At 72.6% G+C, this 56,810-nt stretch carries 53 protein-coding genes, 1 tRNA gene and 1 other RNA gene (2 of these 55 only partly in view); 17 read left to right on the top strand and 38 right to left on the bottom strand.

Going from position 1 to position 56,810, the window contains the following annotated elements:
• On the top strand, positions 1–497 hold the final stretch of the coding sequence (locus OG937_27190; protein ID WUD75117.1) for a PTS transporter subunit EIIC. 757 nt of this gene lie to the left of the window's left edge; only the last 497 of its 1,254 coding nucleotides appear in the window; its start codon lies beyond the left edge, outside the window; its stop codon occupies positions 495–497.
• Between the two features lie 79 nt (positions 498–576).
• On the opposite strand, the gene OG937_27185 is transcribed toward OG937_27190, so the two are convergent.
• The 7 genes from OG937_27185 to clpS all read right to left on the bottom strand — a co-directional run bounded on the left by OG937_27185 (position 577) and on the right by clpS (position 6,217).
• Entirely contained in the window at positions 577–1,329 is a 753-nt protein-coding gene (locus tag OG937_27185) for an MBL fold metallo-hydrolase (GenBank protein WUD75116.1), read from the bottom strand.
• A 228-nt stretch (positions 1,330–1,557) separates the two neighbouring features.
• Positions 1,558–2,508: a cysteine synthase gene (locus tag OG937_27180; GenBank protein ID WUD75115.1), complete on the bottom strand. Its 951-nt coding sequence runs from the start codon at positions 2,506–2,508 to the stop codon at positions 1,558–1,560.
• The gene (locus OG937_27175) at positions 2,508–2,813 is read right to left on the bottom strand and encodes a MoaD/ThiS family protein (protein ID WUD78899.1); all 306 of its coding nucleotides are present in this window, start codon (positions 2,811–2,813) and stop codon (positions 2,508–2,510) included. The genes OG937_27180 and OG937_27175 overlap by 1 nt, the downstream gene beginning before the upstream one ends.
• Before the next feature lie 233 nt (positions 2,814–3,046).
• A complete protein-coding gene (locus OG937_27170) occupies positions 3,047–3,472 on the bottom strand; it encodes a M67 family metallopeptidase (GenBank protein ID WUD75114.1) in 426 nt (141 codons plus the stop codon).
• A 70-nt stretch (positions 3,473–3,542) separates the two neighbouring features.
• Positions 3,543–4,979: an amino acid permease gene (locus OG937_27165; protein ID WUD75113.1), complete on the bottom strand. Its 1,437-nt coding sequence runs from the start codon at positions 4,977–4,979 to the stop codon at positions 3,543–3,545.
• A 304-nt stretch (positions 4,980–5,283) separates the two neighbouring features.
• The gene (locus tag OG937_27160) at positions 5,284–5,850 is read right to left on the bottom strand and encodes a DUF2017 domain-containing protein (GenBank protein WUD75112.1); all 567 of its coding nucleotides are present in this window, start codon (positions 5,848–5,850) and stop codon (positions 5,284–5,286) included.
• Positions 5,851–5,905: 55 nt separating this feature from the next.
• Positions 5,906–6,217 (bottom strand): ATP-dependent Clp protease adapter ClpS, encoded by a 312-nt coding sequence (clpS, locus tag OG937_27155; GenBank protein WUD75111.1) that lies wholly within the window; start codon positions 6,215–6,217, stop codon positions 5,906–5,908.
• Between the two features lie 84 nt (positions 6,218–6,301).
• Here clpS and OG937_27150 point away from each other — a divergent pair, with 84 nt between their 5' ends.
• Positions 6,302–7,636 (top strand): nicotinate phosphoribosyltransferase, encoded by a 1,335-nt coding sequence (locus tag OG937_27150; GenBank protein WUD75110.1) that lies wholly within the window; start codon positions 6,302–6,304, stop codon positions 7,634–7,636.
• Between the two features lie 78 nt (positions 7,637–7,714).
• Positions 7,715–8,311, top strand: a complete 597-nt coding sequence (locus OG937_27145; GenBank protein ID WUD75109.1) for an isochorismatase family protein — start codon at positions 7,715–7,717, stop codon at positions 8,309–8,311.
• 42 nt (positions 8,312–8,353) lie between these two features.
• On the opposite strand, the gene OG937_27140 is transcribed toward OG937_27145, so the two are convergent.
• Both OG937_27140 and OG937_27135 read right to left on the bottom strand, forming a co-directional pair.
• Complete coding sequence (locus OG937_27140) at positions 8,354–8,671, bottom strand: hypothetical protein (protein ID WUD75108.1); 318 nt, start codon at positions 8,669–8,671, stop codon at positions 8,354–8,356.
• 75 nt (positions 8,672–8,746) lie between these two features.
• The gene (locus OG937_27135) at positions 8,747–11,026 is read right to left on the bottom strand and encodes an immune inhibitor A (GenBank protein ID WUD75107.1); all 2,280 of its coding nucleotides are present in this window, start codon (positions 11,024–11,026) and stop codon (positions 8,747–8,749) included.
• A gap of 398 nt (positions 11,027–11,424) precedes the next feature.
• Between OG937_27135 and OG937_27130 the strand changes: the two genes are divergently transcribed.
• Positions 11,425–11,706, top strand: a complete 282-nt coding sequence (locus tag OG937_27130) for a hypothetical protein (protein WUD75106.1) — start codon at positions 11,425–11,427, stop codon at positions 11,704–11,706.
• 75 nt (positions 11,707–11,781) lie between these two features.
• Here the strand turns inward: OG937_27130 and OG937_27125 are convergent, their stop codons facing one another.
• From OG937_27125 to OG937_27115, 3 genes are all read right to left on the bottom strand, one after another.
• A complete protein-coding gene (locus OG937_27125; GenBank protein ID WUD75105.1) occupies positions 11,782–12,417 on the bottom strand; it encodes an RDD family protein in 636 nt (211 codons plus the stop codon).
• A gap of 80 nt (positions 12,418–12,497) precedes the next feature.
• A complete protein-coding gene (locus OG937_27120) occupies positions 12,498–13,202 on the bottom strand; it encodes an RDD family protein (GenBank protein WUD75104.1) in 705 nt (234 codons plus the stop codon).
• A gap of 56 nt (positions 13,203–13,258) precedes the next feature.
• Entirely contained in the window at positions 13,259–14,536 is a 1,278-nt protein-coding gene (locus OG937_27115; protein WUD75103.1) for an RDD family protein, read from the bottom strand.
• 459 nt (positions 14,537–14,995) lie between these two features.
• Between OG937_27115 and OG937_27110 the strand changes: the two genes are divergently transcribed.
• Complete coding sequence (locus OG937_27110; GenBank protein WUD75102.1) at positions 14,996–15,481, top strand: SsgA family sporulation/cell division regulator; 486 nt, start codon at positions 14,996–14,998, stop codon at positions 15,479–15,481.
• A gap of 50 nt (positions 15,482–15,531) precedes the next feature.
• Here OG937_27110 and OG937_27105 read toward each other — a convergent pair whose 3' ends face one another.
• Positions 15,532–16,899, bottom strand: coding sequence for an FAD-binding protein (locus tag OG937_27105; GenBank protein WUD75101.1), 1,368 nt, complete (start codon positions 16,897–16,899; stop codon positions 15,532–15,534).
• Between the two features lie 118 nt (positions 16,900–17,017).
• Between OG937_27105 and OG937_27100 the strand changes: the two genes are divergently transcribed.
• Positions 17,018–17,407 carry a hypothetical protein gene (locus OG937_27100; GenBank protein ID WUD75100.1) on the top strand — a complete coding sequence of 130 codons (390 nt, stop codon included), beginning with the start codon at positions 17,018–17,020 and terminating at the stop codon, positions 17,405–17,407.
• Positions 17,408–17,479: 72 nt separating this feature from the next.
• Here the strand turns inward: OG937_27100 and hppD are convergent, their stop codons facing one another.
• Positions 17,480–18,625 carry a 4-hydroxyphenylpyruvate dioxygenase gene (gene hppD, locus OG937_27095; protein WUD75099.1) on the bottom strand — a complete coding sequence of 382 codons (1,146 nt, stop codon included), beginning with the start codon at positions 18,623–18,625 and terminating at the stop codon, positions 17,480–17,482.
• 133 nt (positions 18,626–18,758) lie between these two features.
• On the opposite strand from hppD, the gene OG937_27090 reads away from it, so the two are divergent.
• From OG937_27090 to OG937_27060, 7 genes are all read left to right on the top strand, one after another.
• Positions 18,759–19,235 carry an Lrp/AsnC family transcriptional regulator gene (locus OG937_27090; GenBank protein WUD75098.1) on the top strand — a complete coding sequence of 159 codons (477 nt, stop codon included), beginning with the start codon at positions 18,759–18,761 and terminating at the stop codon, positions 19,233–19,235.
• Between the two features lie 26 nt (positions 19,236–19,261).
• The gene (locus tag OG937_27085; protein ID WUD75097.1) at positions 19,262–19,909 is read left to right on the top strand and encodes an ABC transporter permease; all 648 of its coding nucleotides are present in this window, start codon (positions 19,262–19,264) and stop codon (positions 19,907–19,909) included.
• The gene (locus OG937_27080) at positions 19,902–21,143 is read left to right on the top strand and encodes a betaine/proline/choline family ABC transporter ATP-binding protein (GenBank protein WUD75096.1); all 1,242 of its coding nucleotides are present in this window, start codon (positions 19,902–19,904) and stop codon (positions 21,141–21,143) included. Before OG937_27085 ends, OG937_27080 begins: the two co-directional genes overlap by 8 nt.
• Complete coding sequence (locus OG937_27075) at positions 21,140–22,033, top strand: ABC transporter permease (protein ID WUD75095.1); 894 nt, start codon at positions 21,140–21,142, stop codon at positions 22,031–22,033. The genes OG937_27080 and OG937_27075 overlap by 4 nt, the downstream gene beginning before the upstream one ends.
• Positions 22,033–23,004 (top strand): glycine betaine ABC transporter substrate-binding protein, encoded by a 972-nt coding sequence (locus tag OG937_27070; GenBank protein ID WUD75094.1) that lies wholly within the window; start codon positions 22,033–22,035, stop codon positions 23,002–23,004. The genes OG937_27075 and OG937_27070 overlap by 1 nt, the downstream gene beginning before the upstream one ends.
• Before the next feature lie 79 nt (positions 23,005–23,083).
• On the top strand, positions 23,084–23,710 hold the full coding sequence (locus tag OG937_27065; GenBank protein ID WUD75093.1) for a helix-turn-helix domain-containing protein: 627 nt from the start codon (positions 23,084–23,086) through the stop codon (positions 23,708–23,710).
• 24 nt (positions 23,711–23,734) lie between these two features.
• A complete protein-coding gene (locus OG937_27060; protein ID WUD75092.1) occupies positions 23,735–25,024 on the top strand; it encodes an MFS transporter in 1,290 nt (429 codons plus the stop codon).
• A 7-nt stretch (positions 25,025–25,031) separates the two neighbouring features.
• On the opposite strand, the gene OG937_27055 is transcribed toward OG937_27060, so the two are convergent.
• The 6 genes from OG937_27055 to OG937_27030 form a co-directional block, all read right to left on the bottom strand.
• The gene (locus OG937_27055) at positions 25,032–25,820 is read right to left on the bottom strand and encodes a hypothetical protein (protein ID WUD75091.1); all 789 of its coding nucleotides are present in this window, start codon (positions 25,818–25,820) and stop codon (positions 25,032–25,034) included.
• A gap of 59 nt (positions 25,821–25,879) precedes the next feature.
• On the bottom strand, positions 25,880–26,545 hold the full coding sequence (locus tag OG937_27050; GenBank protein ID WUD75090.1) for a helix-turn-helix domain-containing protein: 666 nt from the start codon (positions 26,543–26,545) through the stop codon (positions 25,880–25,882).
• Positions 26,546–26,873: 328 nt separating this feature from the next.
• A complete protein-coding gene (locus tag OG937_27045) occupies positions 26,874–28,682 on the bottom strand; it encodes a DEAD/DEAH box helicase (GenBank protein ID WUD75089.1) in 1,809 nt (602 codons plus the stop codon).
• A gap of 507 nt (positions 28,683–29,189) precedes the next feature.
• Positions 29,190–29,570 carry a type II toxin-antitoxin system death-on-curing family toxin gene (locus tag OG937_27040; GenBank protein WUD75088.1) on the bottom strand — a complete coding sequence of 127 codons (381 nt, stop codon included), beginning with the start codon at positions 29,568–29,570 and terminating at the stop codon, positions 29,190–29,192.
• A gap of 7 nt (positions 29,571–29,577) precedes the next feature.
• A complete protein-coding gene (locus tag OG937_27035; protein ID WUD75087.1) occupies positions 29,578–29,778 on the bottom strand; it encodes a hypothetical protein in 201 nt (66 codons plus the stop codon).
• Positions 29,779–29,809: 31 nt separating this feature from the next.
• Entirely contained in the window at positions 29,810–31,177 is a 1,368-nt protein-coding gene (locus OG937_27030; protein WUD78898.1) for an MFS transporter, read from the bottom strand.
• Positions 31,178–31,322: 145 nt separating this feature from the next.
• Between OG937_27030 and OG937_27025 the strand changes: the two genes are divergently transcribed.
• Positions 31,323–32,183, top strand: a complete 861-nt coding sequence (locus OG937_27025; GenBank protein ID WUD75086.1) for an alpha/beta hydrolase — start codon at positions 31,323–31,325, stop codon at positions 32,181–32,183.
• 91 nt (positions 32,184–32,274) lie between these two features.
• Positions 32,275–32,346, top strand: a tRNA-Cys gene (locus OG937_27020).
• Positions 32,347–32,559: 213 nt separating this feature from the next.
• Here the strand turns inward: OG937_27020 and OG937_27015 are convergent.
• The 9 genes from OG937_27015 to OG937_26975 form a co-directional block, all read right to left on the bottom strand.
• Positions 32,560–33,141 (bottom strand): dihydrofolate reductase family protein, encoded by a 582-nt coding sequence (locus OG937_27015; GenBank protein WUD75085.1) that lies wholly within the window; start codon positions 33,139–33,141, stop codon positions 32,560–32,562.
• Between the two features lie 166 nt (positions 33,142–33,307).
• Complete coding sequence (locus tag OG937_27010; protein WUD75084.1) at positions 33,308–34,456, bottom strand: hypothetical protein; 1,149 nt, start codon at positions 34,454–34,456, stop codon at positions 33,308–33,310.
• Positions 34,457–34,738: 282 nt separating this feature from the next.
• Entirely contained in the window at positions 34,739–37,075 is a 2,337-nt protein-coding gene (locus tag OG937_27005; GenBank protein WUD75083.1) for a molybdopterin-dependent oxidoreductase, read from the bottom strand.
• 61 nt (positions 37,076–37,136) lie between these two features.
• Positions 37,137–38,465 (bottom strand): 2Fe-2S iron-sulfur cluster-binding protein, encoded by a 1,329-nt coding sequence (locus OG937_27000; GenBank protein WUD75082.1) that lies wholly within the window; start codon positions 38,463–38,465, stop codon positions 37,137–37,139.
• A complete protein-coding gene (locus OG937_26995; protein WUD75081.1) occupies positions 38,462–39,355 on the bottom strand; it encodes an FAD binding domain-containing protein in 894 nt (297 codons plus the stop codon). Before OG937_26995 ends, OG937_27000 begins: the two co-directional genes overlap by 4 nt.
• 261 nt (positions 39,356–39,616) lie before the next feature.
• A complete protein-coding gene (locus OG937_26990; protein ID WUD75080.1) occupies positions 39,617–41,248 on the bottom strand; it encodes a beta-N-acetylhexosaminidase in 1,632 nt (543 codons plus the stop codon).
• Between the two features lie 82 nt (positions 41,249–41,330).
• Positions 41,331–42,494, bottom strand: coding sequence for a hypothetical protein (locus tag OG937_26985; protein WUD75079.1), 1,164 nt, complete (start codon positions 42,492–42,494; stop codon positions 41,331–41,333).
• Between the two features lie 67 nt (positions 42,495–42,561).
• Positions 42,562–42,849 (bottom strand): DUF3039 domain-containing protein, encoded by a 288-nt coding sequence (locus OG937_26980; GenBank protein WUD75078.1) that lies wholly within the window; start codon positions 42,847–42,849, stop codon positions 42,562–42,564.
• An 11-nt stretch (positions 42,850–42,860) separates the two neighbouring features.
• Positions 42,861–43,439 (bottom strand): YqgE/AlgH family protein, encoded by a 579-nt coding sequence (locus OG937_26975; GenBank protein ID WUD75077.1) that lies wholly within the window; start codon positions 43,437–43,439, stop codon positions 42,861–42,863.
• A 252-nt stretch (positions 43,440–43,691) separates the two neighbouring features.
• Between OG937_26975 and murA the strand changes: the two genes are divergently transcribed.
• Positions 43,692–45,026, top strand: a complete 1,335-nt coding sequence (murA, locus tag OG937_26970) for a UDP-N-acetylglucosamine 1-carboxyvinyltransferase (protein ID WUD75076.1) — start codon at positions 43,692–43,694, stop codon at positions 45,024–45,026.
• Positions 45,027–45,109: 83 nt separating this feature from the next.
• On the opposite strand, the gene OG937_26965 is transcribed toward murA, so the two are convergent.
• The 6 genes from OG937_26965 to OG937_26940 form a co-directional block, all read right to left on the bottom strand.
• Positions 45,110–45,391: an HU family DNA-binding protein gene (locus OG937_26965; GenBank protein WUD75075.1), complete on the bottom strand. Its 282-nt coding sequence runs from the start codon at positions 45,389–45,391 to the stop codon at positions 45,110–45,112.
• Positions 45,392–45,589: 198 nt separating this feature from the next.
• Positions 45,590–47,011: an NAD-dependent malic enzyme gene (locus tag OG937_26960; protein ID WUD75074.1), complete on the bottom strand. Its 1,422-nt coding sequence runs from the start codon at positions 47,009–47,011 to the stop codon at positions 45,590–45,592.
• 353 nt (positions 47,012–47,364) lie between these two features.
• Positions 47,365–49,638 (bottom strand): AAA family ATPase, encoded by a 2,274-nt coding sequence (locus tag OG937_26955; GenBank protein WUD75073.1) that lies wholly within the window; start codon positions 49,636–49,638, stop codon positions 47,365–47,367.
• 242 nt (positions 49,639–49,880) lie between these two features.
• Positions 49,881–51,026, bottom strand: a complete 1,146-nt coding sequence (locus OG937_26950; protein WUD75072.1) for a uroporphyrinogen-III synthase — start codon at positions 51,024–51,026, stop codon at positions 49,881–49,883.
• Between the two features lie 153 nt (positions 51,027–51,179).
• Positions 51,180–52,571: a NarK/NasA family nitrate transporter gene (locus OG937_26945; protein WUD75071.1), complete on the bottom strand. Its 1,392-nt coding sequence runs from the start codon at positions 52,569–52,571 to the stop codon at positions 51,180–51,182.
• A 103-nt stretch (positions 52,572–52,674) separates the two neighbouring features.
• A complete protein-coding gene (locus tag OG937_26940; GenBank protein WUD75070.1) occupies positions 52,675–53,664 on the bottom strand; it encodes a LysR family transcriptional regulator in 990 nt (329 codons plus the stop codon).
• Positions 53,665–53,762: 98 nt separating this feature from the next.
• On the opposite strand from OG937_26940, the gene OG937_26935 reads away from it, so the two are divergent.
• Entirely contained in the window at positions 53,763–54,971 is a 1,209-nt protein-coding gene (locus OG937_26935) for an MFS transporter (protein ID WUD75069.1), read from the top strand.
• Positions 54,972–55,108: 137 nt separating this feature from the next.
• Here the strand turns inward: OG937_26935 and ssrA are convergent.
• From ssrA to OG937_26920, 3 genes are all read right to left on the bottom strand, one after another.
• Positions 55,109–55,495: a transfer-messenger RNA gene (gene ssrA, locus OG937_26930) on the bottom strand.
• A 101-nt stretch (positions 55,496–55,596) separates the two neighbouring features.
• Entirely contained in the window at positions 55,597–56,079 is a 483-nt protein-coding gene (gene smpB / locus OG937_26925) for an SsrA-binding protein SmpB (GenBank protein WUD75068.1), read from the bottom strand.
• Positions 56,080–56,133: 54 nt separating this feature from the next.
• A protein-coding gene (locus OG937_26920) for a S41 family peptidase (protein ID WUD75067.1) crosses the window boundary here: on the bottom strand, positions 56,134–56,810 show its 3' portion. 487 nt of this gene lie beyond the right edge of the window; only the last 677 of its 1,164 coding nucleotides appear in the window; its start codon lies off the right edge, out of view; it ends in the stop codon at positions 56,134–56,136.

Genomic DNA, 56,810 nt, shown 5'->3' with positions numbered 1-56,810 from the left:
GCGACCTGAGCCGCTTCTTCGCCGGCGACCCCGGTGCCGGGCAGTTCATGACCGGCTTCTTCCCGATCATGATGTTCGGCCTCCCGGCCGCCGCCCTGGCCATCGCCCACACGGCCCGTCCCGAGCGCCGCAAGGCCGTCATGGGCATGATGATCTCGCTCGCGCTGACCTCCTTCGTCACCGGTGTCACCGAGCCGATCGAGTTCTCCTTCATGTTCATCGCGCCGCTGCTCTACGCGATCCACGCGGTGCTCACCGCGCTGTCCATGGCCGTGACCTGGGCCTTCGGCGTCCATGCGGGCTTCACGTTCTCGGCCGGCGCCATCGACTACCTGCTGAACTGGAACCTGTCGACCAAGCCGTGGCTGATCATCCCGATCGGACTCGTCTTCTCGGTGATCTACTACGTGGTCTTCCGCTTCGCGATCACCAAGTTCAACCTCCCCACCCCGGGCCGCGAGCCCGAGGAGGAGAACGAGGACCTCGTCAAGGCGTAGCGCCCGGCGCGGCACACGACGAAGCCCCTGGAACCGAAGGTCTGGTTCCGGGGGCTTCGTACTGCTCCGGGCGGGGCGCTCAGACCTCGTAGACCGCGCCGGCCTTCGCCACCTCGACCGGGCCGTCGTAGACCTCGCGGGCGTGCTTGAGGTTGGTCAGCGGGTCGGTCCACGGCGGGATGTGGGTGAGCAGCAGCCGCCCGGCCCCCGCGCGGTCCGCGTACTGGCCGGCCTCGCGGCCGTTGAGGTGCAGGTCGGGGATGTCCTCCTTGCCGTGCGTGAAGGAGGCCTCGCACAGGAAGAGGTCGGTGCCCTCGCTGAGGGTCAGCAGCGCGTCGCAGGGACCGGTGTCCCCCGAATAGGTGATGGCGCGACCGGCGTGCTCGACACGGAAGCCGTACGCCTCGACGGGGTGGCTGACGACGTCCGCGGTGATGGTGAAGGGGCCGAGGCGGAAGGTGCCGGGTTCGAGGGTGCGGAAGTCGAAGACCTCGCTCATGCACTTCTCGTCGGGCACGTCCCCGTACGCGCTGGCCAGCCGCCGTTCGGTGCCCTCGGGCCCGTACACGGGGATGGCGTGGGCGGGGCCGCCCTCGTGGCGGTAGTAGCGCGCGACGAAGTAGGCGCACATGTCGATGCAGTGGTCGGCGTGCAGATGGCTCAGCAGGATGGCGTCGAGGTCGTACAGACCGCAGTGGCGCTGCAGCTCGCCGAGGGCGCCGTTGCCCATGTCGAGGAGCAGCCGGAAGCCGTCGGCCTCGATGAGGTAGCTCGAGCAGGCCGATTCCGCGGACGGGAACGACCCCGAGCAGCCGACGACGGTGAGCTTCATGTGCAGAAACCTCCGTGGATTGTTCCGGGGGTCTTGCGTTGGCGCGCCACGACGCCCCCGCTCCGCAGGGGGAGGGGGGAGGGGCGGGAGCGACCCGCCATGTGTTCTTGAGCGTAAGGCGCACGGCGTGCGCGTGCTCCTCTGCGGAGCCCCGTTGTGGGCGGAATCACCAGTACGGCGCCCTCGCCGCCGGAAGTCCGGCGGGGTGAGGGCGCCGTGGGGGGAGGATCAGGCCCAGAGCTGGCCGTGCAGGGCGGCGACGGCCGCCTCGGTGGACGCGGCGGTGTAGATGCCGGTCGACAGGTACTTCCAGCCGCCGTCGGCGACGACGAACACGATGTCGGCGCGCTCCCCGGCGCGTTCGGCCTTGCGGGCCACGCCGAGGGCGGCGTGGAGGGCGGCTCCGGTGGAGACGCCGGCGAAGATGCCCTCCTGCTGGAGCAGTTCGCGGGTGCGGCGGACGGCGTCCTCGGAGCCGACGGAGAAGCGGGTGGTGAGGACGGACTCGTCGTAGAGCTCGGGGATGAAGCCCTCGTCGAGGTTGCGCAGTCCGTAGACGAGGTCGTCGTAGCGGGGCTCGGCGGCGACGATCTGCACGCCGGGGACCTTCTCGCGCAGGTAGCGGCCGACGCCCATGAGGGTCCCGGTGGTGCCGAGCCCGGCGACGAAGTGGGTGACGGAGGGGAGGTCGGTCAGGATCTCCGGGCCGGTCGTGGCGTAGTGGGCGCCGGCGTTGTCCGGGTTGCCGTACTGGTAGAGCATCACCCAGTCGGGGTGCTCGGCGGCCAGTTCCTTGGCGACGCGGACGGCGGTGTTGGAGCCGCCGGCGGCCGGGGAGGGGATGATCTCGGCGCCCCACATCGTGAGCAGTTCGCGCCGCTCGGACGAGGTGTTCTCGGGCATGACGCAGACCATGCGGTAGCCCTTGAGCCGGGCCGCCATGGCGAGCGAGATGCCGGTGTTGCCGGAGGTGGGTTCGAGGATCGTGCAGCCGGGGGTGAGCCGGCCGGCGCGCTCGGCCTGCTCGATCATGTGCAGCGCCGGGCGGTCCTTGACCGAGCCGGTGGGGTTGCGGTCCTCCAGCTTGGCCCAGACCGACACCTCGCCGGAGGGGGACAGGCGCGGCAGCCGTACCAGCGGGGTGTTGCCGACGGCTGCCAGCGGGCTGTCGTACCGCATCAGCGCCCGCCGACGCGGGCGGCCCGCAGGCCGCTGCCGCCGGCGACCGCGGGGAGGATCGTCACGCTGTCGCCGTCGGTGAGCTTGGTGGCGATGCCGTCCAGGAAGCGGACGTCCTCGTCGTTGAGGTAGACGTTGACGAAGCGCCGCAGCTCGCCGCCGTCGACGATGCGCTCGCGGATGCCGGTGTGGCGGGTGTCGAGGTCGGCGAGGAGTTCGTCGACGGTGCTGCCGCTGCCTTCGACGGCCTTGGCGCCGTCGGTGTACGTGCGGAGGATGGTCGGGATGCGGACCTCGATGGCCATGCGTCGGCTCCAGTGGGTGCGTGAGTACGGCGGGAAGGCGGGGTTGCGCGGGCTGACGGTGCTCAGGCGCACGTACATGCCGCGCTGGCGAGGCGGCACAGGTCGACGTGCAGCCGCGCCACGAGCAGCGTGCCCGGCGCCCTGTCGCTCACGTCGTGGGAAACCATGGGCTCATCGTATCGATTCCCCCGGGGCCCCAGAGACGGGCGTCCCAGGATGCGGACCGTCGCGTCTCAGTTGGAGGGGTCGACGATCTCCACCGGCTCCTCGGTGACCTCGCCGTCCACGATGCGGAACGAGCGGAACTGGAAGGGGCCGGCGCCGTCGGTGTCGGCGGTGGAGACCAGCACGTAGTGGGCGCCGGGCTCGTTGGCGTAGGAGATGTCGGTGCGCGAGGGGTAGGCCTCGGTGGCGGTGTGCGAGTGGTAGATGACCACCGGCTCCTCGTCGCGGTCGTCGAGTTCCCGGTAGAGCCCCAGCAGGTCGGTGGAGTCGAACTCGTAGAACGTGGGCGAGCGGGCCGCGTTGAGCATCGGGATGTGCCGCTCGGGCCGGCCGCTGCCGGCCGGACCCGCGATCACGCCGCAGGCCTCGTCGGGGTGGTCGGCGCGGGCGTGGGCGACGAGTGCGTCGTGCAGGGCACGGGTGATGGTCAGCATGGTCGTCAGGATAGAGAAGGTGACCGCCGTACGGCTGTACGGCGGCCACCTGCTGAGACGCGGCCCGGGACTACTCCTGGGCGAGGGCCAGGGCGGGGTCGCCGGGGGTGCGCCGCTTGAGGACCACGTAGCCGATGCCGAGCAGGGCCGACCAGACGAGCCAGACGTACAGGCCGAGGCGGGTGTCGGCGTCGGTCGCCATGAGGACGACGACGGAGAGCAGCGCCACGATGGCGATCCAGTTGGTGACCGGGGCGCCCGGCATCCGGAAGTCGGCGGCGGGCAGCAGCCCGGCGCGGACCTTGGCGCGGTAGCGCAGGTGCGCGGCGAGGATCACGATCCAGGTCCACAGGCCGGCGCAGGTCGCGACGGAGGTGATGTAGACGAACGCCTTGTCCGGGGAGACGACGTTGACGATGACGCCGATGCCCATGAAGAGGGTGGACATGACGAGCGCGGGCAGCGGGAGTTGCCGGTCGCTGAGCTTGGCCACGGCCTTGGGCGCCTCGCCGTTGACGGCCAGCCCGCGCAGCATGCGGCCGGTGGAGTAGATGCCGGAGTTGCAGGAGGACAGGGCGGCGGTGAGGACCACGAAGTTCATGATCCCGGCGGCGCCGGGGATGCCGACCTGCGCGAAGACCTGGACGAAGGGGCTGACGCCCGAGGTGTACTTGGTCCAGGAGAAGACCGACAGCAGGACGATCAGCGTGCCGACGTAGAAGATGCCGATGCGGACCGGCAGGGTGTTGATCGCCTTGCGCAGGGTCTGCTTGGGGTTCTCGGCCTCGCCCGCGGTGATGCCGACCAGTTCGACGCCGAGGTAGGCGAAGATCACGCCCTGCATGGCGAGCATGGCCTGCCAGGCGCCGTTGGGGGCGAAGCCGCCGTCGGCCCACAGGTGGGTGACGGATGCGGTGTCGCCGGCGGAGGAGAAGCCGAAGGTCAGGATGCCGACGCCGATGACGATCATCGCGATGATGGCGGTGACCTTGATCGTGGAGAACCAGAACTCCAGCTCGCCGAAGATCTTGACCGAGACGAGGTTGCCGACGAAGAGCACCACGAGGGCGACCGCGGCGGTGGACCAGACGGGGACCGACGGCCACCAGAAGTTGATGTAGGCACCCGCGACGGTGACCTCGGACATGCAGGCGGTGACCCACAGGGCCCAGTACGACCAGCCGGTGGCGAAGCCGGCGAACGGCCCGAAGAACTCACGGGCGTAGTCGGCGAAGCTGCCGGAGGTGGGGCGGTAGGTGAGGAGCTCGCCGAGGGCCCGCATGATGAAGAAGATCACGATGCCGGCGGCCGTGTAACACGCGATCAGGCTGGGCCCGATGGCGGCGATGCCCTTGCTGGACCCGTAGAACAGGCCGGTGCCGATGGCGCCGCCGATGGCGATCATCTGGACCTGACGGGCGCTGAGTCCCCGCTTGTAGCCCTCTTCCGGCGCGGCCCCCGTGGCGCCGCCGCCGGATTCGTACTGCTCGACCTGCGTCGAGGTCATGGTGCTGTGCCTTTCTCCATGCCCGTCCGGCCGAACTGGCCCGGATCGGGTTCCGATCCCCCCGGATGGTGGAGGTGCACGCCGGGGTCAGCCGGCCACGCGACCGACCGTGACAGGGGTGGCGTCACGGCCGGTGGTCGAGGATTCGTATCACGGGGTGCGCGCCGGGCACGCAGCGCAAATGTGGCACATGGCACAGGAAGAAGCGGACAAAAGGTGCGCCGAATGGGAATGCGGTCCGCTGCGGTGACGTGATCGTTATCCGGAATTGAGCGTCGTCTGAGCGAACGGACGCCCCCTCGGATCACGGCATGAGGGTCTCCACGAGGCTCTCCTGGAGCGCCCCGAGCCAGAGGTAGGCCATGACGAGCGGCTTGCGCGGGTCGGAGTCCGGCAGCCGGTACAGCTCGCTGTCCTCGTCCTCGCTGACCTCCAGCCGGGTCCCCATGGTCAGCCGCAGGTCGTTGAGGGTGCCGAGCCACTGGCGCGCCTGCTCCGCGTCGAGGCTGAGCACCGCTCCCCCGTCGCCGCCGGGGGTCAGCGCGTCGAGGCTGCGGACGACGGCGAGCGCGTCGCCGCGCTTGCGGGTGCGCAGGTCGTTCTCGGTGTAGCGGCGGAAGTCCGAGGAGTCCGCCTCCTCCTCGTAGGCGTCGGGGAAGAGCCGGGCGAGCGCCGGGTCCTGCGGGGGCCGGGTGGGGCCCTCGGCGAACAGCTCGGCCAGCGGGTCGGCCGGTTCGGCGCCGTCGGCGGCGTCGCTGGGGCCGATCAGCTCCAGGAGCTGCACGGCCAGGCTGCGCAGGATGGAGATCTCGACCTCGTCGAGCGCGACGGCGGCGCCGCCTGCGGCAGCGGTCTGGAAGTAGCCGGGCATGTCGGTATCAGCCGTCCCTCAGGGGCTCGGTGGTCTTCTCGGTGGTCTCGCGGCCTCAGCGGTCCTGCGTCAGGGTGGCCCACAGCCCGTAGCCGTGCATGGCCTGCACGTCGCGCTCCATCTCCTCGCGCGTGCCGCTGGAGACCACGGCCCGGCCCTTGTGGTGCACGTCGAGCATGAGCTTGGTGGCCTTGTCCTTCGGATAGCCGAAGTACGCCTGGAAGACGTAGGTCACGTAGCTCATCAGATTGACCGGGTCGTTGTGGACGACAGTCACCCAGGGAACGTCCGGGGACGGCACCTCGAAGGGGGCCTCGCTCGACTCGGTCCGTTCGATCTCTGCGGGGGCGACACTCACGGGACCCATGCTGTCACCAGACCGTGCCGACAGGGAAACCGGCCCTCCGAGAAATCGTCACTCTGACGAGAGTTGGGGGTAGCATCCTCGGACATGAGCACTGCAGACCTGGGACTGCCCGTCACGGTCCCCTCCACCGCGCTGTTCACAGACCGGTACGAGCTGACCATGCTGCAGGCCGCGCTGCGCAGCGGCGCCGCCCACCGTCGTTCGGTGTTCGAGGTGTTCACCCGCCGGCTGCCCGAGGGGCGCCGGTACGGGGTGGTGTGCGGCACCGGCCGGGTACTGGACGCCGTGGAGAACTTCCGCTTCGACGACCGCATCCTGGACTTCCTGGAACGGGAGCGCGTCGTGGACGCGCCCACCCTGGAATGGCTGGCCGGCTACCGCTTCCGCGGCGACGTCCTCGGCTACCCCGAGGGCGAGGTGTACTTCCCCGGCTCGCCGGTCATGCGGATCGAGGGCACCTTCGCCGAGGCGGTGCTGCTGGAGACGGTGGTGCTGTCGATCCTCAACCACGACTCCGCGATCGCGGCCGCCGCCTCCCGGATGGCCGTGGCCGCCGGGGGCCGCCCGCTGATGGAGATGGGTGCCCGCCGCACCCACGAACTGGCGGCGGTGGCGGCCTCCCGCGCCGCCTACGTCGGGGGCTTCGCCTCCTCCAGCAACCTCGCCGCCGGGTTCCGCTACGGCCTGCCGACCATCGGCACCAGCGCGCACGCCTTCACCCTGCTCCACGACGACGAGCGGGACGCCTTCACCGCCCAGGTCGAGTCGCTCGGCCGGGGCACCACCTTGCTGGTCGACACCTTCGACGTGGCGACGGCCGTCCGGGCCGCCGTGGAGATCGCCGGGCCCGAGCTCGGCGCGGTCCGCATCGACTCCGGGGACCTGCTGCTGCTCGCCCACCGGGTGCGGCAGCAGCTGGACGACCTGGGGGCGAAGGACACCCGGATCGTGGTGACCTCGGACCTGGACGAGTACGCGATCGCCTCGCTGGCCGCGGCGCCGGTCGACGCGTACGGGGTCGGCACCTCCCTGGTGACCGGCAGCGGGCATCCGACCTGCTCGATGGTCTACAAGCTGGTCGCCCGGGCCACCTCCGACGACCCCGACGCACCCCTGGTGCCGGTCGCCAAGAAGTCCATGGGCGGCAAGACCAGCATCGGCGGACGCAAGTGGGCGGCCCGCCGGCTGGACGCCGACGGGGTCGCCGAGGCCGAGGTGATCGGCACCGGACCGGTCCCGGGACCGCTGGCGGACCGGCAGTTGCTGGTGCCGCTGGTGCTGGGCGGCGAGACCGTGCACCGGGAGCCGCTGGACGCGGCCCGCACCCGCCACATCGAGGCGCGCGCCGCACTGCCGCTGTCCGCGACCCAGCTGTCGCGCGGCGAGCCGGCGCTGCACACCGAGTACATCACCCACTGATCCGCCGGGGCACCCTGCCGCCGCAGGGCCGCCGCTCACTACAGTCGAAGCGACAGCGACCGGAAGGGACCGACCACCATGCACCGCGCACTGATCGTCGTGGACGTGCAGAACGACTTCTGCGAGGGCGGCAGCCTGGCGGTCGCCGGCGGCTCCGAGGTCGCCGCCGCCATCACCGACCTCATCGGGGACGCCACGGCCGGCTACCGGCACGTCGTGGCCACCCGCGACCACCACGTCTCCCCCGGCGACCACTTCTCCGACCACCCCGACTACGTCCACACCTGGCCGGTGCACTGCGCCGCCGGCACCGAGGGCGTCGGTTTCCACCCCAACTTCGCTCCGGCGGTCGCCTCGGGCGCGGTGGAGGCGGTCTTCGACAAGGGCGCGTACGCGGGCGCGTACAGCGGCTTCGAGGGCGCCGACGAGAACGGCACCGGGCTGGCCCGGTGGCTGCGCGAGCGCGGGGTGGCGGAGGTCGACGTGGTCGGCATCGCCACCGACCACTGCGTGCGGGCGACCGCGCTGGACGCCGTGCGGGAGGGCTTCCGCACCCGGGTGCTGCTCGACCTGACGGCGGGCGTCATGGCGAGGACGACCGAGTCGGCGCTGGAGGAGCTGCGCGCCGCCGGCGCCGAGCTGTCCGGCAAGCCGGTCGTCCGCGAACAGGCCTGACGGCCGGTAGCGGGAGGACGGCCCCGGGGCCGCGCCCCGGGTTCAGCGGCGCACCGTCGGGCCCAGCAGCGCGGCGATGGACTGCCAGGCGGCGGCGGGGGCCGAGGGGATGCGGCGCCAGACGAGGCCGTCGGGGTGGTGGAGGACGGCGTTGATCTCGTCGGACGTGGGGGGCTCCATGTTGCCGACGAGACGGACGGTACGGAAGCCCAGGTTCCGCAGGCGGGTCAGCGCGCGCTGGCGGTTGGCCGAGACGACGAGCACCCTGATGTACTCGTCCGGGGCCCCGCCGGGCGAGGGCAACCGGAGGGCCACGACGACGTCGCCGCTCGGAAGCCTGGTGAAACCGCCGCTGGCCATAAGCACATGATCGGCAGATCGGCCCCCGTCCACCAGGGGACGGGGGCCGATCAGGTCACTTCGTGCGGTGCGTGATCACTTCTTGGAGGGACCAACGCGGACGGTGATGGTGCTGCCGTCCCGGGCCTCGTGGAGGATCGTGATGCTGGTGTTGCTCGGGGCCACCTTCACGCTGCCCGTGGGGTTCTCCGAGGACCAGTAGGAGTTCTTGTCGTCGAAGACCGTGTTGCCGGGCAGGCTCGGGAGCTTGGTGGCGACGCCGTTCTTGTGCAGGGTGATGGCGTCGGTGCGGGCCTTGGTGAACGTGGAGTCGTAGGACTGCACGCGGTTGCGCTGCAGCGTGCCGTCGCTCCACTTCAGCGCCTTGGGGTGGGCGTCGATCGGCAGGATCCGACCGGCGCCCGGGTGCGCGCTGACGTTGTTGTCGTTCATCGAGGTGTCCCACAGCCAGATCAGCAGGCCGTTCTGGTACGCGTAGTGCTCGACCCAGTTCTCCTTGGTGGTGCCCCAGCCGAAGTTGTAGGGTCCGACCTTCAGGGTCTTGTCGTACGAGACGTACTGCCGGTTCTCCGCGATGTAGTACTGCGCGTAGTCCTCGGAGAACGTGGAGCCCTTGACCGTGAAGCCGTTCGCGGTCCAGCCGTTGTCACCGGCCTCGGCGCCGTCGCTGAACACGGTCGCGCCGTCGGCGGTCAGGGTGATCGCGTCGGCGAGGAAGCCCTTCTGGGCCACGCCGCCGTCGGACTGGTAGCGGAAGCGGAGCTTGACCGACGTGCCCGCGTAGGCGTCCAGCGGGAGCACCATGTCCTGGTAGGAGGCCGCGGTGCCGGTCAGGGCCGGCTTGTCGCTGGCGTCGCGCGGGAGCGGGGCGCCGCCGATGGTGCCGTCGATCGCCGTCCAGTTGGCGCCGCCGTCGGTGGACACCTCGGTGTAGAGGTAGTCGTAGTTCTCCTCGATGTCGTACCAGCCCTTGAGGGACAGGCTCGCCGAGGTCTTGCCCGTGAGGTCGATGTCACGGGTGAGGGTGTTGCTCAGGTTGTCACCGCTGCCGCTCCACCACTGCTTCGCGCCCTCGGCCGGGGTCGCCAGCTCGGTGGTCACGGTCTTCTTCGGCAGCGTGACGACCAGGCCCTGCTTCCTCGCGGTGTTGTACTCCGCGACGCCGAGGGTGCTGATCCCGACCTTGCCGGCCTTGGCGGTGCTGTAGTTCAGCCAGCCCAGCTGCAGCTTGTCCCAGGCGGTCATGTCGCCGGGCAGGTCGCCGATGGTGTCCTTGCCGGTGCCGAGCCAGGAACCGGACGACATCAGCGTCCAGAAGCCGGTGGAGTTCTCGGCGGTGTTGGTGGTGTCGTAGTGGTCCGGCAGACCGAGGTCGTGACCGAACTCGTGGGCGAAGACCCCGAGGCCGCCGTTCTCCGGCTGGACGGTGTAGTCGCCGACCCAGACGCCGGTGTCGCCGATCTGGGTGCCACCGAGCAGGTTGCCCGCCGGGCCGGTGGCGCCGGCGTCGGTGCCGAACGCGTACCAGCGGTGGGCCCAGATCGCGTCCTCGCCCTGGGCGCCGCCGCCGGCGGACTCGTCCTCACCGGCGTGCACGATCTGGAAGTGGTCGATGTAGCCGTCGGGCTCGTTGAAGTTGCCGTCGCCGTCGTAGTCGTAGCGGTCCCACTGGTCGTACTCGGCCAGCTTCGCCTTGATCGTGGCGGCGGAGTCACCGGCGGCCTTGCGCGCGTCGACCCACTTGTTCACCGCGTCCGCGACGAGGTTCCAGGTGCAGGTGTCGCACTTGTTGCTGCCGTACCGGGCCTCGTTCCAGTCGACCTTGACCCAGTCGGCGACCTCGCCGGCGACCGAGTAGCGGCCGGAGGACTGCTTCTCGTAGTACTTCGCCATCGACTCGTTGCCGGAGGCCTTGGAGAAGTACAGGTCCTGGAAGTGCTTGCTGTTGTAGTCGGCCTGCCACGCCGTGCTGTTGTCCTTGCGGCGGTCGGGCTTGGCTATCTGGTTGTGCGCGGGACCGGCCGTACCGCCGTACTGCGGGTCGGTCTTGGTCCCGAACTCGGCGAGGATCACGAAGATCTTGTCGGTCTTCTCGCGCCCGAGTTCGACGTACTTGTTCTTGCCGAGCTTGACCACGTCCGAGGCACCGCGGTCCTCGACCTTGGACTTGCCCGATATGACCTGCTCGATCGCCTGCTGGCGCTGGGCGGACTGGCGCTCGCTCAGCGGGCCCTTCAGATCGTGCTCGACGCGCTCCGCCTTCGCCGGGTCGTGCCGCACGACGCGACCGGCCTGCGGGTCGGCCTGGGCTGCCGCGACGGGGAAGGCGGTGGCGCCTATTGCGGCGATCGCCACGGCCAGAGCGGCGGATCTGATGGTCCGTCGTTGGCTTATCACGATGTATTGACCTCCCTAGGGTGAAGCCATTGCACCGGAGTGACGGATGAAAAGACAGATCTTGACTTGGCCATGACCGGCAAGTACGGTGAGCGACCGATCCGTTGCGCATAGCGGACACATCGACCTGCACAAGTCCACTTCACCGCAGGTTCGTTGGAACCCGGGGAAGATCGCGATGCGACCCCGTGCGCCCCCCGTGCTTCCGCACCGTGGGTTAGGTCACGCTTACCAGGCGTTCCGTGCGGGCATCTCGCACCGTAGAGTCGGTGGTTGGCGTGCCACGTCTGAACCACCGGGAAGACGGCCCTGGCCGACGCTCCGCCACAATCGTCGTATATGAGGACGGATCAGCCATGCCACGTCCCACCCCCGCCCAGCTGACCTACGGTTCCGCGACCGTGGTGCTGTCCACCCTCGCGATGCTGCTGCTCTCCGAGGCGAGATCGGGCGTCGCGGTGGCGGTCATCGCCGCGGCAGGACTGACGCTCGGTGTCCTGGTCGCCGTGACGGCGGCGATTCCGGCCGGCACGCGCCGCACGAGGCGCGAACTGCCCGTCGTGCAGCAGCCGGTGCCACGACCCCGCGTCCGCGGCGCCGCCGAACCTCGGCTGGGCGAGCACTCGCTGCGGCGCTGAGCCCGCACCCCCGCAGAACACGCCGACGGCCCCGGAGCGGACGCTCCGGGGCCGTCGTCTTCGTCAGTGCGGGTGTCAGGCCTGGACGACGACGGTCTTGGCCGCCTTGTCGTGCCAGCACTGGCGGTACGGCTTGTCCCACAGGTGCCACAGGACGTTGAGCAGCGACAGGATGGAGCCCACGCACGGCACGATGCCGATGAAGGAGTAGACCGCCGCGCGGCCCCAGGCGGCACTGCCGGGCGGGCTGCCGTCGGCCAGCTTGGCGACGCGGATCTTCATGACCTTCTTGCCGATGGTCTGACCCGTCGACTGGAGCATCAGGCCTTCGTACGCGAACGCGCCCGCGAAGACGAGCAGCTCGATGCCGAGGAACGCGCCGGTGTCCGTGAAGGAGGTGCTCGTGGCGACCATCAGGATGATGAGCGCGACGAGGAAGATGCCGCCGTCGATGAGCCGGGCGAGGAAGCGCTGGCCGCTGCCGGCCAGCGGGGGCATGCCCGCCAGGGCCGGGTCCGTCGGCATCTGGCCGTAACCGGGCCCCTGCTGCGGATAGGCGTAGGGCGACTGCTGCTGCGGGAACGGCTGCTGGTCGTAAGGGTTCTGGCCCTGGGGGTGCGGCTGCTGTCCGTACGGGTTCTGCCCGTACGGGTCCTGGCCCCCCGAGCCGCCCTGCGGGTAACCGTAGCCGGGCGGTTGATTCGAACTCATGGAGTGAGTAAATCAGCCGGGCATGACGGCGCATAGACGGAGAGGGTCACGGCCCTGCGACGATCACCCCACAGCGTGCCTTACTCCACCGAAACCACCACGGTTTGCCCTGCTTTGTCGTGCAGGCACTGACGGTACGGCTTATCCCAGGTGCACCAGAGCACTTCGATGATCCAGAAGATCTCACCACAGCACGGGATGATCGGCACCAGGGAGTAGACCGACTCCCGCTTCAGCGCCGCCGGGGTCGTCGGATTGGTGCCGTCGGCGAGCATGCCGACGCGCACCTTGAGCAGCTTCTTGCCGAGGCTCTGCCCGGACCGGGTGAGCATGAACACCTGGTAGGCCAGGTAGATCACGGCGTAGATGACGCCCTGGGAGAACACCGCACCGGTGGCGTTGTAGTCGTAGTCCCAGATCAGCCCGGTGAGGCCGTAGACCGGGATGCCGATGATCAGCCCGTCGACGATGCGCGCGAGCAGCCTGCGCCCCCGGTGCGCCAGCGGGGGCATCCCGGCCAGGGGATCGGGCTCGCCCGCTCCGTACGGGCCGCCGGCGTAGGGGTCGCCGCCACCGTAGCCCGGGGGCGGCTGGTCGTAGGGCGAGCCGCCACCGGGCGGGGGCTGGTACGGGGGCGGCGGGTAAGGCTGTTGTCCGGGCGGCGGCTGCTGTCCGGGCGGCTGCTGCTCCGCGGGCGGCGGTGACTGCCCGGGCGGCGGCTGCGCGGGCCCGGACGGCTCCCGGGGCGGCTTGGCGAACGGGTCCTCGGGCTGGTCGGTGCTCATGCCCCGAGTGAAACCCGGACGATTCGGCCGCGCCTCCGGCGGGGGCCGTTCGGGTGTCAGTTGTCGCGGGCCACGAAGGTGCGTGCCGCCTTGTCGTGCCAGCACTGCCGCCACGGCCGGTCGAACAGGCACCACGCCAGACCGAGGAAGCCGATCACGAGCGCGTCCAGCACCGTGTGGGTGAGCCAGCGGAGCAGCGCCTGCCCGAAGCCGGGCTCGTACCGGCTCTCGATGTCCACCACGCGCAGACCGAGCAGCTTCTTGCCCAGGGTGCGGCCCCACTTGGCGGTGGGCAGCACCTCGTACAGCAGTCCGGTGACGAGCGCGACGGCGACGAGGATGCCCAGTTGCACGCCCGTCGTGCCGTCGATCAGCCAGACCGTCACCTCCTCGCCGGTCAGCCGGGCGGCGTCCACCTTGTCGCGCAGGTGCTCGTACGCCGCCGTGCCCAGCGGCAGAGCGGCGGCCGCGACGACCGCGCCCATCACCACGCTGTCGATCAGCCGGGCCACCAGGCGCCTCCCCGGCGACGCGGGGCGCGCCTGCCGCCGCGCGGGGGCCGACGGGTCGTCGGCCGCCGGCCGCCATGACGCGGGGGCGGCGACCTCCCCGCCCTGCGGCGGGACCTGACGGGCCAGGTCGTGCACCTGCTGCGCCCACGGGACGGGAGGGGGCTGCTGCCCCGGCACGGCGCTCTCGGTCGGCGCGGACGCCGTGGTCCCGGCCGCGCCCGCACGGGCGGCCGCGGGAGCCGGGGCCGGCGAAGGAGCGGGGGACGGGGCGGGGGCGGCGGTCCGCAGGGGGGCCGGGGTGGGGGCCGGGGCCCGGTCGGGTGCGACGGGCTGCTCCGCACGCTCGGGGGTGCCCCACGACACGCGGGGCGCGGGGTCCTGCCGGGCCGGGTCGGCGGCCCACGCCCGCTCCGGGGCGGGTTCCGGACGGGACTCCTGCCGCGGCTGCTCCGCGGGGCGCGGCTGCGGCTGCGCCTGCAGTCCGGTGAAGGTGCCGGTGCCGGGTCCGCGTTCGGCCCTCGGCGCCCGCGGGTCCTCGTCCAGGAACATCGGCCCGGACTCCTCCAGCGCGGGGGTCCACGGCGTCGCCGCCGCCGTCGGGGTCTGCGGCACCGGGGGCGCGGGCGGCGGTGCCAGCGCGGGGCCGGCCGCTGCCACGGCCGCACCGGACGGCGGCGCGAGGTCCTCCCCGGGCTGCGGGGCGGGGCGGCTCGTTCCTGGCACCCAGGAGGACCCGTTCCAGTACCGGATGTAGCCCGGGATGGACGGGTCCGGGTAGTACCCGGGACCGGGCAGACTCCCGCCGCTGCTACCGGAGGTCATCCGAGACAACTCCCCTCACGACCGACACGCTCGGACCAGCCCGCCGTCCCCGGCGTGCAAGGGACGACACTAACGAAGAACGCGGCGGGCGGACGAAAGAAACGATCCTTGGGCGAGGTTCGGTATTCCGGGGCAAATCCCGTCGACCGAACCGATACGCTTCCGAACTGACACCGCCTCGGACGGACGGGGACGTGCGCGCCGCGGAGCCGTGGGCGCGGCGGGGGCGGGAACGGGAGGGCCGTCGTACGGCCGGACGCACCCAGGACGGGGCGGACGGCGACGTTCCGTGTGTACCGCATCCATCTCGCGCGTGCCGGGCCTTCGGGAAAAGTCCTCCCGATCGCCGGAACCCGCGTAATGGTGAAGGCCGTATGCGCTCTCTCCCGGTGCGGGCCCCGCGCAGCACCCGCCGCGCAGCACCGCCAGGGGCCTTCGCGCCGAGGAAAGGACGACGAGATGCACACCGTGGTCGAACGGGAACTGGAGATGCACCTGGTGCTGTCGCCCGAGCGCAGCATCGCCGTCCCGGCAAAGCTGTCCTACCGGGCGGAGGATCCCTTCGCCGTGCACATCACCTTCCACATCGGCTCCGACTGCCCCGTCAACTGGACCTTCGCCCGGGAGCTGCTGGTCGAGGGGGTGTTCCGGCCGAGCGGGCACGGTGACGTACGGATCTGGCCGACCAAGACGGACGGGCGGAGCGTGATCTGCATGGCCCTCAGCTCGCCGGACGGCACCGCCCTGCTGGAGGCGTCCTCGCACCCGGTGGCGGCGTGGCTGGAGCGCACGCTGCGGGCGGTGCCGCCGGGGACGGAGCTGGACCACCTGGCCATGGACGAGCGGCTGGACGAGCTGCTGGCCCCGGCCGCCGGCGAGGGCGCGCGCGACGAGCGCCGCACGCCCGACCCCTGGCACGGCTCCGACGAGCCGCCGGACGCGTAGGGCGACGGCCCGCGGGCCGGGTGGCCGCAGACGTGGGCTCAGCCGTGGGCTCAGAACACCTTGCCGGGGTTGAGGATGCCGAGCGGGTCGAAGACGGCCTTGACGCCGCGTTGCATCTCCACGCCCACCGGGCCGAGTTCGCGGGCCAGCCACTCCTTCTTCAGGACGCCGACGCCGTGCTCCCCGGTGATCGTGCCGCCGAGCTCCAGGCCGAGCGCCATGATCTCGTCGAAGGACTCGCGGGCCCGGCCGGACTCCTCGGGATCGGCGGCGTCGAAGCACACCACGGGGTGGGTGTTGCCGTCCCCGGCGTGCGCGCACACGCCGATCGTCAGGTCGTGCTTGCGGGCGATCGCCGCGACCCCGTCGAGCATCGCGGCGAGCCTGCCGCGCGGCACGCACACGTCGTCGATCATCGTGGCCGTGGAGACCCGCTCCAGTGCGGGCAGCGCCATCCGCCGTGCCTGCAGCAGCATTTCGGACTCCGCCGCGTCCTCGGCGGGCACCACCTGCGTCGCCCCGGCGGCCGCGCACAGCGCCCCCACCGCGGCCAGGTCGGCGGCCGGGTCGGGGGTGTCGAAGGCGGCGAGCAGCAGTGCCTCGGTCGACTCGGGCAGCCCCATGCTGGTCATGTCGTTGACCGCGCGCACGGTCGTGCCGTCCATCAGTTCCAGCAGCGAGGGCACGTGGCCGCCGGTCATGATGTCGCAGACCGCCGCGCAGGCCGCCTCGGCCGAGGGGAACTCCGCCACCAGCGCCAACTGGGCGGGCGGCGCGGGCTTGAGGGCCAGCACGGCCCGCACGACGACGCCGAGGCTGCCCTCGGAGCCGACGAACAGCCGGGTCAGGTCGTAGCCGGCGACGCCCTTGGCGGTGCGCCGGCCGGTGCGCAGCAGCCGTCCGTCGGCCAGGACGACCTCCAGCCCGAGCACGTACTCGGCGGTGACCCCGTACTTCACGCAGCACAGGCCGCCGGAGCCGGTGCCGATGTTGCCGCCGATGGTGCACTGCTCCCAGCTGGACGGGTCCGGCGGGTAGTACAGGCCCCGCTCGGCGACGGCACGGGAGAGGGCGGCGTTGACGACGCCCGGCTCGACGACGGCGACCCGGTCGACGGGGTCGATCTCCAGGATGCGGTCCATCCTGGTCAGGGAGAGCACGATGCAGCCGTCGGAGGCGTTGGCGGCGCCCGACAGGCCGGTGCGGGCCCCCTGCGGCACGACGGGCACCCGCAGCGCCGTGGCGGTCCGCATGACGTGCTGGACCTGCTCCACGGTGCGCGGCAGGACGACCACCGCGGGCGCCCCGGCCGGGCAGAAGCTGGCCATGTCGTTGGCGTACGAGGCGGTGACGTCGGGATCGGCGAGGATGGCCCCGTCGGGGAGTCCGGCGCGCAGCCGGTCGATGAGATCGCCCATGCGTCCAGCTTCGCACCGCGCCGCCGCCCGGGGAAGATCACGTCACCGCGCGGCTCACGGCTTTCCGAGTATCCGTACGGATGGTGGCGCGGGCGGGGGCGCGGCGAGGATGACCGCCGTGACGGATACGACGGACCCCGGGGGCACGGCACAGGCGCGGCGGCGCCACGGGCGGAGGATCGTGGTGCGTTGCGTGTGGGCGGTCGTGCTGCTCGCCCCGCCGGTGGTGCTGTGGGTCATGGGCGCGGCGGACGCGGCGCAGCACAAGAGCCCCACGGACTGGGTGGGCAACCACCGCACCAAGGTCGCCCTGGAGAACGCCGCCCTGCTCATCGCGGGCCTGCCGGCCGCCGGGGTGGTGATCGGCGCCCTCGCCGGGGCGGTGCGGCGGCCGCCGCGCACGGGGCTGTGGGCCGCGACGGGGGCGGTGCTGGGAGCGGTGGCGTTGTGGGCGTTCGGCGCGTACGCGTTTCTGACGGCCCTGCGCCACTTCACGATCGTCTTCTGACGGCGACCGGCGCCGGCCCGCGCCCTCCCCCGCGGGGGCACGGTCCGGCGCCGGAGTCGGCGGCGGTGGCGATCAGAGGTTGCCGCGGCGCTCCTGCTCGCGCTCGATCGCTTCGAAGAGCGCCTTGAAGTTGCCCTTGCCGAAGCCCATCGAACCGTGTCGCTCGATCATTTCGAAGAAGACGGTCGGGCGATCCTGGACGGGCTTGGTGAAGATCTGCAGCAGGTAGCCGTCTTCGTCCCGGTCTGCCAGGATCTTCAACTCCCGCAGGGTGTCGATCGGGACGCGGGTGTCGCCGACCCACTCGCCGAGGGTGTCGTAGTAGGAGTCGGGCGTGTCGAGGAACTCGACGCCCGCGGCGCGCATGGCGCGGACCGAGGCGACGATGTCGTTGGTGGCGAGGGCGATGTGCTGGACGCCGGGGCCGCCGTAGAACTCCAGGTACTCGTCGATCTGGGACTTCTTCTTGGCGATCGCGGGCTCGTTGATGGGGAACTTGACCTTCAGCGTGCCGTCCGCGACGACCTTGGACATCAGGGCCGAGTACTCGGTGGCGATGTCGTCACCGACGAACTCCTTCATGTTGGTGAAGCCCATGACGCGGTTGTAGAAGGTCACCCAGTCGTTCATCTTGCCGAGCTCGACGTTGCCGACGCAGTGGTCGATCGCCTGGAAGAACCGCTTGGCCGGCGGCTCCACGATCGGCTCGGCGGCGACGTAGCCGGGCAGGTACGGGCCCTTGTAGGCGCCGCGCTCGACCAGGGTGTGGCGGGTCTGGCCGTAGGTGGCGATGGCGGCCAGCACCACGGTGCCGTACTCGTCGCCGACCTCGTGGGGCTCCTCCAGGCCGGTGGCGCCGTGGGCGAGGGCGTAGTCGTAGGCGGCGCGGACGTCCGGCACCTCCAGGGCCAGGTCCACGACGCCGTCGCCGTGGGCGGCGACGTGCTCCTCCAGGAAGCGGCCGTGGTCGGTGGCGGCCCTGACGACGGAGGTGAAGACGAAGCGGGCGCTGCCGGACTCCAGGACGTAGGACGCGGTCTCGCGGCTGCCGTTCTCCGGTCCGGAGTAGGCCACGCGCTTCATGCCGAACGCGGTCGAGTAGTAGTGGGCGGCCTGCTTGGCGTTGCCCACCGCGAAGACGACCGCGTCCATTCCCTTGACCGGGAACGGGTCCGCGTCGCCGGGGGTGGGGGAAGTGTGATCCAGGGTCTCAGTCATGGCAGCAGCCTCGCCCGGCACCTCAAGGTGCGCAATAGTTCGCAGAACGACTGGACAACCTGTACAGCAGTCAGTGGAAATCGGGCGGCATTCTGTGCACGGTGACCACCGTCACAGGAGGGACTGGGGTGTCATGGGGATCGACCGGCTGGACGGACGGCTGATCAAGCTGCTCGCCGAGGAACCGCGGATCGGCGTGCTGGAGGCCTCGCGGCGGCTGGGAGTGGCGCGCGGGACCGTGCAGGCACGGCTGGACCGCCTTCAGGCCAATGGGGTGATCCGCGGCTTCGGACCGCAGGTCGACCCGGCCGCGCTGGGCTACCCGGTGACGGCGTTCGCCACGCTGGAGATCAAGCAGGGGCAAGGCCCGGACGTGCGGGCGCATTTGGCCGGCGTGCCGGAGGTCCTGGAGCTGCACACCACGACCGGGCAGGGGGACATGCTGTGCCGGCTGGTGGCCCGCTCGAACGCCGATCTCCAACGTGTGATCGACCGGGTTGTGGGCTTTGATGGCATCGTGCGGGCCTCCACGGCGATCGTCATGGAGAACCCGGTCCCGTTGCGGATCATCCCGCTGGTCGAGCAGGCGGCACAGGACGCGGACACGTAGCCGAGGGACGGCGGGGGTGATGCCCGGTGAGCTTCTGGGAGTACCTCGCCAGCCGTCACGAGCAGCTGCTGATCGACGCGTACCAGCAGGCCAGCCTGGTCTTCCAGTGCATGGTGCTGGCGACCGCGATCGGGGTCGCTATCGGGGTCCTGTCCTACCGGCGCGACTGGGCCGCGGCCGTGGCCGTCACCTCCACCGCGACGATCCTCACCATCCCCTCCCTGGCCCTGATCGGCCTGCTGATCCCCTGGCTGGGGCTCGGCGTCCCCCCGACGGTGACGGCGCTGACGCTGTACGGGCTGCTGCCGGTGGTCCGCAACGCGATCGTGGGGCTGCGCGGGGTCGACCCGGCGCTGGTCGACGCGGCCCGCGGCATCGGGATGTCGCGGACGGCCGCCCTGGCGCGGGTCGAGCTGCCGCTGGCGTGGCCGCCGATCCTGACCGGCATCAGGGTGGCGACGCAGATGCTGATGGGCATCGCGGCGATCGCGGCGTACGCCTCCGGGCCGGGGCTCGGCAACGAGATCTTCCGCGGGATCGCCTCCCTGGGCGGTGCCAACGCGCTCAACCAGGTGCTGGCCGGGACGGTCGGCATCGTCGTCCTGGCGCTGCTCTTCGACGCCTGCTACGTGCTGCTCGGGCGGCTCACCGTCCCCCGGGGGATCCGTGGCTGAGGCGTCGGGCGCGACCATCGAGCTGGAGCAGCTGACCAAGCGCTACCCGGGCAGCGCGGAACCGGCCGTGGACGGCGTGAGCATGGAGATCGGGGCCGGCGAGACGGTGATCTTCGTCGGGCCCTCCGGGTGCGGGAAGTCCACCACCCTGAAGATGATCAACCGGCTGATCGAGCCGACCTCGGGCCGCATCCGCATCGGCGGCGAGGACGTCACCCACATGGACCCGGTGAAGCTGCGCCGCAAGATCGGCTACGCGATCCAGTCCTCCGGGCTGTTCCCGCACATGACGGTGGCCGAGAACATCGGGCTCGTCCCCCGGATGGTGGGCTGGTCCAGGGCGCGGGTCCGGGACCGCGTCGAGGAGATGCTGGACCTGGTCGGTCTGGACCCGAGGGAGTTCCGGGGCCGCTACCCGCGCCAGCTGTCGGGCGGTCAGCAGCAGCGCGTCGGGGTGGCGCGGGCGCTGGCGGCCGATCCCCCGGTGCTGCTGATGGACGAGCCCTTCGGCGCCGTCGACCCGATCACCCGCGACCACCTCCAGGACGAACTGATCAGGCTGCAGCACGAACTGCACAAGACGATCGTCTTCGTCACCCATGACTTCGACGAGGCGATCAAGCTCGGTGACCGCATCGCGGTGCTGCGGGAGCGCTCGCACATCGCCCAGTTCGACACCCCGGAGGCGATCCTGACCAATCCGGCCGACGACTTCGTCTCCGGGTTCGTGGGCGCCGGGGCCGCCCTGAAGCGGCTCAACCTGACCCGGGTGCGGGACGTGGGCGTCGCCGACTTCCCGACGGTGCGCCTGGACGACCCCCTCCAGTCGATCTTCGACCGGCTGCGGGAGGTGACCACGACCAACGAACTGCTGCTGCTGGACCGCAAGGGCCGCCCCTACAAGTGGCTGCGGCGCGGCGACCTGATGCGCGCCAAGGGCTCGCTGGCCCGCGCCGGGACGCTGGTGGGCGACACGGTGACCCGGGACGCGACCCTGCGGGACGCCCTGGAGGCGGTCCTCACCGACAGCAGCGGACGGGTCGCGGTGACCGGGCGGCGCGGCGAGTTCACCGGGGTGGTGGACATGGAGACGCTGCTCAACTCCGTGCACCAACTGCTGGAGGAGGACCGGCTGGCGGCCCTGGAGCACCGTCACGAACTGGAGGAGCTGCGCGCCCCGCAGACCCGGGCCGAGCAGGAGGGCGCCGACCACGAACGGGGGGCGCGGGCATGAGCCCCGCCACCGGTGCACCGCCGGGCGGGACGGGCGGGCCGGGAGGGCCCGCGACGGCTCCCGGTGCCGGGCAGGGCCCGGCCGGTCCGGAGGAACCCGCGGGCGGCGAGGGCCTCGGCGACCGGCCCTCCGGGCCCGCCGCCGGACCGCCGGCCCGGCGGCCGACCTGGCGGAGACTGCTGGTCACCCCGGTCGTGCTCGCCCTCGTCCTGCTCGCCACCTATCTGTGGATCACCGGCATCACCCTCGACTCCATCGCCGAGAACGCCCTCGTCGGCGACACCGTCAGGGTGCGGCTGTGGCAGCACGTCAAGCTGACCGCGATCTCCACCTTCTGGGTGCTGGTCATCGCCGTCCCGCTCGGCATCGCGTTGACCCGGCGGCGGCTGCGCCCGGCCGCGCCGGTGGTCACGGCGATCGCCAACATCGGGCAGGCGACGCCCGCCATCGGGATGCTGGCGCTGCTGGTCATCTGGCTGGGCATCGGGCCGCGCACGGCGCTGATCGGCATGGTGGTCTACGCGGTGCTGCCGGTGCTGTCCAACACCATGGCGGGGCTGCGGGCCATCGACCCCACCCTGATCGAGGCCTCCCGCGGCGTCGGGATGTCGGCGGCCGGGACGCTGTCCCGGATCGAACTGCCGCTGGCGGTACCGCTGATCCTGGCCGGCGTGCGCACCGCGCTCGTGCTCAACGTGGGCACCGCCACGCTCGCCACCTTCGTCGGCGGCGGCGGGCTCGGCGACATCATCACCACCGGGATCGTCACCCAGCGCGTGCCGGTGCTCGTGCTGGGTTCGGTGCTCACCGTGGTGCTGGCCCTGCTGGTGGACTGGCTGGCGTCGCTGGCCGAGCAGGTGCTGCGGCCGCACGGTCTGGACACGGGCTGATGCGCCGCCGGGCCCTGTCCGCGGGCCTCCTGGTGCTGCTCGCCTGCGCCCCGGGCTGCGGGCTCAAGAGCGGCAGCCCGCTCGTCGACGACGTGCGCCCCGGCTCCCTGGGACAGGGCCTCCCGCTGAAGGGCGCCTCGCTGACGGTGACGTCCAAGAGCTTCAGCGAGCAGATCATCCTGGGCTCGATGATCGGCCTGGTCTTCAAGGCGGCCGGCGCCGAGGTGCTGGACCGCACCAACATCCAGGGCTCCATCGGGGCGCGGGAGGCGGTCAAGTCCGGTGCCGCGGACGCCATGTACGAGTACACGGGCACCGCCTGGATCACCTACCTCGGGCACGACGAGCCCATCGCCGACCCCATGGAGCAGTGGCGGGCCGTCCGCGACGCCGATCTGCGCAACGGCATCACCTGGCTGCGGCCGTCCACCCTGGACAACACCTACGCCCTCGCCATCAGCCGGGACAAGAACCGCCCGTACGGGCTGCGGACCCTGTCCGACGTGGCCGCCCTGTCGAGGAGGGACCCCAAGGCCGTCACCCTCTGCGTGGAGAACGAGTTCGCCTCGCGGGACGACGGCCTGCCCGGCATGGAGAAGGCGTACGGCATGGACCTGCCCTCCGCCAACATCCGCAAGATGGACACCGGGATCATCTACACCCAGATCGCCAAGCCCGGTTCCTGCCTGCTCGGCGAGGTCTACACGACCGACGGCCGGATCGCCTCCCTGGACCTGCAGGTCATGGAGGACGACAAACGCTTCTTCCCGAACTACGACGCCGCCCCCGTCGTCAACAGCGAGGCCCTTGAGCGCTGGCCGGCCATCCGCTCCCTGCTCGACCCGCTGTCGGAGAAGCTGACCACCGACGTCGGCCGGGAGCTCAACGCGAAGGTGGACGTGGAGGGCGAGGACCCGCACGAGGTCGCCAAGGAGTGGCTGGTGAAGGAGGGCTTCATCAGGGCGGGGTGAGCGCGCGGGGTGAGCGCGTCGGGCGATGCATGCAAAGAAAGCATTGCAAAGAAATCTTTGCAGCCTCTACGGTGGGACCGTGCCAGACGACCCCACCGCCGACGCGACCGACCCCGGCGTCATCAGCCTCGACCCGCGCACCCTGCGCGGCCTCGCGCACCCGCTGCGCATCCGGCTGCTCGCAGCGCTGCGCGAGTACGGCCCCGCCACCGCCTCCGGCCTGGCGGCCCGGCTCGGCGAATCCAGCGGCGCCACCAGCTACCACCTGCGGCAACTGGCGGCGTACGGCTTCGTCGAGGAGGAACCGGACCGCGGCACCGCGCGCGAGCGCTGGTGGAGGGCCGCCCACCGCGGCACGCACTTCGACGCCGGGGGCTTCCTCGGCCACGCCGACCCCGAAGTGCGCGCCGCCATCGGGCTGTTCGGGCGCGAGGTCGCCGCTCACCACGCCGCGGAGCTGGAGACCTGGCTCGCCACCGTCGGCGACTGGTCCGCGGAGTGGCGCCGCAGCTTCGACCTCAGCGACTTCGCCCTGCGGCTCACCCCGGCCGGGGCCCGCGCCCTGCGCGACGAACTCCACGCCGTGCTGGAGCGCTACCGCACCTCGGAGGGCGAGCACCCCTCGGACCACGAGGACGCCGGGGACACCGAGGACGCCGTGCCCGTCCGCGTCCACCTGCACACCTTTCCGCGCACCGCCGACTGACCGCACCGACCACGGGGGACACACATGGAGACCGGAACCGGCATATCCGACGGCACCGCGCGGGCCACCGGGCCCGCGCCGGTACCCGATCCGCGGCCGCTGCGGCTGGTGCTGGCCGCCAACGTCGTGTCGATCAGCGGCAATTCGCTCACCGTGCTCGCCGTCCCGTGGTTCGTGCTGCAGACCACCGGCAGCGCCGCCCGCGCGGGCCTTGCGGCGTTCTGCGCGACCCTGCCGGTCGTCGTCTCCGCGCTCGTCGGGGGGCCGGTCATCGACCGCTTCGGACGGCGCAGGTCCTCGGTCCTGTCGGACGCGGTGTGCGCGGTGGCCGTCGTGGCGATCCCGCTGCTCCACTTCGCGGGCGTGCTGCGCTTCTGGCAGCTGTGCGCGCTGATGGCCGTCAGCGGGCTCTTCCACGCCCCCGGCGAGACCGCGCGGGAGGTCCTGCTGCCCGTGCTGGCCGAGCGGGCCGGGACGCCACTGGGGCGCGCCGCGGGCTACTTCGACGGCGCCTCACGCGGCGCCCGGATGCTCGGCGCCTCGGCCGGCGGTGTGCTCATCGCCGTCCTGGGCGCGGAGGCGGTGCTGCTGCTGGACGCCGCGACCTTCGCCGTCTCCGCGCTGCTGATCGCCTTCGGCGTCCGCGGGCTGCCCGGCGCCGAACCCGCCAAGGACGCGGCACCGGTCTCGCTGCGTACGTACCGGGCCGAACTGCGCGAGGGCTACGCCTTCCTGATCCGCTCCCGGCTGCTGCTCGCGATCACCTTGATGGTCATGGTCACCAACGGCCTCGACGCGGGCTGGAGTTCGGTGCTGCTGCCCGTGCACGCCGACCGGGAGCTCGGCGGCTCCGTCCAACTCGGCCTGCTGTCCGGGCTCTTCGGGGCCGGCGCGCTCGCCGGGGCACTGCTGTACGGCGCGGTGGGCCACCGCCTGCCGCGATGGCCGGTCTACACGGTGTGCTTCCTGCTGTGCGGCGCGCCCCGGTTCCTGGTCGCCGCGTGGGTGCCCGGATGGGGTGCCCTGGCGGTGACCATGGTGGCCGGCGGCATCGCGGCCGGGGCGCTCAACCCGATCCTGGCGACGGTGACCTTCGAGAACATCCCGGACGAGCTGCGCACCCGCGCCCTGGGCACCCTGGGTGCCGGGGTGCTGCTCACCACCCCCGTGGGCGGCCTCGCCGCGGGCTACCTGGTGGACGGCATCGGCCTGGCCGGCGCGCTGCTGCTGACCGGCGGGGCGTACTTCCTGGCGACGCTGTGCCCGCTGGTCTTCCCCTCCTGGCGCCACATGGACGCCCGGCGGGGCACATGACCTCGCACTAGCAGCTGGGGACCTTGCCGCCGCTGTCGAGGGCGTCCAGGGCGTCGATCGCGCCGTCCAGGGTGGTGACGGGCACCAGGCGCAGCCCCTTGGGGAGTTCGGCCCTGGCGTCGGCGCACTCGGCCTTCGGGACGAGGAAGACGGTCGCGCCGTCACGCCGGGCGGCCTGCTCCTTGAGCGGGACGCCGCCGACCGGGCCGACCTTTCCGCCGGCGGTGATCGTCCCCGTACCGGCGATCCTGCGGCCGCCGGTGAGGTCGCCACCGCGGCCGTTGCCCTCGATCTTGTCGATGATGCCCAGGCTGAACATCAGCCCCGCGCTGGGCCCGCCGACGTCCGCGAGGTGGAGGGTGACCTCGACGTCCGAGGGGGACAGCCGCAGCTGCCGCAGGGCCGCGGCGGTGGCGTCCTGCTGGGACTCGGTCATCTCCGCCTGGTTGTGCCGCTCGATCTCCTTGACGGTGCCGCCGGTCGGGTAGACCGCGTCGCGCGGCATCACGGCCTGGTCCGTGGCGAACCAGGCCTTGAGGACGTCACCGAAGCGGACGGCCGCGTCCGGGTTCGTCGCCGCGATGGTCGTCATCCGCAGCTGCCCCGAGGTGTCGCGGGTCCCGGTCCCGGAGATCGTGATTACCGGCTTGCCCTGGTCGTCGCCGAGGACGTCGGCCGTCAGCCCCGGCACGACGATCGAGATCGGCAGCGGCGCGAACAGGGCCACCGCCAGCAGCGCGGCCACGAGCGCGGCGCAGACGGCGAGGATCCGGTTCCGGGCGGAGACGAAAGGCATGGGGTGAATGTAGTTCACGGCGGCGGCCCGGCGTGCCGGGGCCCGGGGCGCCACGGCCGCTAGCGCAAGGCGTCGGCGACCTCCAGCGCCGCCTCGACGACCCGGGGACCCACCCGTTCGGGTATCGCGTCGGCGAGCATCACCACGCCCACGCTGCCCTCGATGCCCGGCACCCCCACCAGCGGGGCCGCCGCGCCGCTCGCCCCGGCCTCCAGCTCGCCGTGGGTCAGCACGTACCCGGGGCCCTCGGAACACCGTGGATCGGGCTCGTACGGCTGCACGCTGCGCCCGGCGAGGATCGCCCGGCCCGCGGCGCCGCGGTCGAGGGAGTGCCGGAAACCGGTCCGGTAGGCGACGTGGTAGTCGGTCCAGCTGGGCTCGACGACCGCCACGGCCAGCGCCTCGGTGCCGTCGACCAGGGTGAGGTGGGCGGTGGCGCCGATGTCCTCGGCGAGGGAGCGCAGGGCGGGGAGCGCGGCCTCGCGCAGCAGCGGGTGCACCTGGTGCGCCAGCCGCAGCACGCCGAGCCCGACCCGGGCGCGGCCGCCGAGGTCCCGGCGGACCAGGGAGTGCTGCTCCAGCGTGGCCAGGAGGCGGTAGACCACCGTACGGTTGACGCCCAGCTTCACCGCCAGCTCCGTGACGGTCAGTCCGTGGTCGGTGTCGGCCAACAGCTTCAGGACCCGCAGGCCCCGATCGAGCGTCTGAGAGGTCTCCGCGGTCACGACGCCCCCCTCTCGTGTGAGTGGCGGCTCATCTCTCACGGCGGGAGCACTGCCGGTCCCGCGGCAGAGCGCGGAGAGGCCACCGGTCTGGCGGTACCGGCTGGCGCCCCGAGGCTGCTCTGCCACGGCGCGTTGCGTGACCGGAACGGTAGCGATGCGTACCGCTCAGCGGAAGACTTCGTCCACAATCCGGTCACGTGACCGGGGTAGCGGGGGCGCACGACGTAAATCTTCCGCGGAATCACCTCTCGCACCGCAAGATTCACAGCGCCACTGACGTACCATCAGCACCCGGCGCGGGCACCGCGGATGAGCGGACGGCCGCCGCTCAGCGCATCCGCGTCGCCCACTCCTGGACCTTCTTGATGCGTTCGTTGAGCTGCCCCGCCGTCGCCTCCGCGCTCGGCGGTCCGCCGCACACCCGGCGCAGCTCGTTGTGGATGACGCCGTGCGGCTTGCCGCTCTGGTGGTTGTACGCGGCGACCATCGTGTTCAGCCGCTTCCGCAGCTCCAGCAGCTCCTTGTGCGTGACGATCGGCCGCCGCTCGGCGGGCAGTTCCAGCAGGTCCGCCTCGCTGTCCGGCTTCTTCCGGCTGTGCGCGATCTGCCGGGCCTGCCGCTTCTGCAGCAGCAACTCCACCTGGTCCGGCTCGAGGAGGCCCGGAATGCCCAGGTAGTCCTGCTCCTCCTCGCTGCCCGGGTGCGCCTGCATGCCGAACTCGGCGCCGTCGTACAGCACCCGGTCGAAGACGGCGTCGGACTCCAGCGCCTCGAAGGGCAGCATGTCCTGCTCGCCGGTGTCCTCGTCCTGCTGCTTCTCGGCCTCCTCCAGCTCCTTCTCGGACTCCGCGTACGGGTCCTCCTCGCCCTCCTTCTTGGGCTTGTCGAGGGCGTGGTCGCGCTCCACCTCCATCTCGCCCGCGAATTCCAGCAGCATGGGGATGGTCGGCAGGAAGACGGAGGCCGTCTCGCCGCGCCGCCGCGACCGCACGAAGCGGCCCACCGCCTGTGCGAAGAACAACGGGGTGGAGATCGTCGTCGCGTAGACCCCGACGGCCAGCCGCGGGACGTCCACGCCCTCCGACACCATGCGGACCGCCACCATCCAGCGGTCCTCGCTCGCGCTGAACTCCTCGATCCGTGAGGACGCCCCGGTGTCGTCGGAGAGCACCACGGTCGCCTTGTGCCCGGTGATCTCCCGGATCAGCTTGGCGTACGCGCGGGCCGAGTCCTGGTCGGTGGCGATCACCAGGGCGCCGGCGTCCGGGATGGACTTGCGGACCTCCGTCAGCCGCTGGTCGGCGGCGCGCAGCACGTTCGGGATCCACTCGCCGGTCGGCGCCAGCGCGGTCCGCCAGGCCTGGCCGATCGCGTCCCTGGTCATCGGCTCGCCGAGCCGTGCGGAGATCTCGTCGCCGGCCTTCGTGCGCCAGCGCATGTTGCCGCTGTAGGAGAGGAAGATCACAGGGCGCACGACGTGGTCGGCGAGCGCGTTGCCGTAGCCGTAGGTGTAGTCGGCGGAGGACCGGCGGATGCCGTCGTTGCCCTCCTCGTACGTCACGAACGGGATCGGGTTCGTGTCCGACCGGAACGGCGTCCCGGTCAGCGCCAGCCGCCTGGCCGCCGGCTCGAACGCCTCCAGGCACGCCTCGCCCCAGGACCGGCTGTCGCCCGCGTGGTGGATCTCGTCCAGGATCACCAGCGTCTTGCGCTGCTCACAACGGTTGCGGTGCAGCATCGGGCGCACGCCGACGCCCGCGTAGGTCACCGCGACCCCGTGGTATTCCTTGCCGACCGGCCCCGCGCTGTACTCCGGGTCCAGCTTGATGCCTATCCGGGCCGCCGCCTCCGCCCACTGCTTCTTCAGGTGCTCGGTGGGGGCGACGACGGTGATCTGCTGCACGAGGTGGTTGTGGAGCAGGTACGAGGCCAGGGTGAGCGCGAACGTCGTCTTGCCTGCGCCGGGCGTCGCGACGGCCAGGAAGTCACGCGGCTGCGTCGCGACGTAACGGTCCAGGGCACCCTGCTGCCAGGCGCGCAGCTTGCCGGCCGTGCCCCAGGGGGCGCGGCCGGGGAAGGCGGGCGACAGGTGGTGCGAGTGCGAGCTGCTTGCGCTGTGCGGGGCGGTGGTAGTCACGGTCTCCGGTGACGGGTCGGGTACGACAACCGTCACAGCCTACTGGCGCGCGGCGCGGGCTCGTGGTTGCGGCCCGTTGTCGTGTGCGGGTGCGTTGCGCCTGCGGCGGGCGGTTTCCCCGCCGCCCGCCCGATTGCCCGGCTCGGTCAGTGCGGGCCTGCGCCTGGTCGTTGTGGGGTCGGTGCCGCGTTCGCCGCTCGTCTCCCCCAGCCTTCGGCCGGGGGGACCCCCATAGGCGCACCCCGCCACACCCCCTCCCGCTGTGTGGGCGACTGACGGCCGGTGGGGGGTCAGTAAGGCACCTGCGGCAACCCCGGACCGCCTTTTGAACCCCGTCCGGCCGTTAGTCGCCCACACGACCGGAGAGGGTGCGGCGGGGTGCCCCCATGGGGCCCCCGGCCGAAGGCTGGGGGAGGGAGAGAGGGTGGGGATGCCCGCCGCAGGCGTAACGGGGCCGCACATGACGCACAAGGCCGCAATGGCGAACCCGGGCCGCGAGGGACCGCGTCAGGGGGAGGCCAGGCGGGCCAGGGCGTGACCGATCGCCGCGGGGACGGAGACCTCACCCGCCGCGACGGAGACGACCAGGGCGTACGCCGCGTCCTGGTCGGCCGACCGCAGGTCGACCCCGTTCAGGTCCAGGAACACCGCCGCCGCCAGCCACGCCGTCCGCTTGTTCCCGTCGACCAGGGGATGGTTCGCCGCGATCGCGTGCAGCAGCGCACCCGCCCGCTCGTACACGTCCCCGTACGCCTCGACGCCGAACATCCGCGCCCGCGGCCGGTGCACGGCCGACGCGAGCAGCCCGGGCTCGCGCACCACGGGCGGTTCGCCACCGCAGGCGAGGCGGGCGAGGTCGGTGACCTCGGCGAGTGTGAGGTGGCGCACGGTCACGTCACTCCCCCAGCCTGCGCAGCAGGTCCGCGTGGGCGGCGGCGTACGCCTCCCCCGCGGCGCGGACGCGCGCGGCCTCGGCCGCCTCGTACGCCCGCACCGCCATGCGCACGAACTCCGCGACGGGCACGCCGTGCGCGTCGGCGAGGTCGCCCAGGGACTCCCACTCGGCGTCGGTGAAGACGAGGGTCAGCTCTTTCACACCGGGACGGTAACCCCCCGGCGCGCCCGTCTCACCCGGTTTTCGGGCGGAGGCGGGCCGCGACGGCGACGCCTGCGAGGGCGAGGACGGACATGGGGAGGAGGACGGCCGTGAAGGCGCCCGCCGCCCCGCCGAGGGCGGCGAAGACGGTGCCCGCGGCGGCGACCAGGACGACGCTGGAGAGCGCGTCGGAGACCTGGAGGGCGGCGGAGTTCGCGCCGGCCTCGGAGGGGGCCGAGAGCTTGAAGAGGATGACGCTCAGGGACGAGATGACCAGGCCCGCGCCGAGGCCGCCCACGCCCCACGCGGCGGCGGCGCTCCAGGCGGGGGCGGCGTCCAGGAGCGGCAGGGCGGCGCCGGCGATCGCGGCGGCCATGAGGAACATGCCGAGGACGACGAGGCGTTCGCGGTGGGGTTCGAGGCGGGGGCGGCCCTGGATCCAGGAGCCGATGCCCCAGGTGACGCCGCCGCTGGCCAGGGAGAGCCCGGCGAGGGTCGGGGACATGTGCCGCTGCGTGACGAGCATGAGCGGGACGAAGCTCTCCGCGCCGAGGAATGTGCCGGACGCCACACCGCGCAGCAGCACCACGGACGGGAGTCCGCGGGCCGCGCGGAAGGTGCCGCGGGGCAGCAGCCGCAGTGCGGCCGGGACGACGAGCGCGGCGCCCGCCACGGCAAAGAGCAGCGACAGCGGCCTCAGGTCCTGCCCGGCGTACTGGAGCAGCCCGGCGCCGGCGGAGACGGCGAGCGCGAGGCGCAGCCGGCGGCCGTCGGGGGCCACGCGGTCGTCCGGCGGTCGCTGGAGGGAGGCGCGGCGCAGTGCGGGCAGGCCGGTGAGGAGCGGGAGCACGACGAGCAGGGGGATGGCGAGGAAGACCCAGCGCCAGCCGAACTGCTCGGTGACCGTGCCGGCCACGAGCGGGCCGACGATGGAGGGCAGCACCCAGGACGCGGCGAAGGCCGCCATCACCGCGGGCCGCAGGCGTTCGGGGTAGGCGAGGCCGACGACGACGTACAGGGCGACGATGACGAGCCCGCCGCCGATGCCCTGCACGGCGCGGCCCAGCACGAACGGCCACATGGACTGGGCGGTGCCGGAGACGACCAGGCCGGCCGCGAAGGCGCCGATGCCGGTGACGAGCGGCGCCAGCGGCCCGGTGCGGTCGCACCACTGGCCGCTGACGACCATCGCGAAGAGCGAGGTCGTGAAGTAGCCGGAGAAGGCGAAGGCGTACAGCGGCAGCCCGTCCAGCTCGCGGGCGGCGATGGGCATGGCGGTGCCGACGGCGGTGGCCTCGAAGGCGATGAGCAGGACGACGGAGACCATCGCGAGGGTCAGCGCGCGGTAGCGGCTGCCCAGGAGGGTGTCGGCTCCGGTGTCCGGCCCGGCGAGGGGCATGCCTGCGTGGCCGGATACCGGCTCGGTGTCTGCGGTGGTCACCACGACATGGTAAGGGGTCAACCGGCTCGTTGCCCCTGGCACCCGGGTCGGCCTTTCGGCCTAGGGCCGGGAGAAGCGGGCCCGGGCCGGGAAGGCGTAGGCCATGCCGCACTACACCTCGTACGACGGAACCGAGCTCGCCTACCAGGACCGGGGCGAGGGGCCCGTACTGCTCGCGCTCGCCGGCGGCCCGGGGCGGGACGCCGCCTACCTGGGCGACCTGGGCGGTCTGGACCGGGGCAGGCGCCTGGTGGTCCCGGACAGTCGGGGCACCGGCGGCAGCCCGCCGGCGGGCGACCCGCGCGCCTACTCCTTCCCCCGGCTCGCCCAGGACGTCGAGGCGCTCCGCGCGCACCTGGGCCTGGAGCGCTTCGCGCTGCTCGCGCACGACGCGGCCGCCGCGACCGCGCAGGTGTACGCCGCCGCCTACCCGGAGCGGCTGACGCACCTCGTGCTGGTCACCCCGGGCTCCCGGCTGCAGGGCGAGCTGCCCGACGACGCCCGCGAGATCTTCGAGAGCCGCGTGCGCGAACCCTGGTGGCCGGAGGCGGTCGCCGCCCTCGCCGAGCTGGAGACCGCCGACGACCTCGACCGGGTCCGTACGCTGCTGCTGCAGGTCGCGCCGATGGCGTACGGCCACTGGGACGCGCCCCAGCGCGCCCACGCCGCCGCCGAGGGCGGCCAGTTGCACCCGGTCCCCCGCGCCGGCTTCTGGCAGGGCATCGACGAACCGGCCCGGCTCGCCGTCCTGGCCCGGCTGCGCGAGGTGACCTGCCCGGTGCTGGTCCTCACCGGCGACCGTGACGCCATCACCGGGATGCGCGCGGGCGAGGTCGTCGCGGCCTGCTTCCCGCACGCCCGCCTGCGTCCGCTGCACGCCGTCGGGCACTTCCCGTGGGTGGACGAACCCGGGCTGTTCCGCCCGGTGGTGGAGGAGTTCCTCGCGTCGCCCGGCGGTTCGTGAACGGCGTGTGGCAGTCCTGTTGCAGGCCCCCGGGAAACGTTGACCCCCTCCCGGGGGCCGCGTCTATGGTCGAGTCACGTCGACGACGCAAGGCCGTGTGCCCGAGTGGTTCAGGGGCTCGACTGCAAATCGAGTTACGTGGGTTCGATTCCCGCCACGGCCTCTTCTGCCTTGACCAGGGAAAAGAATAGGGCGCCCCTCAGAAGAGCTGCGACCCATCTATCTGTCCGTCTCAGTTCCCGTCTCAGTTGACCGGCACGAGCACGCCGGCGGCGCCATCGTCGCCGTCATCCGGCCCGTCCGTCCCCGGCTTCCGGATCAGACCGTCGACCTGTTTCGCCACCTCGGTTCGCACCGTGTCGACCGCTCAGATCGGTCAACGGCGCACCCGATAGCGCAGGTGAAGCACCCGGTTGCCCTGAATCGCCACGTCAGGATCCTCCAACAGGTGCTGCGCGTGGACCGACCCGAAGTAGCGCTTGCCGGACCCGAACACGACGGGTACGACGTCCATGCGCACCTCGTCGATCAGGCCCGCGGCAAGCACCTGGCCACCGACGTCGCCGGCGGCGACCTCGACCATGCGGTCACCCGCAAGCTCCTGCGCCTTGGCTACGGCTGCCTCGACGCCGTTGACGAAGTGAAACGGCGCTTCGGGGTCCCAGCCCTCGGGCTCCGGCCGGTGCGTCACGACGACCACGTGGTCGATCCCGCCCGGCGGCTTCCCGTCCCAGCCGTCCGTCAGGTCGAAGACGTGGCGGCCGACGATCGTGACTCCGATCTGGTCCCAGTACGGCCGGGTGTAGTCGTAGGACGTCTGCGACACCTTCAGCACGCCGCTCTCGTCCAACGGGACGTCACTGCTGGACAACCAGTCGAACAGCGGTCCGGGCTGGTCATTCTCGTCCGCGACGAAGCCGTCCACCGACACCGAGCTGTACATGACCACCTTGCCCACGGGGCTCTCCTCTGCCTTGGGGTGCCCCAAATTAGCGTGTCGTGAGCTGTCGCTCGCGTGGCCGGGGCACTTTGCCCACGCCGTGGTTCGCACTCGTCCGCGAGCCACTGCACACCCCGCTCCGAGAACGGCAATGAACCCGCCCGAACGGCCGGGCACGCCCGCGTCACTTCGCGTTGAACGCCCGCCCGACAGCCTCGTTCACCCTTGCGGAGACGTCCGGACTCGCGGATGCCACGACGGCCGCTCCCGCCAGGATCAGTCCCCACCTGAGACTTTGCGCCCCTTGTCCGTGCTGCGCGAAGACAGGCAGCATCGGCACGATCACGCCGAAGGATATGAGGACGAATCCCGGCACGACGCGGCGGAACCAAGCCTTCAACTGGGGCGAGGAGGGCTCCCAGACAGGAGCGGTGGAAAGGATCGCCGCCATGTCGTCGTCGGCCATGAGCTCGATGCCGTGGACGAGGTTGTTCCTGACCCGGTCGATCGCCTCCGCATCACGCGCTTCGACGATCAGGGGTATGAGGCTCCGGTAGATGAGGCCGGCCCGCTTCGCCTCTCCTCGAAGCCTCCGACGCAGGGCGACGTCCCCCACGTGCGCCCTTCGCGAAAGGTCGAAGGCGTCCATCGCCCGCCAGGCCAGGTTCTCGAGTTCACGGCACCAGCGCCGCGCCACCGCGGCCTCGCGCCACCGATGCCTGTTGCGCGTCATGTCGTCGGCCAGCACCAGGGTGTGGACCACGAGCGGATCGAGCGGCCGGCGAAGGCGACGGCTCCTGACCTCGGTCACGACGACGTCGATCCCGGGCGGAATCAGCAGGGTCAGGATCACGGTGCCGCACGCCACGACGCCCAGCCATCCTCCGGCGTTCCGCCAGGCAGCACCCCAGGACGCCGAAAGGATCTCCCGAACGGAGGAGATCACATCGGTGATGACGAAAGGTAGGGTCGTCGCCACCATCAGGACCACGAACCGCGCCATCGCGGTCCTTGAGGCCGTCACCACCCTGCCGAGGACCACCGGCATCACGACCGCCGCCAGCAGCAGTCCCACCGAATTCGTCATCACGTCGATGAGAGGACCGCCCGGCGGGTTTCCGGCCCTGGCTTCCGCGAGCCGAAGCAGGAAACCGGCGAGGTACAGCAGAACGAAGAAGGCGATCCAGCGCAGCCAGCGCCAGAATCCGTGATCGGACAGGTGGACGGAGAAATGGTGCCTCGTGGACGAGACGCGAACGCTGCGTCTGATCTTCCGGGCCAGCGCGGGTGGTTCGATGCGGAGACCGTCGACCCTCCTCAGATCCGATGCCACGAGCCGGTCGCAGTGCCCGATCGCGGATCGCAGGAGTCTCCTCCCGACTCGCACTCGCCGTGCAGCCCATGACGTTGAACTCATGATCGGCCGTACATGCCCCTTCGCCCAGTGCCGCCGCATGTTCCTGGAAACGCAAGACGGGTCCCGGTCACCCCCTCGCAACCCTGGCACACAGCCGGTCGTGGCAGAAGGGCCGAGCTGAACCGCCAGGAGTGTCCGGCCTCCACAGGAAGGGCCCGGTCCGCATGGACCGGGCCCTTCGGGGTGTGTGGCGGGGCGTCAGCCCTGGGGGCGGGCCACCGCGTGCTGGGGGCGGATGGGCAGGCGGCTGACCGGGCGGCCGGTGGCCGCGCGGACGGCGGAGGCGACGGCGGCCGGGGAGACGACGACGGGGACCGCGCTGGCGGCCTTGGCGCCGAAGGGGGCGAGCACGTCGCGTTCCTCGACGAGCCGCACCACGCGGATCGCGGGCGCGTCGAGCGCCGTGGGCAGCGAATAGCCGGTCAGGCTGGGCCGCTTGATGACGCCGCGCGGCGCGCGGAGGTCCTCCATGAGGGCCATGCCGACGCCCTGGGTGACCCCGGCCTCGATGCGGGCCAACAGCTGCGCGGGGTTGAGGATCCGGCCGACGTCCTGGGCGACGGCCATCTCCACGACCCGGATCGCGCCGAGTTCGATGTCGACGTCGACCACGGCTCGCACGGCGCAGAAGGCGAGGCCCACGAAGGCGTCGCCCTGGCCGGTGTCATCGAGCCCCTCGGTGGGGTGCGGGCGGCACTGGGCGGTGGCCCACAGCTCCTTGCCGGCCAGCTCCTCCTCGACGGTGGTGGAGAGCACCCCGTCGTACGAGGTGATCTTGCCGTCGGCGATGGAGAGCAGTTCCGGCGACATGCCGAACTTCCCGGCGAGCGGCTGCAGCAGCTGGGTGCGCACCATCTTGGCGGCGCGTTCGACGGCGCCGCCGGAGACCCAGGTGTGGCGGCCGCGCGCGGCGGCGCCGGCCGGGGGCTGGTCGGTGTCGGACGGCAGGACGCGGACGTCCTCGACGCCGAGCACCTCCTGCACGATCTGCCGGGCGAGGGTGGCGAAGCCCTGGCCGGTGTCGACCGCGGCGCAGATGACGGTGGCGGCGCCGTCGTGGACCCGCACGGTGGCGGTGGAGACCTCGTCGGTGCCCTCGGCGCCGAGCATGTGGACCATGCCGAGCGCGTAGCCCACGCCGCGGCGCACCGCGCCCGGCTCGCCGGCGCCCTCCAGGCCGCCGGGGAGCAGCCATTCGGACTCGTCGTCGTCCATGGGCAGCGGCGGCAGGTCGGTGTCGCGCACGGCCTTGAGCAGTTCGCCGACGGGCGCCGGGCAGGTGACCGTCTGGCCGGTGGGCAGCAGGTCGCCGGTGGCCATGACGTTGCGCATGCGGATCTCGGCCGGGTCCAGGCCGAGTTTGGCGGCGAGCTTGTCCATCTGGCCCTCGTAGGCCGCGCAGACCTGCATCGCGCCCTCGCCCCGGACGTGGCCCGACGGCGGGTTGTTGGTGCGCACCGCCCAGCCCTCGACGAAGACGTGCGGCACGACGTAGGGGCCGGCGGCGAAGGCGACGGCCGCGGCCAGGGCGTCGGCGGAGGTGTCGGCGTACGCGCCAGCGTCCAGCAGCACCTGGGCCTCGACCTTGACCAGCCGTCCCTCGGCGTCCGCGTGGTGGCGGTAACGCAGCAGCGTGGGGTGGCGGTGGCTGTGGCTGAGGAAGGACTCCTCGCGGGTGGCCACGAACTTCACCGGGCAGCCGGTCTTCAGCGCCAGCAGACCCAGCGGGATCTGCACGCCGGAGTCCTCGCGGTCGCCCATCGCACCGGGCACGCCGGTGACGACGACCTTGACGCGGTCCTGCTCCAGGCCGAAGCAGGCGGCGGCCAGGTCGCGGTCGCTGTGCGGGTCGGTGGAGGCGACGTACAGTTCGACGCCGCCGTCGGGGCGGGGCACGGCGAGTCCGGCCTCGGCGCCGACCGGGGCCGGGTCCTGGCGGCCGACCCGGTACAAGCCCTCGACGACGACCTCGCCGACCGCGTCCGGGTCGCCGAACTGCAGCGGGATGTGCCGGATCAGGTTGCCGTCGGGGTGCAGCGGGGGCGCCGAGAAGGCCCGCTCGGGGTCGATGACGGGCTCCAGGACCTCGTACTCGACCTGGATGGCGGCGGCGGCCAGCCGGGCGGTGTCGGGGTGGTCGGCGGCCACGGCGGCGATGGCCTCGCCGTGGTGCCGGACGGTGTCCTTGGCGAAGACCGGACGGTCGGCGACCCGCCGGCCGTGCATCGCGTCGCCGGGCACGTCCTCGTGGGTCACCACGGCCCGCACTCCGGGCAGCGCGACGGCCTCGGAGGTGTCGATGGACAGGATGCGGGCGTGCGGGTGCGGGGAGCGCAGCACGGCCGCCCACAGCAGGCCCTCGGCCCACAGGTCGGCGGCGTAGGGGTACGTCCCCTGGGCCTTGGCCATCCCGTCGGTGGCGGGCAGGGACGCGCCGATGCCCGTCGGTGTGGACTGCTGCTCGGCGGCGCCCGTCGCGACCGTCGCGGGGGTGCCCACGGCCGGGGTGGCCGTCGCGGCGTCGGGGCCCGTCATCGCGCGTACCTTTCGCTGCCGCGAGGGGGGAGGTGGTGCCGGGTCAGGAGGTCCGGGGTGCTCACGCCGGGCCTCCGGAGGAGGGGCGCGGGTGCGGGACGCGGATGCCGTCGGCCGGGTCGCCGGCGGTGTCGTCCGCGGCGCCCTCCGCGGTCTCCTCGCGCTCGGCCACGACCTGGCGCACGGCCTCCAGGACGCCCTGGTACCCGGAGCAGCGGCAGAGGTTGCCGCTGATGGCCTGCCTGGTCTCCAGCTCGGTCGGGCTGTGGTTGCCCTCGAGCAGGTCGTGCACGGTCATCGCCATGCCGGGGATGCAGAAACCGCACTGCACGGCCCCGCACACGGCCAGCGCGCGCTGGACGTCCGAGGGCCCGCCGTCGGCGGACAGCCCCTCGACGGTGCGGATGTCGCTGCCCGCGGCGGTCGCGGCGGGCACGAGGCAGGAGGCGACGAGACGGCCGTCGACCTTGACCGAGCACGCGCCGCACTCGCCCTGCTCGCAGCCGTCCTTGGCGCCGGCGAGGCCGAGGCGCTCGCGCAGCACGTACAGCAGGGACTCGCCGAGCCAGGCGTCGGTGACGGGCCGGTCGGTGCCGTTGACGTTGAGGACGTAGGAGTCCACCGGGTGCTCGCTGTGCGCGTCCGCGCCGGGCCCGTCGCCGGGCTCCTCGGCCGCCTCCTCCGCGGCCGGGGACTCTTCGGCGGTGAGGTCCGCGCCGAGGTCCGCCGCGGGCTCCTGCGGGTGCGCGGCGTCCTCGCCGGGGACCGGCTCGGACCGGAACTCCTCGGCGGCGCCGTCCGGCGCGGGGGCGGACACGGGCGGGAAGCCGTACTCACCGGACTCCCCGGCGGCGCCGTCCGGGGTGAGGGGCAGCGTCCACTGGCCGGTGGCGTCCGCGGGGAGCGCCCAGCCGCCGTCCGCTGCGACGCCGGGGCGCGGCAGCGGGGGCGCGTGCGGGGCGGCGGGGGCGGTCCAGGGGCGCGACGGGTCGGGGGTGGGCACGAAGGCGCCCACCGAGTACTCGCCGGAGTCGTCGGCGGTGGCGTCCTCGCGCACGACGGGGATCGCCCACGTGGTGGCCGCGTCCTCACCGGCGGCCGGGCCTCCGGGCGCCTCCGCGGGGGCGACCGTTATCGGCATGCCGGTCGGCTCGGGCGCGTAGCCGTGGCCCGGGGCGGCGAGCGGGTCGGCTCCGGGCTCGGTCATGGACAGCTGCGCCGCGAAGGACACCTGCATGGTCTGGTCGGCGTCGTACTCGCCGTGGGGCAGGGGCTCCCACACCCCGTGCCCAGGGGTGAATCCCCCGCCGTGCGGCTGGGGGGACCCCGCCTGCGGCTGGTCGGTCATGCGCCCGTCCGGTGTCCTGTCGTCGTACACGTCGTCACTCATGCCAGTGCCCTCCCCAGCGCGCGGCGGGCCAGTGCGGCCACCGTACGCCGCAGCTGGACGGCCGCGGGGGGCAGTTCGGGGGCCGTGGTGCCGTCCGGGGCCGGCAGGGGGTCGGGGATGCAGGCGGCGGCGACGTACTCGCCGAAGGCCGTGAGGGCCTCCGGCGCCAGCGTCCGCTCGCCGTCCCAGTCGATCAGCCCGGCGACCCAGCGTTCGGCCTCGAGCGGCCGCAGCGGCACCGGTGCGACAGCTCCCACCGCGCAGCGTACGCCCCGGCGGGCGGGGTCGAGGACGACGGCGACGGACGCGATCGCGCGGCCGGGTCCGGTGCGGCCGGTGGCCTTGAGGAACGTCTGCGGCGCGTGCAGCAGCGGGACCCGGACGTACGCGAGGACCTCGCCCGGCCGCAGCGGGTCCATGGCGGTGAGCAGATGGCTGACCGGCAGCTCACGGTTGCCGTCCGGGCCGGCGACGAGGACGGACGCCTCCAGGGCGGCCAGCACGGGCAGCGAGTCGCCGGTGGGGGCGGCGCCGGCGATGTTGCCGCCGAGCGTGCCCGCGTTGCGGATCTGCGGGGGTCCGGCGGCTCGGGCGGCGGCGGCCAGGGCGGGGATGAGCGCGGCGAAGTCCGGGCGGCCCATGCGGGCGTGGGTGAGGCCGGCGCCGAGCAGCGCCGCGCCGTCCGCGTACTGCCAGCCGCGGATCTCGCTGATCCGCCCGAGCCCGACCAGTCCCGCGGGGCGCAGGAGCCCGGAGTTCACGGCCGCCATGAGGTCGGTGCCTCCGGCGACGGGCACGGCTGTGGGCGTGGCGGCCAAGGCCGCCACGGCCTCGTCGAGCGAGGTCGGCAACGCCACATTGCGCGCTGCCTGCCGTGCGTACGTGCTCACGCAGCTGCCCCTTCCCCGGCTGTCCGCGGTGCGGTAGCCGTACGGTACGTGCTGACAGCCCGGACGTGGCAACTCTGGCACATCTTCCGGGGTGATCAACGCGAGGGTCGCAAAGGAGAACCCGCCTTCCGGATGGCACCCCGTCCGGTTTGCGCTTTTCTCCAGGTTGCGACGGGAATGGCCTCCTTCACGCGCCTTGCCGTGATTGGCCAGACCACCTTGCCATTTCCGGCGTCGACCGGCCCCGGGTTGTGGCAGGCCTCACACGATCGGGGGCGGCCCCTCGATCGGGCGTCCGATGACGCCCGGACGCCGCTGCCACGGCAGCGGACCGCCCGGCGGACGGTATTCGACCCCCAGTGCGTCAAGTCGCCCGTAGTGGGTGGTCATTCGCGCGGCGAAGCCCTCGTGGTCGCGGGCGGCGGGCCCGGGCAGCCGGCTCCAGACCGTCTCGGCGAAGGCGGCGAGCCGCGGGAAGGCCATGTAGTCCACCGCGCGGACCGAATCCATCGTCTCCGTCCAGATGTTGGCCTGCGCGCCGATGACGTGGGCGGCCTCCTCGGCGGTGAGGCCGTCCGGGACGGGCTCGAAGCGGTAGACGTCCTCCAGGGTGCGGACGTGCGCGATCGGCACCGGCTCGTCCTCGCCGTCCGACTGCCGCCAGTCCAGGTAGACCTGGCTCTCCGGGCACATCACGACGTCGTGACCGGCCCGGGCCGCCGCGATCCCGCCCGCGTAGCCGCGCCAGGAGGAGACGGCGGCACCCTCGGCCAGTCCGCCCTCCAAGATCTCGTCCCAGCCGATCAGCCGGCGGCCGCGCGCACTCAGCCAGGAGTCGAAGTGCCGGACGAACCAACTCTGCAACTCGTCCTCGTCGCGCAGCCCCAACTCCTTGATGCGGGCCTGGACGGTGGCGGAGGCGCGCCACTGGTCCTTGGGGCACTCGTCGCCGCCGATGTGGACGAACTCCGAGGGGAAGACCTCCAGGAGCTCGCTCAGCACGTCCTCGTAGAAGCGCACGGTGGCCTCGGTGGGCGCCAGCACGTTCGGGTTGATGCCCCAACTGGTGAGCACCGGCAGGGCGCCGGTGTCCACGACGTCGGTGTTGCCGAGTTCCGGGTAGGCGGCGATGGCGGCCTGCGAGTGGCCGGGGACGTCGATCTCCGGCACGACCGTCACGTGCCGCTCCGCCGCGTACGCCACGATCTCGCGGAGGTCGTCCTGCGTGTAGTAACCGCCGTGCGGGCGTTCGTCCCACAACGGGGACTCCCGCAGCCCCACCTTGGTCCGGCTGCGCCAGGCACCGACCTCGGTCAGGCGCGGGTGGCGGCGGATCTCCACCCGCCAGCCCTGGTCGTCGGTCAGGTGCAGGTGCAGCACGTTCAGCTTGTGCGCGGCCAGCAGGTCGACGTAGCGCAGGACGACGTCCTTGGGCATGAAGTGCCGTGCCACGTCCAGCAGTACGCCGCGCCACGCGAAGCGCGGGGCGTCCTCGACCGTGCAGTGCGGCAGGCGCCAGTCGCGCCCCGGCAGCGGCGCACGCCGGAAGGCGTCGGCCCCGAGCAACTGCCGTACGGTCTGGGCGCCCCAGAACACCCCCGCCGCTCCCCCGCCGGCGATGCGGACGCCGTCCTCGGCGGACACCGTCAGGCGGTGGCCCTCCGCGCCGAGGCGCCCGGTCACGTCGGGGTCGAGGCGGAGCGTGATCGTGCCGGGCGTGCCCGCGGGCGGCGGCGGCAGCGGGAGCCCGGTGGCGGCGCCGACCGTGGCGCGCAGCCAGTGCGCGGTCCCTTCCGTGCCGGGGCCGGCGTCCAAGGTGCTGCCGGGTCCCAGGTCGACGTGCCCGCCGTCGGCGTGCCGGTGCGCCTCGACGGGCGCCGGGATGAGGTCCATGGCGCCCATCCTGCCGCGCCCGCGGCAACTGGAATAGACCAATCGCCGATTTCCCGCCCGCGCCGGCCGGACGCGGGGGGCGTCAGCGGCCGGCCCGGCGGTCCCGGTTCAGGGCGAGGACGGGGATCAGCACGCCGACGACGCACCACAGGAGGTGGCTCACGGTCACCGCGGACCACAGCGCCGTGGAGGTCGCCTGCGCCACGGAGAGGGCCACGACGGTGCCGATGAGGGCGACGACGGCGGTCAGCTGGAGGACGACGTGCCGGTTGGGCAGCACGTCGCGCTGCAGGAAGGTGTCGCCGTACCACCAGCGCACCGCGCGGGCGGCGCCCAGCAGCACCACGACGGCGCCCGCCGCGACGCCCAGGACGGCCGGAAGCGGCCAGGGGGTGCCGTCGGCGGCGGAGGCCGCCGCCAGGCCGGTGGCGGCGATCGGCAGCACGGCCAGGTGCGCTGCCACAGCCAGGGCCGCGGCCCGGGCGCGGGCCGGGTCCCCGTTCAACTCGGCGCGGGCCAGAGCGCGTACGGTCTGCAGCCGCCCCAGGCCGGTGCTGCCGGAACGACGGGCCTGCAGCAGCCACAGCGCGCCCGCCAGCGCCGCCAGCACGCCCACCCCGCCGGCCAGCACCTCCGGGTCGGCGAACAGCACCAGCGCGGCCACCAGCAGCACGGGCACGAGCCGCGGCCACCGGCGCCGCCCCGCCACGTCCGCGGGCGCGGCACCGAGCTCCAGTGCCCGGGCCACGACGGTGCGGCGTTCGGCCTGGGCGGCGAGGCGGACGGAGAGGTCCAGCGCCCGTGCGAGCGCGACCTGCGCCTCGGCCTCGCGGGGCGCGATCAGGACCGCCCGCCGGGCGGCGGCGACCGCCTCGGGGCCACGGGAGAGCATCCGGCAGGAGTCGGCGACCAGCACCTGGGCACGCCATTCGCGGGGGTCGGCGGCGACGACCCGCCTCCCGAGCCCGAGGGCGGCGTGCGCGTCGCCGAGCATCAGCAGGACGAGCCCGGCCAGCAGCGGCGGGTCGGGGTCGCCGCGCTCCGCGTGCGCCAGCGCCCAGTCGACGGCCTCCCGGGCCCGGTCGGCCCGCCGCTCGTACGCGAAGACCCTGGCCCGTACGAGGTAACCGAAGCTGCCGTTGCGGGCGACGAAGGCGTCGTCGACGAGCGAGTGCGCCATCTCGAAGCGCCCCCGCTCGCACAGCCCGAAGACCCGGTCCGCCGTGACGGCGTCGTCCTGCGCCATGTCCCCCCGAACGCGCGAAGTACGGCCGCCGTGCCGCGGCCGTACCTGCCGGGTGCCGTGGCGGCCGCTACTTGCCGCTCTTGTCCTTGTCCTTGTCCCCGCCACCGGTGGGCATGGATTCGAAGATCTCCTTGCACATCGGGCAGACCGGGTACTTCTTGGGGTCCCGGCCGGGCACCCAGACCTTGCCGCAGAGCGCGACCACCGGCGATCCGGAGAGCGCGCTCTCCATGATCTTGTCCTTCTGAACGTAGTGCGCGAAGCGCTCGTGGTCGCCATCGCCGTTCGACACCTGCGGGGTCGGTTCAACGAGGGTGCCGGTGCCCGCCCCGCGCTCGGGCTCGAGAGTGCTCATGGCACGCAAGCCTAATTCAGAGACGGATCGTCCGGATACGTCGCGACCATCGCGAGTTCGCTGCGCTGCCTGCGCAGCACGGAGCGCCACAGCTGCTCGGGGTCCGGGGAGAAGACGTCCCCCGGTTCGGACTCCACCACGTACCAGGCACCCTCGACGAGCTCGTCCTCCAGCTGTCCCGGCCCCCATCCGGCGTACCCGGCGAAGATGCGCAGGGAGCCCAGCTCCGCCGCGAGGAGCTCCGGCGGCGCCTCCAGGTCGACCAGGCCGATCGCGCCGTACACCCGGCGCCAGCCGAGCGGCTCCCCGTCCTCGCCGTCCCGCGGCTCACCGGGCACCACGGCCAGGCCCAGCGCGGAGTCCAGCGAGACCGGCCCTCCCTGGAAGACGACCGGGGGCGCGCCCGCCAGACCGGCCCAGGTCTCCAGGACGTCGCCGACCCCGACGGGCGTGGGGCGGTTGAGGACCACACCGAGGGACCCCTCCTCGTCGTGGTCGAGGAGGAGCACCACCGCCCGGTCGAAGTTCGGGTCCGCGAGCGCGGGCGTCGCGACGAGCAGTCTGCCGGTGAGCGATGACACTTCGGTCATGGTCAACATGATCCCGCATTCCGCCGCCGCGCGGGGTGGCAACGGCCCCCTTTCCGGACCGGGCCCGGCGCACGGGGCGCGGCGCCGACGACCCTCCGGAGGCACGCGACCGCACAGGGTGCTGTAGCGAAGCCATTACATGAGTGGGACCTCACAGCCCTCTCCCCGGCGCCGGAAGGCCGATTACCATTTCCCCTTGGTGCCTGCGGGGACCTAGCTTCCTTTCTGCCCGTCTCCAGGAACGCGAGAGCAATGACCGGCCTTAACGACGTACTGCTCGTCCACGGCGGCACCCCCCTCGAGGGGGAGATCCATGTCCGCGGCGCGAAGAACCTCGTGCCCAAGGCGATGGTGGCCGCGCTGCTGGGCAGCGAACCCAGCCGGCTGCGCAACGTGCCCGACATCCGCGACGTGCGCGTGGTGCGGGGCCTGCTCCAGCTGCACGGGGTGACGGTGCAGGCCGGTGAGGAGCCCGGGGAACTGGTGCTCGACCCGTCCAAGGTGGAGAGCGCGAACGTCGCCGACATCGACGCCCACGCGGGCTCCTCGCGGATCCCGATCCTGTTCTGCGGCCCCCTGCTGCACCGCCTCGGCCACGCCTTCATCCCGGGCCTGGGCGGCTGCGACATCGGCGGCCGGCCGATCGACTTCCACTTCGACGTGCTGCGCAAGTTCGGCGCGGTCATCGAGAAGCGCCCCGAGGGCCAGTACCTGGAGGCCCCGCAGCGGCTGCGCGGCTGCAAGATCGAGCTCCCGTACCCGTCGGTCGGCGCGACCGAGCAGGTGCTGCTGACGGCCGTCCTGGCCGAGGGCGTCACCGAGCTGAGCAACGCCGCGATCGAGCCGGAGATCGAGGACCTCATCTGCGTCCTGCAGAAGATGGGCGCCATCATCACGATGGGCACCAACCGCACCATCCACATCACCGGCGTGGACAAGCTCGGCGGCTACAACCACCGCGCCCTCCCGGACCGCCTGGAGGCCGCCTCCTGGGCCTGCGCGGCCCTGGCCACCGAGGGCAACGTCTACGTCCGCGGCGCCAGCCAGCGCGAGATGATGACCTTCCTCAACGTCTTCCGCAAGGTGGGCGGGGCCTTCGAGGTCGACGACCACGGCATCCGCTTCTGGCACCCCGGCGGCCCGCTGAACGCCATCGCCCTGGAGACCGACGTCCACCCCGGCTTCCAGACCGACTGGCAGCAGCCCTTGGTCGTGGCCCTCACGCAGGCCTCGGGCCTGTCCATCGTCCACGAGACGGTGTACGAGTCCCGGCTGGGCTTCACCTCGGCGCTCAACCAGATGGGCGCCCACATCCAGCTCTACCGCGAGTGCCTGGGCGGCACCCCCTGCCGCTTCGGCCAGCGCAACTTCCTGCACTCCGCGGTCGTCAGCGGCCCCACCAGGCTGCAGGGCGCCGACCTGGTCATCCCCGACCTGCGCGGCGGCTTCTCGTACCTCATCGCGGCCCTGGCGGCGCAGGGCACCTCCCGGGTGCACGGCATCGACCTGATCAACCGCGGCTACGAGAACTTCATGGGCAAGCTGGAGAAGCTCGGCGCGAAGGTCGAGCTGCCCGCCGCGGACTGACCCGGCACCCACCACCCGGAACACACGAAGGGCGGCCTCCCCACGGGGAGGCCGCCCTTTCGGTTGTCGCGGTAGGCGCGGAACTACTTGCCCTTGGCGGCTTCCTTGAGCTTCGAGCCCGCGGAGACCTTCACGCTGTAGCCGGCCGGGATCTGGATCGGGTCACCGGTCTGCGGGTTGCGCGCGGTGCGCGCGGCGCGGTGGCTGCGCTCGAAGGTGAGGAAGCCGGGGATGGTGACCTTCTCGTCGCCCTTGGCGACGATCTCGCCGACGACCTCGGCGAACGCGGCCAGAACGGCGTCGGCGTCCTTGCGGGTCACCTCGGCGCGCTCGGACAGCGCGGCCACCAGCTCACTGCGGTTCATCTAAGTACTCCTTGCATGGAAACCCCCAACGTCGACCGTCGGGGAAGACGCATTGTGAAGACGCTCATCGCGCTTCTGCGGTGCGGCCCTCACCGCCCAGGTACGCATCCTGCCCCTATTTCTGGGGGAAACGCCAATCCGGCACCCGGGAGAGTCACACAAAAAGCGGGACGTGTGCGGCTCGATGACGCTCCGTCGTTACGGTGTCGCGGTGAGGCCCTGCGACTTGGCGGCCTCACGGACGGCACCGGCGACGGCGCCCGCGACCTTGTCGTTGAAGACGCTCGGGATGATGTAGTTCGGGTTGAGCTCGTCCTCGCTGACGACGTCCGCGAGGGCGGTCGCCGCCGCGAGCATCATCTCGGTGTTCACCGTGCGGCTCTGGGCGTCCAGCAGGCCGCGGAAGACGCCCGGGAAGACCAGCACGTTGTTGATCTGGTTCGGGAAGTCGCTGCGGCCCGTGGCGACCACTGCGGCGGTCTCCCGGGCGACCGCCGGGTCCACCTCGGGGTCGGGGTTGGCCAGGGCGAAGACGATGGCGCCGTCGGCCATGGCCGCGACGTCCTCGCCGTCCAGGACGTTGGGGGCGGAGACACCGATGAAGACGTCCGCGCCGCGCACGGCCTCCTTCAGGGTCCCGGTGATCTCCTCCGGGTTGGTGTTGTCGGCGATCCAGCGCAGCGCCGTCCCGGGGCCCGCGTCGACCAGGTCCTGCCGGCCGCTGTGCACGACGCCGTGGATGTCCGCCACGACGGCGTGCTTGACGCCCGCCGCGAGCAGCAGCTTGAGGATGGCCGTGCCGGCGGCACCCGCACCCGACATGACGACCCGTACGTCGCCGATCTGCTTGCCGACCACGCGCAGCGCGTTGGTCAGCGCCGCGAGCACCACGATGGCGGTGCCGTGCTGGTCGTCGTGGAAGACCGGGATGTCCAGGGCCTCGCGCAGCCGGGCCTCGATCTCGAAGCAGCGGGGCGCCGAGATGTCCTCCAGGTTGATGCCGGCGAAGCCGGGGGCGATCGCCTTGACGATCTCCACGATCGCGTCGGTGTCCTGGGTGTCCAGGCAGATCGGCCAGGCGTCGATGCCCGCGAAGCGCTTGAACAGGGCCGCCTTGCCCTCCATGACCGGCAGCGCGGCCTTGGGCCCGATGTTGCCGAGGCCCAGCACGGCCGAGCCGTCGGTGACCACCGCGACGCTGTTGCGCTTGATGGTCAGCCGGCGGGCGTCCTCGGGGTTCTTGGCGATCGCCATGCAGACCCGGGCCACACCGGGGGTGTAGACCATGGAGAGGTCGTCACGGTTGCGGATGGGGTGCTTCGACGCCATCTCGATCTTGCCGCCGAGGTGCATCAGGAACGTGCGGTCGGAGACCTTGCCGATCGCGACGCCCTCGATCTGCGCCAGCTTGGCGACGATCTCGTCCGCGTGGGCCGTCGAGGTGGCCGCGATGGTCACGTCGATCCGCAGCTTCTCGTGGCCGGAAGCGGTCACGTCGAGGCCGTGGACGGCGCCACCGGAGGCTTCCACGGCCGTGGTGAGCTGGCTGACCGCGGATCCGCTCGCGGGTACCTCCAGCCGCACCGTGATTGAGTACGAGACGCTCGGCGCCGTTGCCATGGCCGCTGTTCCTCCGCTGTCGCTGGTTGTGCGCCCTCGATGCTGCCACCTACTGGTGGGTACGCGTAAACCCGGGGGCCCTACAACAGAATGTCGAGTAGCGATGGGGGTCAACGGAAGCTTGTGTGCTTAATGTTCCCCCACCCGCCACCGGAACGGCGCACACGGACGGAATGACAATCTCGGATCGTTTGTTAGCCTGGGTGAGGCACCGGCTCGATCCAAGCCCCCGGGCCCAACCATAGGCGCTTCGAGCGCCCACTTGCCGCGAGGCGAGCATGGCGGGTCGGTGTCACATACGTCCGGCGGGGCGCCCCTCCCAGAGGGGCGCCCCGCCGTCGTCATGAGACGGCTCAGTCCCGCAGCAGGTCCGGGACGCCGGCGCCGTCCGGCAGGTCGCGGGAGCCGGAGAGCACCGTCAGCCGCTGCGTGGCCCGGGTCAGGGCCACGTACAGCACCCGCAGCCCCGCCGGCGACTCGTCCGCGATCTCCGCGGGCGAGACGACCAGCGTCGCGTCGTACTCCAGCCCCTTGGCCTCCAGGCTGCCCAGCGCCACGACGCGCTCGCCCAGCCCCGCCAGCCAGCCCCGGGCCTCCTCACGGCGGCCCATGGCCACGACCACGCCCACCGTGCCCTCGACCTCGCCCAGCAGCCGCTCCGCCTCCGCGCGCACCGCCTCGCCGGGGCCGCCGTCGGCGGTCACCGCGAACCGGGGCACCAGCCCCGTCGAACGCACCGCGCGCGGCGCCTCGCTGCCCGGCATGGCCAGCGCCAGCACCTTCGCCGCCAGGTCCGCGATCTCGGCCGGGTTGCGGTAGTTCACGGTGAGGGTGAAACGGCGGCGCGGACGCGTCCCCAGGGCCTCGTCACGGGCCAGGGCCGCCTCGTCCGGGTCGGTCCACGAACTCTGCGCGGGGTCGCCGACCACCGTCCAGGTCGCGGCACGGCCCCGGCGGCCCACCATGCGCCACTGCATCGGGGTGAGGTCCTGCGCCTCGTCGACGATCACGTGCGCGTACTCCGTGCGCTCCGCGTCCAGCCGGTCCTGCCGGCTGCGCCGCCCGGCCGCCATCCGGTCGGCGAAGGTGGTGACCTCCTCCAGACCGGTCAGCTGGTCCAGCGGGTCCGCCTCCCGGGTGCGCACCTTCGGCGGCGGGCCCAGCAGCGCTTCCAGCTCGTCCAGCATCGCGACGTCGTGCACGGACAGCGCCCCGTTGCCCGCGGGGTCCAGCCGGCGCAGCGAGCGCGCCACCCGGCGCACCTCGGGCGGCGTCAGGACCCGCCGCGCCCAGCGCCCCAGCCGCTTCTCGTCGGAGAGCGCCGCCAGCACCCCGCGCGGGGTCAGCACCGGCCACCACGCGGCCAGGAAGTCCACGAACTCCTGCTCGGTGGAGACGTCCTCGTCGAAGCCCTGCCGCTCCTCGGCGGCCAGCTCCGGGTCCTCGAAACGGCGCCCGGCCTTGCGCCACAGCGCGTCCAGCAGCAGACGGCGGGCCCGGGGCCGCAGCAGGTTCACCGGCGCCGTACCGCTCAGCACGGCGTGCCGGATCCCGGACAGCTCCTCGGCGTCCAGCTCCAGCCGCCGCCCGAACGCCACCACCCGCAGCCGGTCCGGGCAGCGACCCTGCCCGGACCCGTGCTCCAGCACGCCCCGGGCCGCCTTGCGCAGCACCCTCAGCATCCGCAGCGAGCCCTTGATCCGGGCGACCGCCGGATCGTCGTACGTGGTCGCCTCGGCACCGTCCACGAGCGAGCCCACGGCGCGGATCGCGACCTGCCCCTCCTCGCCCAGCGAGGGCAGCACGCCCTCGGTGTACGCCACCAGCAGCGGCGTCGGGCTGACCACCAGGATCCCGCCCGCGTACCGGCGCCGGTCCTGGTACAGCAGGTACGCCGCCCGGTGCAGGGCCACGGCCGTCTTCCCCGTGCCGGGCCCGCCGGTCACCTCCGTGACGGAGGCCGCGGGGGCCCTGATCACCACGTCCTGCTCGGCCTGGATGCTGGAGACGATGTCCCGCATCGTGTGGCTGCGCGCCTGGCCCAGCGCGGCCATCAGCGCGCCGTCCCCCACCACCGGCAGCCCCGTCGTCAGCTCCGGGCGCAGCAGGTCGTCCTCGACGCCCAGCACCTTGCGGCCCTTGGAGCGGATGACGCGCCGCCGCACGACCCGGCCGGGCGCGACCGGCGTCGCCCGGTAGAACGGCGCCGCCGCGGGCGCCCGCCAGTCGATCACCAGCGGCGCGTAGTCCGCGTCCAGCACGCCCAGCCGGCCGATGTGCAGGGTCTCGGCGACCTCCGCCGTCCCGTCGGGCCGGATCGCGTCATCGGCGGGCTCCACGGAGGTGTACGCACCGTCCGGACCCTTCTTGCCGTCCTTGCCCAGCAGCAGGTCGATCCGGCCGAAGAGGAAGTCCTCGAACTCCGCGTTCAGCCGGTTCAGGTGCAGCCCCGCCCGGAACACCTGGGCGTCGCGCTCCGCCAGCGCGCCCGGCGTGCCGACCTGGCCGCGCTTGACGGCGTCGTCCATGAGGAACTCCGCCTCGTGGATCTTCTCCTCGAGCCGGTCGTACACCCGGTCCAGATGCGTCTGCTCGACTGCGATCTCCGTGTCCCGGACCGCTGCCACGCAGGACCCCCTTCTTCCACTTCCGTACGTCACGCGCCGCGCGCGCCGCCCCGGCGTACGGGGCAGCCTGTCACCGTACGCCAACCAGGCGTTTCCCGCCCACTCGGCAAGTGCCCCCCGAAGCGTCCGGGGTACCCCGCGTCGCCCCGTGCGGGTGCGTGGTGGTTGCTGTTGGGGGTTCCCCGCCCGCCGCAGGCGCAGACAACCCGCACACAACCACCGGCCGCAACCACGACCCCGGGTCACGCGGAGGCGTACTTGGCGTCCGCAGCCGGATCGAGCGCAAGCCGGTACCCCCGCTTTACCACCGTCTGGATGAGCTTCGGCACCCCCAGCGCCGCCCGCAACCGCGCCATCGCCGTCTCGACGGCGTGCTCGTCGCGCCCCGCCCCCGGCAGCACCCGGAGCAGGTCGGCCCGGGAGACGACCCACCCGGGGCGCCGGGCGAGGGCGCGGAGCAGGGCCATCCCGGCCGGGGGGACGGCGCGCAGCTCCCCGTCGACGACGACCGCGTGGCCGCGGATCTCCAGGCGCCGTCCGGCGACGGGGAGGGGACGCACCCGCCCCGGGAGCTCCGCGGCGAGCAGCTGGACGAGCGGCCCGAGGCGGAAGCGTTCGGGCTGGGCGGTGGGCACCTCGTGGGCCTGCAGGGGGAGCGCCGTGACGGGGCCCACGCAGGCCGGGAGGATGTCGTGGCGCAGGGCGTCGAGGAGTTCGCCGCGCAGGCCCCGGCGGTCGGCCCGGTCCAGCAACGAGGCCGCCGCGGGGGCGCTGGTGAAGGCGACCGCGTCCAGTCCGCGCGCGACGGCCGCGTCGATGAGCCGGTCGACCGGGCCCAGGTCCTCCGGCGGCATCCAGCGGTAGACGGGGACGCTCACGACCTCCGCGCCGGCCGCGCGCAGTGCCTCGCTGAAGCCGGGCACCGGCTCCCCGTGCAGCTGGACGGCGACGCGCCGGCCGTCGACGCCCTCGTCCAGCAGGCGGTCGAGGACCTCCGCCATCGACTCGGACGCCGGCGACCAGGACTCCCTGAGCCCGGCCGCGCGGATCGCGCCGCGCACCTTGGGGCCGCGGGCGAGCAGTTCGACGTGGCGCAGCCGTTCCAGCAGGGGCTCGCCGAGCCCCCAGCCGTCGGCGGCCTCGATCCAGCCGCGGAAGCCGATCGCCGTGGTGGCCACCACGACGTCGGGGCCGCGGTCGAGCAGCCGCTTGGTCGCGGCGAGCAGTTCGGTGTCGTCCGGCAGCGGGACGATCCGCAGCGCGGGGGCCCGCATCACGACGGCGCCGCGCCGTTCGAGGAGGGCGCACAGTTCGTCGGCGCGGCGGGCCGCGGTGACGCCGACCGTGAAGCCCGCCAAGGGGAGGACGTCTGGGTGTCGCACTTGCATGGCTCTGCCTCGCTCCGCCGGAGGTACACGTGCAACGGAGGCCGGGACCGTCCCGGGTCCCGGAGTCGCGCGCCCCGTTGCGCGCATGGTTCCAAGCCCCGGTGACGGTCCGGGTTCACCGGCATTTCCCCGTTGTTACGCAGTTCGCCGGGGCTACACCTCCGCGTAGGAGAGCCGCGGCTCCGGCTCGGCCCCGGCACCGGGCACGGCCGCCGGGGCGGGGGCCGGCGCGGGCCTGCGCAGGTATACGGCCCAGGTGACCGCGAAGCAGACCGCGTAGACGGCCAGGAAGGTGACGAACGCCGGGGTGCCGGTGCCCCGGGTGAGGAAGGACTGCCGGAACGCGAGGTTGATGCCGAGGCCGCCGAGCGCGCCGACGGCACCGATCAGGCCCATCGCGGCGCCGGACAGCCGGCGTCCGTAGGAGGCCGCGGCTTCGCCGGTCAGGCCCTTGGCCGCGGCCTTGGCGGCGTAGATGCCCGGGATCATCTTGTACGTCGAGCCGTTGCCGAGGCCGGTCAGGATGAACAGGGCGACGAAGGCGCCGGAGAACAGCGCCAGGGACTTCTGTGCCGAGGCGAGGACGATCACGGCGGTGGCGGCGGCCATCGCCAGGAAGTTCCACAGGGTGATCCGCGCGCCGCCGAAGCGGTCGGCGAGCCGCCCGCCGACCGGGCGGATCAGCGAGCCGAGCAGCGGGCCGACGAAGGTGACGGACGCGGCCTGCAGCGGGGTGCGGGCGAACTGGTTCTGCAGGACGAGCCCGAAGGCGAAGCTGTAGCCGATGAAGGACCCGAAGGTGCCGATGTAGAGGAAGGACATGATCCAGGTGTGGGCGTCCTTCACCGCCAGGGCGGCCGCGCCGGTGTCGTTCCGCACGGGCGCGAGGTTGTCCATGTACAGGGCCGCGAGCGTGGCGGCGACCACGATGAGCGGGATGTAGACGGCGAGCAGCAGCCGCGGGTGGCCGGCGCCGGCCGTGCCGATGACCAGCAGGCCGACCAGTTGGACGACCGGCACGCCGATGTTGCCGCCGCCCGCGTTGAGGCCGAGCGCCCAGCCCTTCTTCCGGAGCGGGAAGAAGGAGTTGATGTTGGTCATGGAGGAGGCGAAGTTGCCGCCGCCGACCCCGGTCAGCGCGGCGACGGCGAGGAAGGTGCCGTAGGAGGTGCCGGGCTCCATGACGACGGCGGCGGCGATCGTCGGCAGCAGCAGCATGAGCGCGCTGAGGACAGTCCAGTTGCGGCCGCCGAAGCGCGCGACGGCGAAGGTGTACGGGACGCGGACCAGGGCGCCGACCGCCGTGGCCATGGCGACCAGGAAGAACTTCCCGGCGGGGTCGATGCCGTACTCCGGGCCCATGAAGAGCACCATGACCGACCAGAGCGTCCAGACGGAGAAGCCGACGTGCTCGGACAGGACGGAGAAGAGCAGGTTCCGGTGGGCGACGCGCCGGCCGCCGTTCTCCCAGGACCCCTCGTCCTCGGGGTCCCACCGTTCGATCCAGCGGCCGCCCTTGCGTGCTGTGGTGCTCGCGGCAGTCATGACGCCTCCAGGCCCTGATGTCGCTCGTCGGGTGATGCCCACGACGGTAGGAACGGCGCGTTTCCTCCCGATGGCCTGAGGTGACCGCCACGCAACCTTGCTCTCACCCGGTGCGCGGGCCCGGTGTGAGCGCCGGGGGCGCCATCACGCGGGCGTCCGGCTCCGGCAGCCAGGCGCCGTCCGGCACGGTGAGCCAGTCGTCCTCCGCGGCGAGCCGGCGCGCGGCGCGGAGCAGGGCGTCCAGTGCGGGGTGGCGCAGTCCGCGCCGCCACACCATGGAGACGGGGGCGAGCGGTACGGGGCCGGTGAGCGGGCGCAGGACGAAGCCGGGCAGGTCGATGAACTCGGTGCTGGCCAGGACGGGCCAGCGGTGCTTGCGCACCAGGCGGACAAACTCCTCCGGGCCGTCGATGGCGGGGAAGGGCGCGGCGACGGCGATGCCCCGGCCCCGGAACAGGCGCTGGGCCAGATCCGTCCACTCGGCGGTGTCCGGGTTCCCGGCGGCGGCGTAGAGGGACTCCCCCGCGAGTCGGTCGAGCGGCACCTCGGCGAGCGGGGCCAGCCGGTGGCCGGCGGGGAGCAGCACCGCCATCCGCTCGTAGCGGACCGGCAGGTGCTCCAGCCGGTCCAGCACGGCGGGGGCCAGGCCCGCCGCGCGGCCGAAGGAGACGTCCAGGCGGCCGGCGAGGATCCCGGCGGCGGCGCCGGTGAGCCCGCTGTGGAAGCGCGCGGTGAGCTCGAGTTCGGGCGCGGCGGCGCGGGCGGCGGCCAGCACCCGGTGGCCGGTGCCCACCGGCGCGCCGATGTCGACGAGCAGCGGACGGCCGGTGGGCGCGAAGGCGGCGGCCAGTTCGTCGTGGGCGGCGAGCACGCGCCGGGCGTACGGCAGCAGCCGCTCCCCCTCGGCGGTCAGCCGCACCGAGCGGGTCGTCCGCACGAACAGTTCGGCCCGCAGTTCCCGCTCCAGGCGCCGGACGTCCCGGCTCAGCGCCTGCTGCGCGACGTGGAGGCGGGCGGCGGCCTGGGTGAAGTGCAGTTCCTCCGCGACGGCGGCGAAGGCCCTCAGCAGGCGCGGGTCGATGGCGTGCGGCATCCGCCCATTGAACACGTCCGCGATTGACAACGGGAACGCGTCAATGGGCGCTGATCAGGTGTTGGACCGCACCGGGGGCGCCCCGGGAGGGTGGTCGCATGACCGCGCTCGCCTTCGCCGCCCCCTACCGGCGGCTCTTCGCCCTGCCCGGCACCCGGGCCTTCACCACCGGGAACCTCCTGGCCCGGCTCCCGATGGGGATGTTCGGCGTCAGCGCGGTCGTCATGATCGCGGCCGGCTACGGCTCGTACGCGCTGGCCGGGGCGGTCACCGCCACCGGGCTCGCCGCGACGGCCGTGGTGGCCCCCTGGACCGCGCGCCTGACCGACCGGCACGGCCAGGCCCGGGTGGCCGTGCCGGCCGCGGGGCTCGCCGCGCTGGGCTCGCTCGCGCTGGTGGTGTGCGTACGGCTGCACGCCCCGGCCTGGACCCTGTTCGCCGCGTACGCCGCCACCGCGACGACGCCGAACACCGGCGGCATGGCGCGGGCTCGCTGGGCGCACCTGTACCGGGACGACGAGCGGGGCCGGCACGTCGCCAACTCCTTCGAGCAGGCGGCGGACGAGGTCTGCTTCATGCTCGGCCCGGTCCTCGCGGCCTTCCTGTGCACCTCGCTGTTCCCCGAGGCCGGCACGCTGACGGGGGCGCTGCTGCTCTTCGGCGGCATCCTGGTCTTCGCCGCGCAGCGCGGCACCGAACCGCCGCCGGTGCCGCGGGCCACCGCCGGACCGGGGGCGGGGGCCGGGCGGGCCGCGGTACCGGCCGTACTGCTGACGTTCCTGGCGACGGGGGCAGTCTTCGGTGCCCTGGAGGTCACCACGATCGCCTTCGCCGACGCCCACGGGCACCGCGGCGCCGCCGGGGCGGTGCTCGCCCTCCAGGCGGCGGGTTCGTGCGCGGCGGGCCTGCTGTACGGGCTGCGCCGGCCCCGTGGCGGCGCGGGGGGCCGCTTCGCCGCGAGCGTCGCCCTGATGGCCGTCCTCATGCTCGGCCCGCTGCCCGCGGCGGCCCTCGGCGGCCTGTGGCTGCTGGCCCCCGCGCTGCTGCTGGCGGGCATGGCCACCGCGCCCACGATGATCAACGGCATGGCCCTGATCCAGCGCCGGGTCCCGCCGGGCCGCCTCAACGAGGGGATGACGCTGGCCGTCACGGCCCTCCTGGGCGGCATCGCCGCAGGCTCCTTCGCCGCGGGGTCCGTCGTGGAGCACCGGGGTGCGGTGCCCGCGTACGCGATACCGGCGGTCGCCGCGGCCACCGCGGCGCTGGTCGCGGCGGCCTCCCTGCGGACGGCCCGGCGCCGGGCCTGACGTACCGGCCGTCAGCCGCCGGCCGGGACGCCGGCCACAGCCGGGCGGGACGCCGTGCGGCGAGGCGACGGACCTCGGAAACGACGGAAGGCGATGCCTGCCGCGCAGTGCGCGGCAGGCATCGCCTTCCGTTGGGTCAGTGGAGATGGCGGGAATCGAACCCGCGTCCTGTGGTGCAGAATCAGGGCTTCTCCGAGCGCAGTCCGCTGTGCTTTTCTCGGCCCCGGCAGTCACGCGGACAAGCCGCCGACGGGCCCAGCCACTGTTTGGTTTCCCACCGAGCCCCGTGGCCGGACTCAGTGGTTTAGTCCCCTAGCTGATGCCAGGATCCGGGTCGGGAACAGCCCCGGGCTGACACTCCGCGGAGTCTTCGCTAGCTGCTAATTAGGCAGCGAGAGCGAAGGCGGAGGAATCGCGCTTAGAAGTGGCGATTATTGTTTTCGGCATATGGTTTACGAGATCATTGCCGCTTTCTCGGCTCGCTTCCCCTGCTTCGACATCCCCAGTCGAAACCGATCATCCCCATGTTGATTTTTCAAACTGCTCACCGGGCCGTCACGGCCCGGTGGTGCTGACACCATCGTACGTGACCGACGTACATGGAGGCCAGCGCATTTCCCGGGGGTCAGTCGCCCCGCTGCCGGCGGCGCGCCGCCGAGATGGCCCGGTCGGACTCGCGGCGGTCCTGCTTCTCGCGCAGGGTCTGCCGCTTGTCGTACTCCTTCTTGCCCTTGGCCAGCGCGATCTCGACCTTCGCCCGGCCGTCCTTGAAGTACAGGGACAGCGGCACGATCGTGTGACCGGTCTCCTGGGACTTCTGGAAGAGCTTCTCGATCTCCTCCCGGTGAAGCAGCATCTTGCGCTTGCGCCGCGCCGAGTGGTTCGTCCACGTCCCCTGGGTGTACTCGGGGATGTGCACGTTGTGCAGCCACGCCTCGCCCCCGTCGAGCTGGCCGAAGCCGTCGACCAGGGAAGCGCGTCCCTGGCGCAGCGACTTCACCTCGGTGCCGGTGAGCACCAGGCCCGCCTCGTAGGTGTCGAGGATGTGGTAGTCGTGCCGCGCCTTCTTGTTCTGCGCGATCAGCTTGCGACCCGTTTCCTTTGCCATAGCGCGGCCATTCTCGCACCTCGGCGGGGCCGGGGGTACCGGTTTGCGCGCCGGTCAGCGGGCCGGCGTGCCCAGACCGTCCAGCACCTGGAGGGCCTCGGACTCGGCGTCCGCGCCACCGGTGACCTTCAGGTCGGGCTCGACCCCGCGTCCGTCCACCCGGCGACCCGCGGGCAGCCGGTAGTGGCCGACGGTGAGCTCGGCGACCGAGCCGTCCGACAGCCGGCTGGGCATCTGCACCGATCCCTTGCCGAAGGTGCGGGAGCCCACGACGACGGCACGGCCGCGGTCCTGCAGGGCGCCGGCGAGCAGTTCGGCCGCACTCATCGTGCCGCCGTCCACGAGCACGACGAGCGGGGTGTCGGTGTCGCCGGCGTCGGCCGCGTAGAGCGCCTGCTGCCTGCCGTGGACGTCGTACGTGGCGACCAGGCCGCCGTCCAGGAACGCGGAGGCCACACCGACGGCCTCGGTGACCAGGCCTCCGGAGTTGCCGCGCAGGTCCAGGACTATGCCCTTGTGCCCCGGCCGGCCGGCCAGGGCGCCGCGGACCTGCCCGGCGACACCCTTGGTGAAGGCGTCCACCTTGACGACGCTGACGCCGCCGGGGACGTGCCGCACCCGTACGGACTCCGTCGGCAGCAGGGCGCGCCGCGGGGAGACCGCCCAGGAGCGCGCGCCGCGCCGCAGGCCCAGGGCCACGGCGGTGCCGGCCGCGTCGGAACCGCGCAGCC

The sequence above is a fragment of the Streptomyces sp. NBC_00510 genome, from assembly GCA_036013505.1.
Classification (GTDB): domain Bacteria; phylum Actinomycetota; class Actinomycetes; order Streptomycetales; family Streptomycetaceae; genus Actinacidiphila.
This window is presented reverse-complemented; position numbering and strand designations above follow the sequence as displayed.

Excerpts from the sequence above, each read along its gene's own strand:
- OG937_27185 (WUD75116.1), bottom strand. The coding sequence starts at position 1,329 with ATGAAGCTCACCGTCGTCGGCTGCTCGGGGTCGTTCCCGTCCGCGGAA.
- OG937_27180 (WUD75115.1), bottom strand. The coding sequence starts at position 2,508 with ATGCGGTACGACAGCCCGCTGGCAGCCGTCGGCAACACCCCGCTGGTA.
- OG937_27175 (WUD78899.1), bottom strand. The coding sequence starts at position 2,813 with ATGGCCATCGAGGTCCGCATCCCGACCATCCTCCGCACGTACACCGAC.
- OG937_27170 (WUD75114.1), bottom strand. The coding sequence starts at position 3,472 with ATGCTGACCATCACCCGTGCCCTGCACGACGCACTCGTCGCCCACGCC.
- OG937_27165 (WUD75113.1), bottom strand. The coding sequence starts at position 4,979 with ATGACCTCGACGCAGGTCGAGCAGTACGAATCCGGCGGCGGCGCCACG.
- OG937_27160 (WUD75112.1), bottom strand. The coding sequence starts at position 5,850 with ATGCCCGGCTACTTCCAGACCGCTGCCGCAGGCGGCGCCGCCGTCGCG.
- clpS (WUD75111.1), bottom strand. The coding sequence starts at position 6,217 with ATGGGTCCCGTGAGTGTCGCCCCCGCAGAGATCGAACGGACCGAGTCG.
- OG937_27150 (WUD75110.1), top strand. The coding sequence starts at position 6,302 with ATGAGCACTGCAGACCTGGGACTGCCCGTCACGGTCCCCTCCACCGCG.
- OG937_27145 (WUD75109.1), top strand. The coding sequence starts at position 7,715 with ATGCACCGCGCACTGATCGTCGTGGACGTGCAGAACGACTTCTGCGAG.
- OG937_27140 (WUD75108.1), bottom strand. The coding sequence starts at position 8,671 with ATGGCCAGCGGCGGTTTCACCAGGCTTCCGAGCGGCGACGTCGTCGTG.
- OG937_27130 (WUD75106.1), top strand. The coding sequence starts at position 11,425 with ATGCCACGTCCCACCCCCGCCCAGCTGACCTACGGTTCCGCGACCGTG.
- OG937_27125 (WUD75105.1), bottom strand. The coding sequence starts at position 12,417 with ATGAGTTCGAATCAACCGCCCGGCTACGGTTACCCGCAGGGCGGCTCG.
- OG937_27120 (WUD75104.1), bottom strand. The coding sequence starts at position 13,202 with ATGAGCACCGACCAGCCCGAGGACCCGTTCGCCAAGCCGCCCCGGGAG.
- OG937_27115 (WUD75103.1), bottom strand. The coding sequence starts at position 14,536 with ATGACCTCCGGTAGCAGCGGCGGGAGTCTGCCCGGTCCCGGGTACTAC.
- OG937_27110 (WUD75102.1), top strand. The coding sequence starts at position 14,996 with ATGCACACCGTGGTCGAACGGGAACTGGAGATGCACCTGGTGCTGTCG.
- OG937_27105 (WUD75101.1), bottom strand. The coding sequence starts at position 16,899 with ATGGGCGATCTCATCGACCGGCTGCGCGCCGGACTCCCCGACGGGGCC.
- hppD (WUD75099.1), bottom strand. The coding sequence starts at position 18,625 with ATGACTGAGACCCTGGATCACACTTCCCCCACCCCCGGCGACGCGGAC.
- OG937_27090 (WUD75098.1), top strand. The coding sequence starts at position 18,759 with ATGGGGATCGACCGGCTGGACGGACGGCTGATCAAGCTGCTCGCCGAG.
- OG937_27075 (WUD75095.1), top strand. The coding sequence starts at position 21,140 with ATGAGCCCCGCCACCGGTGCACCGCCGGGCGGGACGGGCGGGCCGGGA.
- OG937_27070 (WUD75094.1), top strand. The coding sequence starts at position 22,033 with ATGCGCCGCCGGGCCCTGTCCGCGGGCCTCCTGGTGCTGCTCGCCTGC.
- OG937_27060 (WUD75092.1), top strand. The coding sequence starts at position 23,735 with ATGGAGACCGGAACCGGCATATCCGACGGCACCGCGCGGGCCACCGGG.
- OG937_27055 (WUD75091.1), bottom strand. The coding sequence starts at position 25,820 with ATGCCTTTCGTCTCCGCCCGGAACCGGATCCTCGCCGTCTGCGCCGCG.
- OG937_27030 (WUD78898.1), bottom strand. The coding sequence starts at position 31,177 with ATGCCCCTCGCCGGGCCGGACACCGGAGCCGACACCCTCCTGGGCAGC.
- OG937_27025 (WUD75086.1), top strand. The coding sequence starts at position 31,323 with ATGCCGCACTACACCTCGTACGACGGAACCGAGCTCGCCTACCAGGAC.
- OG937_27005 (WUD75083.1), bottom strand. The coding sequence starts at position 37,075 with ATGACGGGCCCCGACGCCGCGACGGCCACCCCGGCCGTGGGCACCCCC.
- OG937_27000 (WUD75082.1), bottom strand. The coding sequence starts at position 38,465 with ATGAGTGACGACGTGTACGACGACAGGACACCGGACGGGCGCATGACC.
- OG937_26990 (WUD75080.1), bottom strand. The coding sequence starts at position 41,248 with ATGGACCTCATCCCGGCGCCCGTCGAGGCGCACCGGCACGCCGACGGC.
- OG937_26985 (WUD75079.1), bottom strand. The coding sequence starts at position 42,494 with ATGGCGCAGGACGACGCCGTCACGGCGGACCGGGTCTTCGGGCTGTGC.
- OG937_26980 (WUD75078.1), bottom strand. The coding sequence starts at position 42,849 with ATGAGCACTCTCGAGCCCGAGCGCGGGGCGGGCACCGGCACCCTCGTT.
- OG937_26975 (WUD75077.1), bottom strand. The coding sequence starts at position 43,439 with ATGACCGAAGTGTCATCGCTCACCGGCAGACTGCTCGTCGCGACGCCC.
- murA (WUD75076.1), top strand. The coding sequence starts at position 43,692 with ATGACCGGCCTTAACGACGTACTGCTCGTCCACGGCGGCACCCCCCTC.
- OG937_26965 (WUD75075.1), bottom strand. The coding sequence starts at position 45,391 with ATGAACCGCAGTGAGCTGGTGGCCGCGCTGTCCGAGCGCGCCGAGGTG.
- OG937_26960 (WUD75074.1), bottom strand. The coding sequence starts at position 47,011 with ATGGCAACGGCGCCGAGCGTCTCGTACTCAATCACGGTGCGGCTGGAG.
- OG937_26950 (WUD75072.1), bottom strand. The coding sequence starts at position 51,026 with ATGCAAGTGCGACACCCAGACGTCCTCCCCTTGGCGGGCTTCACGGTC.
- OG937_26945 (WUD75071.1), bottom strand. The coding sequence starts at position 52,571 with ATGACTGCCGCGAGCACCACAGCACGCAAGGGCGGCCGCTGGATCGAA.
- OG937_26940 (WUD75070.1), bottom strand. The coding sequence starts at position 53,664 with ATGCCGCACGCCATCGACCCGCGCCTGCTGAGGGCCTTCGCCGCCGTC.
- OG937_26935 (WUD75069.1), top strand. The coding sequence starts at position 53,763 with ATGACCGCGCTCGCCTTCGCCGCCCCCTACCGGCGGCTCTTCGCCCTG.
- smpB (WUD75068.1), bottom strand. The coding sequence starts at position 56,079 with ATGGCAAAGGAAACGGGTCGCAAGCTGATCGCGCAGAACAAGAAGGCG.